This window comes from Streptomyces graminilatus, assembly GCF_001418565.1.
Lineage (GTDB): Bacteria > Actinomycetota > Actinomycetes > Streptomycetales > Streptomycetaceae > Streptomyces > Streptomyces graminilatus.
Window position 1 is genome coordinate 1 of the sequence record NZ_LIQQ01000133.1, and the last position, 41,094, is coordinate 41,094.

A 41,094-nucleotide genomic window follows, 5' to 3' on the forward strand; every position below is an offset into this window, starting at 1 on the left:
GTGCCGGGCGCCCCCGCCCTGACCAAGCCCGAGGACGCCCGATGAGCACGCCCCAGCAGCCCCCGACGCAGCAGTCGGCACCACAGGCCGCGCCCGACTGGCAGGCGGCGGCGCCCGGCACCTCGTACGCCCCTTACACCTCGCCGATCCCGATCACGCGCACGCACCTCGGTCATGCCCTCGCCTCCGAGTGGACGAAGATCAGGTCGGTGCGCTCCACGATCTGGACGCTCGGGGTGTTCCTGCTGCTCGTCATCGGCATCGGCATGCTGGTCGCCGCGCAGACGACCACCGAGGACTTCGGGAAGGTGCCGTACACGATCCCCGCGTTCTTCGGGCTGGTCCTCGGGCAGATCTGCCTGATCACGCTGGGCGTGCTGGTCGTCTCCTCGGAGTACGGCACGGGCATGATCCGTACGACGTTCACCGCCTCGCCGCAGCGCCATCGGGTGCTCGCCGCGAAGCTGATCATCTTCTTCGCGGTCGCGTTCGTGGTGTCCGCGTTCGCGATCGGTTTCGTCGGCCTGGTGACCGAGTCGATGCACACCGGAGACGGCGGCGAGGCGTGGGGCGGCTCGGTCGTCATGGGCGCGCTGTACGTCTCGCTGCTCGGGGTGCTCGCCCTCGCGGTCGGCTCGATGCTGCGGCACTCGGCGGGCGCGATCACGGCGATGCTGGGGCTGGTCCTGGTGCCGGCGATCCTGCCCGGGTTCCTGATGCTGTCCGAGGGCATGCGGACGATCGCCGAGAAGATGATGGAGTACAACGCGCCCAGCGCCCTCGCCAAGATCTTCGGGCTGGGCGGCGAGGACGGCAGCGGCGGCGCCGGCGGTGGCGCTCAGCTCGGTCTGCTCGCCGGGGTGACCGCGGCGGCCATCGCGGGCGCCTTCGTGCTGCTGGACCGCCGGGACGTGTGATTCACCCGGATGTGTGAACTCCCCCGGGCGACGGGCGAGTTCAGAACCTCGGTGCGTTACGGGACCGCTGCACCCGCGTGGTGCGGCGGTCCTTCGCGTTCCAGCACGCCTTGTGCCAGTGCCGCCGGTCGTCCACACCCGCGTGCTCGGCCCAGGCGACCACGTGCGGGACGCCGGACGGGATCAACTGGTCGCAGCCGGGGCAGCGGTACGTCTTGCCCTGGGCACCGGAGCCCGCCACATGCCGGACGTTCCAGCTCTCGCCCTGCCAGCTCTCCGAGGACTGGAAGCCGCCGTAGCGGCCCGAGTCGTCCTCGTCGGCGGGCCGGCCGCCGGAGGAGTCGCCGGAGCCTTGGGGGCGGTTGCGACGCGGGGACACAGGACACCTCACGGAGCGGTTCAGGGGGCACTTGACCCCTCCAGCCTACGCGGCGCGATCCGGGGTAGAGGTAAGTCAGGAGCTGCCATCGGCACCCCGGCCTCTCCGCGCCCGGCCGCGCGATTCTGCAGACAATCCGCCTATCTCTCCGCCAAGCCGTGACTTCGTCACGTGTCGAGCGGTTATGCCGTGCGGGGGAGCTCCGTGTCGGGGCCTAGGAAGCAGGAAAGAGCAATGCGCGTAGGAAGCTTTGTGCTGGCGGCCCAGTTCCCGGGCCAGGGCCAGGGGGAGGCGCTGCACCGGGCGGTCAGGTCGGCCGAGGTCGCCGAGGAGGCGGGGCTCGACACGGTCTGGCTGGCCGAGCACCACTTCGTGCCGTACGGCACCTGCCCGTCCGCGACCACCCTGGCCGCCCTGCTGCTGGGCCGCACCCGGCGCATCCGGATCGGTACGGCGGTGAGCGTACTGCCGACCACCCACCCCGTGGCCCTCGGTGAACAGGCCGCGCTGCTGCATGTGACGTCCGGCGGGCGGTTCACGCTGGGCGTGGGGCGCGGCGGGCCGTGGGTCGACCTGGAGGTGTTCGGGACGGGCCTCGACGCGTACGAGAAGTCGTTCCCGGAATCACTCGATCTGCTGGTCCGCTGGCTGCGCGAACCGTCCGTGTCGGCCGGCGGCGACCGGTTCAGCTTCCGCGAAGTGCCCGTCGTACCAAGGCCGTCGGAGTCGCTGACGGACACCGCGGGGCCGGAGGTCGTCGTCGCGTGCACCTCGCCGTCGAGTGTGCGGCTGGCCGCCGAGCGCGGACTGCCGATGCTCCTCGGGATGCATGTCGGGGACGAGGAGAAGGCCGAGATGGTCGCCCTGTGGCGGCAGTCGGCGCGCGCGGCCGGACGAGACGAGGACGAGATCCGGGGTGCCGCCCATGTGTCGGCGGGCGTCTGCCAGATCGCGGACCGGCGCACGGACGCGGTCGAGACGCTGATGAAGGCGATGCCGGGCTGGCTGCGACAGGGGCTGGAAGCGCATGTCACGGTGGACGGCAGGGCCCGTTCGATGCGGGATCCGGTGGCGTACACCGAACTCCTCTGCGGGCTGCACCCGGTGGGCACGCCCAGGCTGTGCGCCGACCGGCTCGCGGCGACCTCGGAACGGACGGGCATCTCACGGTTCGCCCTGCTAATCGAGGGGTCCGGCGACCTCGCGGCCACCGAGGACAACGTACGGCGGCTGGGGACCGAGGTGCTCGCCCAACTGCGCTGAACACCCGGCTACGAAAGCACCTGGCCGCCGAGAGCACCCGGCTGCCGCGGGGAGCTTGCCGCCCCGTACAGAAACACCTCCCGCGTACGGAGCGGCAAGCCGGTGCCCCTCGCCTCAGCAGTCCCGGAATTCCGGGGACTGGTTCAGCAGTTGGCTGCGCACCGAGGTGAAGCGGTCCAGCTTGACGTCAACTGACGCGTCCAGCGGGAACACCGCCACCCGGTGGCAGTTCTGGAAGGCCAGCCGCACACCGAAGTGCCGCTGCAGGGCGCCGCGTATCGCGTCACTCGCCAGCGCACGCAGCAACTGGCCTCGTGCCTGCTCGTCCGGCGGCGGCGTCTGGTTGTCGGCGAAGTCTCCGCCGTCCACCTTCAGCTGGGCCACCAGGGAGCTGATCATCTCCCATGCGTAGGGCAGGGAGTTCCGGACGCAGTCGACGAAGGCGGCTTCGTCGACCTCGCCTCGCTCGGCCTGTTCGAGTAGGGCCGGTGAGACGTCGAGCGACATGAGTTCTCCTCTCGCACCCCCGGGTCGCAGGGGTCGCCGGACAGGGAAAGGGAGCCCGCGAAACTGAGCACGCTCCGTAGATGCATCGCGACCTCCCGGTTACTACCGTAGGCAACGGACCGTGACGGCACCAGGAAAACGCGGATAGAGGACCGGTCAAGAGCGTCCCAGTAGGCACACAATCAGCCAACAACGAACAGTTGCCCCTGGCATGTTCCATCGGCCCACGATGCCCGGTAAGCACCTCTGAGGTGGGCGAATCGCGTGGAACACCGCGCGTCGAGTAGCGTTGCCGACCATGCGTCTCGTCATTGCGCGCTGTTCCGTGGACTACGCGGGCCGGCTCACCGCTCATCTCCCGTCGGCCCCCCGCCTCATCCTGGTCAAGGCTGACGGCAGCGTCTCGATCCACGCGGACGACCGCGCCTACAAGCCTCTCAACTGGATGTCTCCGCCCTGCACGTTGAAGGAGGGGGCCGGAGAAGAGGAGGGGATCTGGACCGTCATCAACAAGGCGGGCGAGAAGCTCATCATCACGATGGAGGAGATCCTCCACGATTCCTCGCACGAACTGGGCGTGGATCCCGGCCTGATCAAGGACGGCGTGGAAGCACACCTCCAGGAACTCCTCGCCGACCGCATCGAGACCCTCGGCGAGGGCTACACCCTCATCCGCCGCGAGTACATGACGGCCATCGGCCCGGTGGACATCCTGTGCCGTGACTCCGAGGGCGCGACGGTCGCGGTGGAGATCAAGCGGCGCGGCGAGATCGACGGCGTGGAGCAACTCACGCGCTATCTGGAACTGTTGAACCGCGACCCGCATCTCGCGCCGGTCCGCGGCATCTTCGCCGCCCAGGAGATCAAGCCCCAGGCCCGGGTCCTCGCCACGGACCGGGGCATCGGCTGCGCGGTACTGGACTACAACGCGCTGCGCGGCATCGAGGACGACAAACTCCGGCTGTTCTGACGTCTGTTCACTCCAACAGGAGACTGGTACGGCTTGGTCGCACGGCTTGGCTGTACGGCTCGGTCGTACGGCTCGGTCGTACGCGGAAGGGGGCGGGCCCGTAGCTACGGGCCCGCCCCCTTCCGCATGCCTTCCTCGCTCGCTCTCCCCGTGCCGCCGTCAGATCACCGGCGAACCGGTGTCGTCGGCCGGGGCGCTCGCCGATTCACTCGCCGTCTCGGTCTGGATGGGGCTGGTGGCGGGGCCGCTGGCCGAGTTGGTGGTCTCCGGGGCGGTCGGCGTCCCCGTCGGTTCCTCGGTCGGCCCGGTCGGGGTCTCTGTCGGTGTCGACGTCCCCGGGTCGGTCGGAGTGGGCGTGGGAGAGCCGGGCGTCTCGGAGGGCGGTGTCGACGACGGAGTCAACGAGGGCTTGGGCGACGGACCGCCGCTGGTCTCCCCGCCCCCCGGCGTCTTCGTCCCCGTGGGCTCGTCCGTCGGCTTCGCGTCGTCCGTGGGCGGGGGCGTCGGGTCGTCCGAGGTGCCCATCGTGCCGTCGGGGCCCGGGTCGGTCGGCCGGCTGGTGGCCGTACCGGTGTCGCCGTTGTCGCCGTCGCCGTTGTTGGCCTTGTCCGCGCCCAGGCTGTCGTCGTCGCCGCCCGGACTGGCGGACGGGTTCACGCCGACCTGACCGGACGGCGCGTCGGTGTGGTTCGAGGTCGCGCCCAGTGTCACCACCGTGCCCAGGACGGCCGCGAGCAGGGCGCCCGCGCCGACCGCCACGAGGTTGCGCCGGGCCCCGCCCACGAGCCGCTTGACGGCCGAGACCTTGTGCGCCCCGCCGCCCCCGGACGGCGACGCGATGACCGTGGCCGGGAAGTCACCGCCCCCGTAGCCGTAACCGGAAGCGGAAGCCGAACCGGAACCGAGGGGCGACGGCTTGAGCGGCGGGTAGCCCGTGGCGCCGAAGGCGGCCGGGACCCCGCCGGGCGGCGACGCCGACTCCTCGTGCCGTGCGTCCGGCCGCTCCTCGCCCGCCGTGCGGACCGGGCCGGAGCCGAGGCCGGGGGTGTCGCCGGACCGGTCGGCGACCAGGGTGAGGGCGCGGCGGCCGGCGACCGTGCCGCGCTTGTCGGCGACGGCGGCGCGCAGGCCGATCGCGGCCTCCAGTTCGGCGCGGGCCATGTCGAGCTGTTCGCCGCAGAGCGCGAGGATGCCCAACTCGTGGCGGAAATAAGCCTGTTCCGAGATGTCCCCGGCGAGCCGGGCGGCCTCGGCACCGTAGTGCAGGACGGTTTCCCAGGCGCTCCAGTACAGGCCGGCCGCGAAGGCGGGCGCCGCCGTGCGGGCCAGCCGTACGGCCGTGCTCTCCCCGTCCGCTTCCTCGCCCTCCCCCGGCGGCGCGGTCGCGGGGACCAGGACGGCGAGGGCGGCGAGCAGGGCGTCGGCCTCGGCGGAGACCCGCTCGGGGGTCACCGACGGGTGCCCGGCCCACCAGGCGTAGTGCCGGGCCGCGGTGAACGCCCGGTCCTGGGCGTCCTCGCCGTATCCGGCGGCCTCCAGCTGGGTCCGTACGCCGGCCGCGAGCCGGTAGTGGGAGCCGACGGCGGAGACCAGGGCGCACCCGAGCAGCTCGCCGAGGGCGGCGTCCGCGTGGGTGTCGCCGACGAGCGCGGGCAGATGGGCCTGGTGGGGCACCTCGCCGCCGAGCGCGACGGCGAACCGCAGGGTCTCCCGCGCGGACTCGCTTAGCCGGGACGCGAGCAGCGGCGCGGGCGCGGCACCCTCGGCGAGCGAGGGCAGCGGTACGTCGTTCTCGTCGCCCGCGTCGGCGGGCGGTGTGTCGGCCGGTGCGTCGTCGAAGACGCCGAACTCGTCGACGGCGTGGGCGGTGGCGCGCTGGCCGTCGCGCTGCCTGAGCAGGGCGCCGGCCTGGACGAACCGCAGGGGCAGGCCCTCGGACTCGAACCAGAGGTCGCCGGCCCAGTTGGCCTCCTCCTCGGTGAGGACGCGGCCGACGGCACGCTCCAGGAGTTCCAGGCCGCCGGACCGGTCGAGTCCGTCGAGGAACAGTTCCTCGATCAGCGCGCCGGCGGACGGCGCGGGCACGTCGGGGGTGGCGCTGATCAGGAAGGCGCACTCGGGGGTCGCGTCGAGGAGTTCGTCGAGCGCGGCCCCGCCGAACTCCACGTCGTCGAGGACGACGACCGCGCCGACCTCGCGGACGAGGGCGAGCAGTTCGTCCGGATCCGGCCGGTACAGGGGTGCGCCGTAGACGGCGTGGAAGAGGTCGTGGAGGAGGTCCGCCGAGGTGCGGTGGAGGCCGGTGAGGCGGACCACTCCGTCGGGGGCGAGGTCCGCGCAGTCGGCGGCGACGGCGTCGAGGAGCCTGGTGCGGCCGGATCCGGCGGGGCCGGTCAGGCGTACGGAGCGGCCACGGGCCAGCAGCCGCACCAGCCGTTCGCGCTCGCCGTCGCGCTCCAGGAGCGGCAGTTCCGGCCGGGCGGGTCCGGGCGGTACGGGTGGCGTGGCGGCGCGGGTGATCTCGGCGCGCTCGGCCGCCGTGAACTTGGCGGGCCGGCCGGGCCGTTCGCCGGGCGGGCAGACCTCTATCTCGCTGCCGTCGACGGGGTTGACGGTGAGCAGGTAGTCGCCCGAGACGAGCTGCGCCGTGCGGGCGAGCGCGGGCGTGTGCTGGCCGAAATCGGATGTGAGGGCGTCGCGAGGCGGGCGCTGCCGTGGCGTGGTGCCGTCGGCGTCATGGCCGTACTCCTCGGAGCCCTGGTTGTTCGGGTCCATAAGGTTCAAGCCCCCCAAAAGCGTCGTGTGCGGGTCGACAGGACCCAGGCCCCTCCCGGCCTTGCCGCACACTGCGCTGTCGCTTCTGGTCCGGACCCGCTCATGGGATTTAGGCGGCGGGCGACCGAACCCTAAACCTTCGCACAGTATCCATGACAGGCCGGGGTACCGCGCCGTCCGAGAGGTCACGGTCTCGTGAGGATTGTGCGAACTGTGTCTTTTCCGGGGAATGGCCCCCGGGCCCCCGGCGGAAGAGCAGCTCAGCCGGGGTGTGGCCGTCACACTCGGGGCAGTGACTCCACCCCGATGCCGCCCTCGATCGCCAGGATCCGGTGCAGCCGGGTGGCCACCAGCAAACGCTGCATCTGCGGTGGTACGTCGCGCAGCACGAGCCGTCTGCCGCACCGCCCGCATCGCCGGTGGGCCCCCATGATCACCCCGAGTCCGGTGGCGTCCCAGGAGTCCAGCCCGGACAGGTCGAGCACCAGATCGCCGACGCCCGTGTCGACGGCCGTGTGCAGGACCGTACGGGCGTCCGCCGCGCTGCGGACGTCGAGGCGGCCCCCGACGACCAGCTCGGCGTGGTCGCCCCTGATGTACATATGCGCTCCCGTGAGTGCGTGTCGTGCTCCGCGTCGGTAGGTGATGCAACGTCTGACTGCCCGAGGGGCGGTCAGGTTGCCGTCTGTGAGCGAACCGATACTCAATTCACCCCACAGGGTGACACCCCAGGGGTTCGTGCGGTTTCCGTGCCTGTTGACTACGTGCGGTACCGCTAGGTGCTGTTCTGCGCTGCTCGGTGCTGCTCGGTGCTGCTCGGTGCTTGTAGCCGCTCAGTGCTTGTAGAAGCCCTGCCCGCTCTTCCGGCCGATGTCACCGGCGTCAACCATCCGGCGCATCAGCTCCGGAGGAGCGAACTTCTCGTCCTGGGACTCGGTGTAGATGTTGTTGCTGGCGTGCAGCAGGATGTCGACCCCGGTGAGGTCGGCGGTGGCCAGCGGGCCCATGGCGTGCCCGAAGCCGAGCTTGCAGGCGAGGTCGATGTCCTCGGCGGAGGCGACCCCGGACTCGTACAGCTTGACCGCCTCGACGAGGAGCGCCGAGATCAGCCGGGTCGTCACGAAACCGGCGACATCCCGGTTGACGACGATGCAGGTCTTGCCGACGGACTCGGCGAACTCCCGCGCGGTGGCGAGGGTTTCGTCGCTCGTCTTGTAGCCGCGGACCAGCTCGCAGAGCTGCATCATCGGCACCGGCGAGAAGAAGTGCGTACCGACGACCCGGTCCGGGCGGTCGGTGACGGCGGCGATCTTGGTGATCGGGATCGCGGAGGTGTTGGAGGCGAGCACGGCGTCGTCGCGCGCGATCTTGTCGAGCGCGCGGAAGATCTCGTGCTTGACCTCCAGCTTTTCGAACACGGCCTCGACCACGATGTCCGCGTCGCCGACCGCGTCCAGGTCGGTGGTCGCGGTGATGCGCGCGAGGGCGGCCTCGGCGTCGGCCGCGGCAAGTTTGCCTTTGCCGACGAACCGGTCGTACGAGGACTTGATGCCGTCGGTGCCACGGGTGAGCGCTTCGTCGGTGACATCGCGCAGTACGACGTCCCAGCCCGCCTGGGCGGAGACCTGGGCAATGCCGGAACCCATCAAGCCGGCTCCGATGACGGCAAGCTTCCGTGCCACTGTGCGACTCCCCTGACGCGCTGTTTATGTCTGCCTCGTGTATTGGGCCTCTTCGGCGGACCCTAGCGGTCGTGAGGGTGCCCTGTGACCGGTAAGTAATGCGCGTCACGTCTCATCTGGCGGACATCACACCGACGTGGCTCATTCGTCGCCTCGAACGGCCTAGTTGGGCGGTCCTCGGTGGGCGTCACTACGCTGACGGCATGGTCAATCTGACGCGCATCTACACCAGGACCGGCGACCAGGGCACCACCGCCCTCGGTGACATGAGCAGGGTCGCCAAGACCGATCTGCGGATCTCGGCGTACGCCGACACCAACGAGGCGAACGCGGTGATCGGCACCGCCGTCGCCCTCGGGGCGCTGCCGGAGGGGATCGTCAAGGTGCTGACCCGGGTGCAGAACGACCTGTTCGACGTGGGCGCCGACCTGGCGACACCGGTGGCCGAGAACCCGGAGTTCCCGCCCCTCCGCGTCGAGCAGTCGTACATCGACAAGCTGGAGGCGGACTGCGACCGGTTCCTCGAAGACCTGGAGAAACTGCGCTCGTTCATCCTCCCCGGCGGCACCCCCGGCGCGGCCCTCCTCCACCAGGCGTGCACGGTCGTACGCCGTGCCGAGCGCTCCACGTGGGCGGCGCTGGAGGTCCACGCCGAGGTCATGAACCCGCTCACGGCGACCTACCTGAACCGGCTATCGGACCTGCTCTTCATCCTCGCCAGGACGGCCAACAAGGCGGTCGGGGATGTCCTTTGGGTCCCGGGCGGCGAACGCTGACCGCTCCCGCCGCTCATGCCGTTCCTCATGGCCGGCCGGTGCCTTCTTCGGCCAGATCGCGTACGTCAGCGCGATCAGCCCGTGGATGCCGACGATCCTGAGCGCCGCGAACTGGGTGGCCCGCAGCGACGAGGTGTTCCCGTCACCGACGTACCAGACCGCCGCCTGGAGCAGCGCGCACGCGACCGCCGCCATGACGACCGTACGCAGCCACAGGCGGCCCTCGTGGCGGGCGCGGGCCATGCCGTAGCGGGGTGGTTTCGGCGGGGGTGGGCCGCCGGCCAGGCGGTGGGCGGCGTGGCCGTCGAGCCAGCGGATCGTGTAGTGGCCGTATCCCACGGTGAAGCCGATGTAGATCGCGGCCAGGCCGTGCTCCCAGCCCGGTTCGGCGCCGCCCCGCAGATCGATCGCCGTGACGGTGAACAGGACGAGTTCCAGCAGCGGCTCGCACAGCAGCAGCGCCACGCTGGTGCGGCGCCACTTCAGCAGGTAGCGGACGGCCAGACCGAGCGCCAGCAGCACCCAGAAGCCGACCTCGCAGGCGACGATCAACGCGACGATCACGACTTCGCTCCTCACAGCTCACCACTCGCGGGAGAACCCCCGAGGGGGCCGGGGAATCCGTTCTCCTTCCAGACTCCCGGCGGGACGGACCCGATTCGTCGTCGGCTGTGAGGAAGTCGCCGTACATCGAAAGATGCAGTTGGGGACCCTTCCCGGGGATCAGGCGGGCGGCACCCGGGCCGTGTTGGATGGAGTCATGGCTCCGCGACTCCCCCGCCCGCACCGCGACGACGTGCGCATCGCGCTCGCGGGACTGCTCGGCGGGCTGCTGATCTGGGGCGTCGGTCTCGGCACCCGCACGGCCCGTGATCCGCTCGTACTGATGGAAGGGCGCTGGCCGATCCTGCTGCCGCTCGTCGTGACCGCCGGCTGCGAACTGCTCCGGCGGGTCCGCCCGCGTACGGGCCTGCTGATCGGTATCGCCGCACTGACCGTTGACTGCGTCACCCGGGGCAATCTCGCGACCCTCGTGATGTTCACCGACCTCGTGTACGCGGCCGTGCTGTACGGGCCGCCCGCCACCGCCCGCCGGATCCCCTGGATCACGGGGCTGCTGTCGGTGGCGACCGCGATCGTGCCCTTCGCCGTCTGGCAGGTGCCGGAGGCGCTGCTGATCGGGGTGGTCGTCGGCCTTGTGACGTTCACGCCCGCCGCCACCGGTCTGATCGTGCGCAACCACCGCGACGCCGCCGACTCCGCCCGGCTGCGCGCCGAACAGACCGCGCTGCTCGCCGAGTTCGACCGTACCCAGGCGGTGACCTCCGAACGGGCGCGGATGGCACGCGAGTTGCACGACATGGTCGCCAACCACCTCTCCGCGATCGCGATCCACTCCACGGCCGCGCTCTCCCTCGACGACCCGGACACCTCCAAGCGAGCCCTCGGTGTCATCCGCGAGAACAGCGTGGCGGGACTGGCCGAGATGCGCCGCCTGATCGGCATCCTGCGCGACAGCGGCGGCGACCTGGAACCGGCGGCGGCCCCGACCCTGGACGGCCTCGGCGCACTGGTCGACGGCGCCCGCACCAACGGTCTCGACGTCACGCTCGACACCGACACGGATCACGCGGCGCTGCCCGCGCCGGTCGAGCTGGCCGCGTACCGCATCGTCCAGGAGTCCCTGACCAACGCCCTCAAGCACGCCTCGCCCGGCCGGGTCACGGTGGCGCTCGCCCGGCGGGACAGTTCGCTGAGGATCGCTGTGACCAGCCCGTACGGCGACCACGGCGGCCTCGGCGGCCCTCGCGCCCCCGGCTCGGGCGCCGGTCTGGTCGGGATGCGGGAGCGGGTCGCGCTGCTGGGCGGCACCTTCACAGCTGGAGCGGACGGCGCCCACTGGGCCGTACGCGCCACACTGCCCCTCACCGAAGCCGAAGCCGAAGGAGAAGACGTATGACACAGGCCGAAGCGGTGATCCGGGTGCTCGTCGCCGAGGACCAGTCGGCCGTACGGGCCGGGCTCGTCCTCATTCTGGGCAGCGCGCCGGGCATCGAGGTGGTCGGCGAGGCGTCGGACGGTGAGCGGGCGGTGGAGCTCGCCCGTGAACTGCGGCCGGATCTGGTGCTGATGGACATTCAGATGCCGCGTCTGGACGGGGTGTCGGCGACCCGGATGGTGGTGGCCGAACAGCTCGCCGACGTCCTGGTGCTGACCACCTTCGACCTCGACGAGTACGTGTTCGGGGCGCTGCGCGCGGGCGCCTCCGGCTTCCTGCTCAAGAACACGGAGGCGAGGGACCTGATCGAGGCGGTACGGACGGTGGCGCGCGGCGAGGGTCTGATCGCCCCGGCGGTCACCCGGCGCCTGATCGCCGAGTTCGCCGCCGGCCCGGTCAAGGAAACGAGGGCCGACCCCGCAGTCCTGGACACCCTCACCCGCCGCGAACGCGAGGTGCTGTCGTGCCTCGGCGACGGACTGTCCAACGCGGACATCGCGGCCCGCCTCGACATGGCCGAGGCGACGGTGAAGACGCACGTCAGCCGGTTGCTGGGCAAGCTGGAGCTGCGCAGCCGTGTCCAAGCGGCGGTACTGGCACAGGAGTTGGGGATTTAGCGGAATCAGCGCAATCGGGCGGCCATACACCTCGCGAAGTGGTCCAGACCTATTGACCGTTGGTCCAGACCTTCCTATTCTCGCGGAACTGTGGGTGCGAAGGCTCAGTCGCACCCCGCCCTGACACCTCCAAGGAGGCACGTCATGCGCTTCGGACGTATCGGACACAGATGTGCGGCGGGCCTGACGGCCCTGATCCTCCCCCTCGCGGCCCTGGTCGGCCTCTCGACCCCGGCACACGCGGCAACGTCGGCCACCGCGACCTACGCCAGGACCCAGGACTGGGGCACCGGCTTCGAGGGCAAGTGGACGGTCACCAACACCGGTACCACGTCGATCAGTTCATGGACGGTCGAGTGGGACTTCCCCTCGGGTACGTCCGTCACCTCGGCCTGGGACGCGGATGTGACCTCCAGCGCCACGCACTGGACGGCCAGGAACAAGTCCTGGAACGGCACCCTCGCCCCCGGTGCCACCGTCTCCTTCGGCTTCAACGGCGTCGGCTCCGGCTCCCCCGCCAACTGCAAGCTGAACGGCGCCAGTTGTGACGGTGGTTCACTCCCGGGCGACAACGCCCCCTCGGCGCCCGGCACTCCCACCGCCTCCGACGTCACCAACACCTCGGTGAGGCTCGGTTGGGGCGCGGCCACCGACGACAAGGGCATCAAGAACTACGACGTCCTGCGCGGCGGCACCAAGGTCGCGACGGTGACGGCCACCTCGTACACGGACACGGGTCTGACCGCCGGTACGGACTACTCGTACACCGTCCGGGCCAGGGACACCGCCGACCAGACCGGTCCGGTCAGCGGCGCGGTCGCCGTGCGCACCACCGGCGGCCCCACGGATCCGCCCACCGGCAACAAGGTCAAGCTCGGCTACTTCACCGAGTGGGGCGTCTACGGCCGCAACTACCACGTCAAGAACCTGGTGACCTCGGGCTCGGCGTCGAAGATCACGCACATCAACTACGCGTTCGGCAACGTCAAGGACGGCAAGTGCGTCGTCGACGACACCTACGCCGCCTACGACAAGGCCTATACCGCCGACCAGTCGGTGTCCGGCACGGCCGACACCTGGGACCAGCCGCTGCGCGGCAACTTCAACCAACTGCGCGAGCTGAAGGCCAAGTACCCCCACATCAAGGTGCTTTACTCCTTCGGCGGCTGGACCTACTCCGGCGGCTTCGCCCAGGCCGCCGCCAACCCGGCCGCCTTCGCCGCCTCCTGCAAGGCGGTCGTCGAGGACCCGCGCTGGGCGGACGTCTTCGACGGCATCGACATCGACTGGGAGTACCCGAACGCGTGCGGCCTGACCTGTGACACGTCAGGTGCCGCGTCCTTCAAGAACCTGCTGTCGGCGCTGCGTTCGGCGTTCGGGGCGAACTACCTGGTCACCGCGGCCATCACCGCCGACGGCTCCTCCGGCGGCAAGCTCGACGCGGCCGACTACGGCGGCGCCTCCGCCTACGCGGACTGGTTCAACGTGATGACGTACGACTACTTCGGCGCCTTCGACGCGGACGGCCCGACCGCCCCGCACTCACCGCTCACCTCGTACGCCGGTATCCCGGCCGCCGGCTTCAACTCGGCGGACGCCATCGCCAAGCTGCGGGCGAAGGGCGTCCCGGCGGCGAAGCTGCTGCTCGGCATCGGCTTCTACGGCCGCGGCTGGACCGGCGTCACCCGGTCCGCCCCCGGAGGCACGGCGACCGGCGCGGCTCCGGGCACGTACGAGGCGGGCATCGAGGACTACAAGGTCCTCAGGACGTCCTGCCCGGCCACCGGCACGATCGCCGGGACCGCGTACGCGTACTGCGGCAACAACTGGTGGTCGTACGACACTCCCGCGACGATCGCCGGGAAGATGACCTGGGCGAAGAACCAGTCCCTGGGCGGCGCGTTCTTCTGGGAGTTCAGCGGCGACACGAGCAACGGGGAGCTGGTGAGCGCGATCAGCGGGGGCCTGGCGTAGGCGCACCGCCCTCGTAAGCCCTGGTCAGGCCACGTTCACCTGTTGCCCGGGAGGCGCCGCCTCCAGCCAGGCGAGGAAACCGGTCAGCGCGTCGTCGCTCATCGCCAGCTCCAGTCTCGTCCCCCGGTGGACGCAGGCCAGCACCACCGCGTCCGAGAGGAGGGCCAGCTCCTCCTCTCCGTCGGGGGCGCGGCGGCCGGACACCTCGATCGCGGAGCGTTCCAGGACGCGGCGCGGCCGGGGGGAGTACGAGAAGACGCGGTACCACTCGATGCGGTCGCCGTTGTAGCGGGCGACGCCGTAGCCCCAGCCCTTGCCGCTGGGGTCGGGTTTCTCGGGCGCGTCCCAGCGCAGGCTGCAGTCGAACGTACCGCCGGAGCGCTGGATGAGTCTGCGGCGCAGGCCGAAGACGAACAGGCCCACCGCCACGATCACCACTACCAAGCCGCACACAGTCAGAGCGAGGAACATCGACACCGACCTCCTCGTCTCCTAGGTAACGGAAAAGAAAAAACGTCCGGATTCGCCTCAGCCGCGGCCAGGACCGGAGGTAACCGGTCCCAGCCGCGGCTGAGGCAAAGCATCACACTGGGCGCTGGATTCAGCGCGCCGCCACGGCCCGCAGACGGACATCCGCACGACGCTCGGCGGAGGCATCGCCCTCCGCCTTCGCGCGTTCGAGCTCACGCTCGACGCGCTGGACGTCGATCTCGTCCGCCAGCTCGGCGATCTCCGCCAGCAGCGACAGCTTGTTGTCCGCGAACGAGATGAAACCGCCGTGCGCCGCGGCGACGACCGTTCCACCATCACTCGTACGGATGGTCACCGGGCCCGACTCCAGCACACCCAGCAGCGGCTGGTGACCGGGCATGACGCCGATGTCGCCGGACGTGGTGCGCGCGACGACCAGGGTGGCCTCGCCGGACCAGACCTGACGGTCGGCAGCGACCAGCTCGACGTGCAGCTCAGCAGCAGCCAAGGTTGGCTCCTCGGGTCACCACCCGGCTGGATCACCGGGTGTTGCGTATAAGTCTAGTAGGGCTCCGAGCACCGAAGTGTCGGGGCCTCCCCCAGGCTTTCGGCCGGGGGTCTGGGGGTTATCCCCCAGGCGGTGCAGCAGTGGTAGTGCGGAGAGGGGCAGGACGCACCCCGTGAAGGGTGCTCCCCTGCCCCTCTCCCAAAGGCGCGGGGGTCAGGAGACGCCCAGCTCCTTGGCGTTGGCCTTGAGGTCCTCAATGCCACCGCAGAGGAAGAACGCCTGCTCCGGGAAGTGGTCGTAGTCGCCGTCGATGATCGCGTTGAACGCGGTGATCGACTCGTCCAGCGGCACGTCCGAACCGTCGACGCCGGTGAACTGCTTGGCGACGTGCGTGTTCTGGGACAGGAAGCGCTCCACACGACGGGCACGGTGGACGACGAGCTTGTCCTCCTCGCCCAGCTCGTCGATACCGAGGATCGCGATGATGTCCTGAAGGTCCTTGTACTTCTGCAGGACCGTCTTGACGCGCATCGCCGTCGCGTAGTGGTCCGCCGCGATGTAGCGGGGGTCCAGGATGCGGGACGTGGAGTCCAGCGGGTCCACGGCCGGGTAGATGCCCTTCTCGGAGATCGGACGGGAGAGAACCGTCGTCGCGTCGAGGTGGGCGAACGTGGTGGCCGGGGCCGGGTCGGTCAGGTCGTCCGCGGGGACGTAGATCGCCTGCATCGAGGTGATCGAGTGACCACGGGTCGAGGTGATGCGCTCCTGGAGGAGACCCATCTCGTCGGCCAGGTTCGGCTGGTAACCCACCGCGGAGGGCATACGGCCGAGCAGGGTCGAGACCTCGGAACCGGCCTGCGTGAAGCGGAAGATGTTGTCGATGAAGAACAGCACGTCCTGCTTCTGCACATCGCGGAAGTACTCCGCCATGGTCAGACCGGCCAGGGCCACGCGCAGACGGGTGCCCGGGGGCTCGTCCATCTGGCCGAAGACCAGCGCGGTCTTGTCGATGACGCCCGAGTCGGACATCTCCTCGATGAGGTCGTTGCCCTCACGGGTGCGCTCACCGACACCGGCGAACACGGAGACACCGTCGTGGTTGTTGGCGACGCGGTAGATCATCTCCTGGATGAGCACCGTCTTGCCGACACCGGCACCGCCGAACAGGCCGATCTTTCCACCCTTGACGTACGGGGTGAGAAGGTCGATGACCTTGACGCCGGTCTCGAACATCTCGGTCTTCGACTCGAGCTCGTCGAAGCGCGGGGCCTTGCGGTGGATGCTCCAGCGCTCGCCCGAGTACTTCTCGTCGGAGTTCAGCACCTCACCGAGGGTGTTGAACACCTTGCCCTTGGTGAAGTCGCCGACGGGGACGGAGATGCCCGTGCCGGTGTCGGTGACCACGGCCTGGCGGACCAGACCGTCGGTGGGCTGCATGGAGATGGTGCGGACCAGGCCGTCACCCAGGTGCTGGGCGACCTCCAGGGTCAGCGTCTTCTTCTCGCCGGCGAGGGCCGGGTCGGCCACCTCGACGTGAAGGGCGTTGTAGATCTCCGGCATGGCGTCGACGGGGAATTCCACGTCGACGACCGGGCCGATGACCCGGGCGACGCGGCCCGTGGCAGCGGCCGTCTCAACTGTCGTCGTCATTACCTGTCACTCCCCGCGGTCGCGTCGGCCAGGGCTGCGGAGCCACCGACGATCTCGCTGATTTCCTGGGTGATTTCGGCCTGGCGGGCCGCGTTGGCAAGTCGGGAGAGAGTGGTGATGAGCTCTCCCGCGTTGTCGGTGGCCGACTTCATCGCGCGGCGCGTGGCGGCGTGCTTGGAAGCGGCCGACTGGAGCATCGCGTTGTAGATACGGCTCTCGACGTACCGCGGCAGCAGGGCGTCGAGGACGTCCTCGGCCGACGGCTCGAAGTCGTACAGCGGAAGGATCTCGCCCTTCCCCGTCGACTCCGCGGCCACCTCGTCGAGGCGGAGCGGCAGCAGACGGCCGTCGACCGCGTTCTGCGTCATCATCGAGACGAACTCGGTGTAGACGATGTGGAGTTCGTCCACGCCGCCGTCCGCCGTCTCCTTCTCGATGGCCTCGATGAGCGGAGCCGCGACCTTCTTGGCGTCCGCGTACGTGGGCTCGTCGGTGAAGCCCGACCACGACTCCACGACCTTGCGCTCGCGGAAGTTGTAGTGGGCGAGACCGCGGCGGCCGACGATGTACGTGTCGACCTCCTTGCCCTCCGCCTCAAGGCGCGCCGTCAGCTGCTCGGCGGCCTTGATCGCGTTGGAGTTGAAGGCGCCGGCCAGACCGCGGTCGCTCGTGAGGAGCAGGACCGCGGAACGGATCGGCGTCTCGGCCTCGGTGGTCAGCGGGTGCCTGGTGTTCGAGCCCGTGCCGACCGCCGTGACCGCGCGGGTGAGCTCGGTCGCGTACGGCGCGGAGGCCGCCACCTTGCGCTGCGCCTTGACGACGCGCGAGGCGGCGATCATCTCCATCGCCTTGGTGATCTTCTTGGTCGCGGTGACGGATTTGATGCGACGCTTGTAGACCCGGAGCTGGGCTCCCATGAGTCAGGTCCCTTCCGTCGTCACTTGCCCGCGGCGGCGGGGGCGTCTTCGCCGAGAAGCTTGCCGTCCGAGGTCTCGAACTGCTTCTTGAACTCCGCGACGGCGTCGCCGATGGCTGTGATCGTGTCGTCAGACATCTTGGCGCCCTCCTTGATGGAGGTCATGAGGCCCTGCTCCTTGCGGTGCAGGTACTCGAGGAGCTCCTTCTCGAAGCGGCGGATGTCGCCCACCGGTACCTCGTCCATCTTGCCGGTGGTACCGGCCCAGATGGAGACGACCTGGTCCTCGGTGGCCATCGGCTGGTACTGAGCCTGCTTGAGCAGCTCGACCAGTCGCATACCACGCTCCAGCTGCGACTTCGACGCGGCGTCCAGGTCGGAACCGAAGGCGGCGAACGCCTCCAGCTCGCGGTACTGGGCGAGGTCGAGACGCAGTCGGCCGGACACCTGGCGCATCGCCTTGTGCTGCGCGGAACCACCGACTCGGGAGACGGAGATACCGACGTTCAGCGCGGGGCGCTGACCGGCGTTGAACAGGTCCGACTCCAGGAAGCACTGGCCGTCGGTGATGGAGATGACGTTGGTCGGGATGAACGCCGAGACGTCGTTGGCCTTCGTCTCGACGATCGGCAGACCGGTCATCGAGCCCTTGCCCAGCTCGTCGGAGAGCTTCGCGCAGCGCTCCAGCAGACGGGAGTGCAGGTAGAAGACGTCACCCGGGTAGGCCTCGCGGCCCGGCGGGCGGCGCAGCAGCAGGGACACGGCGCGGTAGGCGTCGGCCTGCTTCGAGAGGTCGTCGAAGATGATGAGGACGTGCTTGCCCTCGTACATCCACTGCTGGCCGATGGCCGAACCGGTGTACGGGGCGAGGTACTTGAAGCCGGCCGGGTCGGACGCCGGGGCGGCGACGATGGTCGTGTACTCCAGCGCGCCGGCCTCTTCGAGGGCGCCACGCACGGAGGCGATGGTCGAACCCTTCTGACCGATGGCGACGTACACGCAGCGAACCTGCTTGTTGACGTCACCGCTGCGCCAGTTGTCGCGCTGGTTGATGATCGTGTCGACGGCCAGCGCGGTCTTGCCGGTCTGACGGTCGCCGATGATCAGCTGACGCTGGCCACGGCCGATCGGGGTCATCGCGTCGACGGCCTTGTAGCCCGTCTCCATCGGCTCGTGCACCGACTTGCGCGCCATGACGCCCGGAGCCTGCAGCTCCAGGGCGCGACGACCGCTGGTCTCGATCTCGCCGAGGCCGTCGATCGGGTTGCCGAGCGGGTCGACGACGCGGCCGAGGTAGCCCTCACCGACGGCCACGGACAGGACCTCGCCGGTACGGGTGACCGGCTGGCCCTCTTCGATGCCGCTGAACTCGCCGAGGATGACGGTACCGATCTCGCGCTCTTCGAGGTTGAGCGCGAGTCCGAGGGTGCCGTCCTCGAACTTCAGCAGTTCGTTGGCCATGGCCGAGGGGAGGCCCTCGACCTTCGCGATGCCGTCGCCGGCAAGGGTGACCGTACCGACCTCCTCGCGCGAGGCCGCGTCCGGCTTGTACGACTGGACAAAGTTCTCCAGCGCGTCCCGGATCTCCTCCGGCCGGATCGTGAGCTCCGCCATCTGGGTTCCCTGCTCTCCTTGTTGGGCCCGAAGTTTCACTTGGGGGGATGGGGACTCCCCCCAATAAGAGGTGAATCCTCTGCACGGCCCAACCAGGGCCGCAGTCAAGTACGTACTACGAGTGTTGAGTTGCTGCGTGCTGTGTGACTGCCGGGCGGACTAGCCCGCCATACGGCGGCCGGCGTCCTCGATGCGGTCCGCGATGCTGCCGTTGATGACCTCGTCGCCGACCAGCACCCGGATCCCGCCGAGGACCTCGGGGTCCACGTCCAGGTTCAGGTGCATCTGGCGGCCGTAGAGCTTCGCGAGGGCGGCGCCGAGGCGCTGCTTCTGCGGGTCGCTCAGCGGAACCGCCGAGGTGACGACGGCGACCATGCGGTCCCGGCGCTCGGCGGCGAGCTTGGACAGGGATTCGAGTCCCGCCTCCAGGCTACGTCCCCGCGGCGCGGTGACCAGGCGCGTCACCAGACGCTCGGTGGTGGCCGCGGCCCGGCTCCCGAGCAGGCTGTGCAGCAGCTCGCTCTTGGCTCCGGTGGTCGCGGCACGGTCGGTCAGCGCGGCGCGCAGCTCGGTGTTCGAGGCGACGATCCGGCCGAACCGGAACAGTTCGTCCTCGACGTTGTCGAGCGCGCCCGCCTGCTGGGCGGCGGTGAGGTCGGCGAGGTCCGCCAGCTCCTCCAGCGCGTCCACCAGGTCGCGCGAACGCGACCAGCGGGAGCGCACCATGCCGGCCACCAGGTCGGTGGTGGGACCGCCGACCTGACCGCCGAAGAGGCGCTGGGCCAGCTCGGCCTTGGCCTCTCCGGGCTGCGCCGGGTCGGTGAGGACCCGACGCAGCGACACCTCGCGGTGCAGCAGCGCGGTGACCGAAGCCAGCTCCTCGGACAGCTTCTTCGCGTCGGCGGACGTGGAGTCCGTCAGCGCGTCGAGCCGCTCCCGTGCGGCGGCGGCAGCCTCGCGACTGGCTCCGTGCACGGTCATCGAGTCGCCTCGGCCTTCTCCTCAAGGTCATCGAGGAAACGGTCGATCACGCGGCTCTGCCGGGCGTGGTCCTCGAGGGACTCGCCGACCAGCTTGCCGGCCAGCTCGGTCGCGAGCTTGCCGACGTCCTGGCGGAGCGCGGACGAGGCGGCCTTGCGGTCGGCGTCGAGCTGGGCGTGACCGGCGGCGACGATCTCCTCACGCTGCCGCTGGCCTTCCGCGCGCATCTCGGCGATGAGCGTGGCACCCTGCTCCTGCGCCTCCTGGCGCAGCCGCGCGGCCTCGTGCCGGGCTTCGGCGAGCTGAGCTTTGTACTGTTCGAGGACACTCTGGGCCTCGGTCTGAGCGGCCTCGGCCTTTTCGATACCGCCCTCGATGGCCTCGCGCCGCTCTTCCAGAACCTTGTTGATGGTCGGGAGGAGCTTCTTGGCGAGGAAGCCGAAGACGATGACGAAGGCGATCAGGCCGATGACAAGCTCCGGCCACGGCGGAATGAGAGGGTTTTCCTTCTCCGCCTCGGCCGCAAGCTGAACCAGTGCGTGGTTCACATCAGTGCCTTTCGTCGAATGGGGCTGTCGTCGTGGTTCGTCTTAGTAGACGAACGGCATGACGAGGCCGATGAGGGCCAGCGCCTCACAGAACGCGAAGCCGAGGATCTGGTTGGCGCGGATCAGGCCGGCCGCTTCGGGCTGACGAGCCAGGGCCTGGGTGCCGTTACCGAAGATGATGCCGACGCCGACGCCCGGGCCGATCGCGGCGAGGCCGTAACCGATGGAGCCGAGGTTGCCAGAGACCGCAGCAAGGGTCTGGAGAGCGGACATGCCGGTTCTTCCTTCTCTTTCAGTGATCCGGTGGGGGTTGGCCACCGGATGTCTCTTGATGGGGCGGGCAGCTCAGTGGTGCTCGGCGAGCGCGCCCTGGATGAAGGTGCACGTCAGCAGGACGAAGACGTACGCCTGGACGGCCTGGACGAAGAGCTCGAAGGCGGTCATCACGAGGACCATCACGAAGGAGACGCCCGAGTACGCGATGCCGATGCCGTTCAGCATGTACCAGCTGGCGATCGTGAAGAGCAGCAGCAGGGTGTGACCGGCGAACATGTTCGCGAACAGTCGCACGGCGTGCGTGAACGGGCGGACCACCAGGTTCGAGAAGAACTCGATCGTCATGGCCAGCGGGAGAACCGCGCCCAGCGACTTGTCGTAGCCCGTGAAGTTCTTGAAGGCGCCGACGAAACCGTGCCGCTTGAAGGTCAGCGAGACCCACGTGATGTAGACAATGGCCGCGAGAACCGCCGGGTAGGCGATGATCGAGGTCACCGGGAACGAGGCGACCGGGACGATCGACCAGAGGTTCATCATCCAGATGAAGAAGAAGAGCGAGACGGCAAGCGGTACGTACTTGTCGCCTTCCTTCTTTCCGATCGTCTCGTAGACGATGCCGCGCCGGACGAAGTCATAACCGGCCTCGGCGACCATCTGCAGTTTGCCGGGAACCATCTTGGGCTTGCGGAACGCCGCCCAGAAGAATCCCACCACGATGATGGACGAGAGCAGGGCGAGCAGCATGGGCTTGTTGAAGTAGAGCCCGTTGCCGTCGGCGTTGCCCCAGAGCGGCTCGAACATGAACGAATGCAGGCCCGGAGCCGGGAAGCCACAACCGTCGAAGAGGTGGCAATCGGTCTCGAAGGCGAGCACCTGCGTCGGGTCAGCACTCACCGCGGGCTCCTTCAGCGTGGCGCATAGGTACGGCAACCTCGTTGTGTCGGCGCGGCACGCGGCCGCGGTTCGGCACTGGACTGGTGTTACGGATGTGGGGGCGGCTGTGGGGCATCAAGCCTCGCGATTGAGCAGGCGTCAGCTCAGATGCCCGCGCCCGCGATGCCGCAGTTGGCACCGGACGATAGCAGGATCTCTCACACGCGCTTATCCCGGCCCTACCTCTCACGACGAGTGCCCCGTCTTTTCGGGCTTGTCGCCCGTCGTGGAGTCGGGTTCAACGTAGAGGATCTTCGACTTCATGTGGGCACGCGCCTGCGCGGCGATCCAGGCGAGCGTGCCTGCGACCAACGTGAGCGCGAAAGCCCTGGGGTTGAACAGCGTCGTGTTCTTGAACGCCGCGAGAAAGATGAACAGCAGAAGAATTTGCGCCGCGTACAGCATCAGGCCCATTGCCTGGAACAGATGCGGAAGCGTTTTGGCGGTGCGCTGCAGAACGTAAAGCCCGATCCCCATGAAGAGAATCACGACCACTGTCGCGACGACGGCCCCGATCGCCCCTTCGGCACCAGCGACCACAGCGCTGACGAGGGCGGCAAGCGCGCCGACGACGGCTGTGGGCACAGCGGCCTGAAGCAGGATCCGGACGTCATTGGACGGCATGGCGGCAACTCCGCTTTCGCAGGGGGGAGTGGGGTGTCGTCATGGACGAGCGTAGTCCCGGTTCGAGCGGTGAAACTCACGCCAACCGACCGTCGCACTACGGTCCTTCGGCTCCATCCGGGGTTCTCGTGAACCGTATCACAAACTATTTGATGAGGTCTTTACCTCGAAGGTGTGCTCGCTGTCACACATGAGAGTGAACCTGCACTTCTGTGCAAGATCAGCGCCCACTTGTCTGATATTGGGGTGCTTCGCCCCCTCCCCGCTCTCTCTATTTCAAGCAAAGCGTTAGTCAGATTCTTACCTTGCGTCAGCGCGACGACCCGGCCTTACGCCGGTCCAGAAGCCGCGAACGGGGACTGATCGCCGTCGCCCCGTTGACTCCCGAGACACCGGCCCGCACCGGCGCGCGGTGCTCCGGGGTGCCCTCGGGGGTGCCCTCCTCGGTGGCCATGGCCGGCGCCGACGCGGTGGGCGCCGTCGCCCCCGCCTCCGCCGCCGAAACCCGGCCGCGGCGGTAGCGCGGCGGCACGAACCGCTCGGCCCAGCGCGGGGTGCGCGGTGTGAAGCGCGGCAGCAGCAGGAGTACGAGCCCGATCGCGCTCAGCGCCACCACGCTCAGGACGATCCACATGGACGCGTTGTTGACCGAGTAGGACAGAGCGCCGAAGGCGATCAGCGCCGACCAGAAGTACATGATCAGGACGGCCCTGCTGTGCGAGTGCCCGACCTCCAGCAGCCGGTGGTGCAGATGCCCCCGGTCCGCCGCGAACGGCGACTGTCCGCGCCAGGTGCGCCGCACGATGGCCAGCACCAGGTCGGCGGCCGGGATCGCGATGATGGTGAGCGGCATCAGCAGCGGGATGTAGACCGGCACCATCTGGTGCACGGTGGCGCGCTCGGACCCGGAGAACAGGTTCATCGCGTCGGGGTCGATCTGCCCGGTGATGGAGATCGCGCCGGCCGCCAGCACCAGCCCGATGAGCATCGACCCGGAGTCGCCCATGAAGATCCGCGCGGGATGCATGTTGTGCGGCAGGAAGCCGAGGCACATGCCCATCAGGATCACCGAGAACAGGGTGGCCGGGGCGGCGGCCTCGATGCCGTACGAGACCCAGACGCGGTAGGCGTAGAGGAAGAACGCCGCCGACGCGATGCACACCATGCCGGCCGCGAGGCCGTCCAGACCGTCGACGAAGTTCACCGCGTTGATGGTGATGACGACCAGCGCCACCGTCAGCAGGGTGCCCTGCCACTGCGTCAGCGCGACATTGCCCACGGACGGGATCGGCAGCCACAGGATGGTCAGCCCCTGCATGACCATGACGCCGGCGGCGATCATCTGGCCGCCCAGCTTGATCAGGGCGTCGATCTCGAACTTGTCGTCCAGGACGCCGATCAGCCAGATGAGCGCGGCACCGGAGAGCAGCGCCCGCGGCTCGTTCGAGTTCTTGAAGACCTCGTGCAGGTTGGTGAGGTGGTCGGCGACCAGGAGTCCGGCGCACAGGCCGAAGAACATCGCGATCCCGCCGAGCCGCGGAGTGGGTTCCCGGTGCACGTCACGGGCCCGGATCTCCGGCATCGCTCCGGCCACGATCGCGAACTTCCGTACCGGCCCGGTCAGCAGATACGTCACCGCGGCCGTGATGCAGAGCGTCAGCAGGTATTCACGCACAGGCTTCCCCACAGGTCTCGCTGGCCATCCAGGCCCCACACCCTAGCGAGGGACGCATAGGGATAGGGACTTCCGGGTAGTGACGATGGTTGCACGTGCGCCTGTGCGCGAGTTGACGACTACCCCTCATCGGCCGGGATACGGCGGAAATCTACCGGCCAGCTCCCGCACTTCTTCACGTGCCCCAGCACTCCCGACAGCCCCACGCAGCACACCCGCCAGCAGCACCGCGATACGCGCCATCTCGGGCTCGCCCATCCCCTGCGTGGTCGGCGCCGCCGTCCCGAGCCGCAGCCCGCGCGCCTCCCCGTGGGGCAGCGGACAGCAGTCCAGGACCACTCCGGCGGCTGAAAACAGCCCCCGTGCGGTACGTCCGTCCACTCCGAGCGGTGCCGGATCGGCCGTGATCAGGTGGGTGTCGGTGCCGCCCGTGGTGACGGCGAACCCCTCCGCGGCCAGCCCCGCCGCCAGCACCCGCGCGTTGGCGACCACCTGATGGGCGTACGCCGTGAAGGCCGGGGTCGCCGCCTCGCCGAACGCGACCGCCTTGGCGGCGATGGTGTGCATCTGGGCACCCCCCTGAGTGAACGGGAAAACCGCCCGGTCGACCCGTTCCGCCAGCTCCGCGCCGCACAGCAGCATCCCGCCGCGCGGTCCGCGCAGCACCTTGTGGGTGGTCGCGCAGACGACGTCGGCGTACGGCACGGGACTGGGCGCCGCTCCCCCGGCGACGAGCCCGATGGGGTGAGCCGCGTCCGCGATGAGGTAGGCGCCCGTCTCGTCGGCGATCTCGCGGAAGAGGGCGTAGTCGATGTGCCGGGGGTACGCGATCGACCCGCAGACGATGGCCTTCGGGCGGTGCGTACGGGCCAGGGCGCGCACCTGCTCGTAGTCGATGAGGCCGCTCTCCGCGTCCACCCCGTAGGGGACGAACTCGAACCAGCGCCCGGAGAAGTTGGCGGACGACCCGTGGGTGAGATGGCCGCCGTGGGCCAGGCCGAGGGCGAGGACGGTGTCACCGGGGCGCAGCAGGGCGGCGTAGGCGGCCAGTACGGCCGAAGACCCGGAGTGGGACTGGACGTTGGCGTGTTCGGCGCCGAAGAGCGCCCTGGCCCGTTCGACGGCGAGACGCTCGGCGACGTCGACGATCTCGCAGCCGCCGTGGTACCGGGCGCCGGGATATCCCTCGGCGTACTTGTTGGCGAGCGGCGAGCCGAGCGCGGCCAGCACGGCGGGAGAGGTGAAGTTCTCGGCGGCGATGAGCTGAAGCGTGGTCGCCTGCCGCTGGGCTTCCCCGAGCAGCACCTCGGCAAGCTCGGGGTCCTGCCGGCGCAGCATGTCAACACCGTCGGCGACGTCGCTCTCAAGGGCATGGCTGACCGACATGGCTGACTCCGGACGTCGACGATGACGTACGTCCAATGTAGGCGCCGCGCCGTGAAGGGGCGCGGGGAACCTTACGACCAACCTCGGCTGTCGCGCCCTGAAGGGGCGCGGGGCTGTGTAGATATGCGGCTCCGCCGCGTGGGCGCGACCAGCCACAACGCACCCGCAGCCGCACGACGACAGACACAGGCAGGACCGTGGGCGCTCAGGCCTTCGCGGCGACCCCGGTCAACGCCGTGACCACCGGATCCAGCGCCTGCTGTATCTCGTCCCCGATGGACCGGAAGAACGTCAAAGGGGCCCCGTACGGGTCGTACACCTCGTCCGCCTCGGCCGTGGGCGCCAGGAGCCACCCGCGTAGAGCCGCCGCGGCGCGGACCAGGGCGCGCGCCCGTTCGATCATGCCGTCGTCGAGCGGGGGCAGGGTCGCCGGGTCTATCGCCTTCACCAGGCGGGTGAACTCCTTCAGCGTGAAGGTGCGCAGTCCCGCCGAGTGCCCCATGGAGACGACCTGCGCGCGGTGGTCACGCGTGGCCGTCAGCACCAGGTCGGCGCGGATCACGTGCTCGTCGAGCAGCTCGCGGCCCGTGAAGCCGGAGGGGTCGGCGCCGAACTCGGCGAGGACCGCCTCCGCGTTGGCCTCCATGGGTGCGCCCTCGTGGCCCCACGTACCGGCGCTCTCCACGATGAGGCCGCCCCACAGCGGGTCGCCGAGCCGGTCCGCGAGGGCATGCCGGGTCAGCCGCTCGGTGATCGGTGAGCGGCAGACGTTGCCGGTGCTGACATAGAGGATGCGAAAGGCGTCCCGCGAGGCCCCGTTCCAGTGCTGAGCCCCCGTGACCCCCGTACGCGTGCCTATGCCACGCCCCGCGTCAGGGGCTGTCAATTCGCCACCTCGAGGTCGGGGACCACCTTGCGCAGCTCATCGGCCGACAGCGCGCCCGCGCGCAGCAGGACCGGCACCTTGCCCGTGACGTCGACGATCGACGACGGGACGATTCCGGGCGTGGGGCCGCCGTCCAGGTAGACGGAGACGGAGTCGCCGAGCATCTCCTGGGCGGCGTCACAGTTCTCCGGCGCCGGGTGGCCGGTCAGGTTGGCGGAGGAGACCGCCATGGGGCCGACCTCGGTCAGCAGCTCGATGGCGACCGGGTGCAGCGGCATGCGTACGGCGACCGTGCCACGGGTGTCCCCCAGGTCCCACTGGAGGGACGGCTGGTGCTTGGCGACGAGCGTGAGGGCGCCCGGCCAGAAGGCGTCGACGAGTTCCCAGGCCATCTCGGAGAAGTCCGTGACGAGGCCGTGCAGGGTGTTCGGGGAACCGATCAGGACGGGCGTGGGCATGCCACGGCCACGGCCCTTGGCCTCCAGCAGGTCGTTGACGGCCTCGGCGGAGAACGCGTCGGCGCCGATGCCGTAGACCGTGTCGGTCGGGAGGACCACCAGCTCGCCGCGGCGGACGGCGGACGCGGCCTCGCGCAGACCGGTCGTGCGGTCGGTGGCGTCGTTGGTGTCGTATCGCCGAGCCATTTAGCGGGCCTCCTCGTACACGTACTGCTGGGGGTAGGAAGTGCGGGTGACGTTCACGGTGTGGCCCGGCGGGCGGTCGCGAAGCGCGGGCGGTTGTTGAGGTCCGGGTGGTCGGCCGCGTCGGCCCAGCCCCGCTCCTCGGTGAAGATCCACGGCACCTGGCCGCCCTGGGTGTCCGCGTGTTCGACGACGACGACGCCGCCGGGACGCAGCAACCGGTGCGCGGTGCGTTCCAGGCCCCGGATGAGGTCGAGGCCGTCCTCGCCGGAGAACAGGGCGAGTTCGGGGTCGTGGTCCCGGGCCTCCGGGGCGACGTACTCCCACTCGGTGAGCGGGATGTACGGCGGGTTGGAGATGACCAGGTCGACCTGGCCGTCGAGATCCCGGAAGGCGTCGAGGGCGTTGCCCTGCCGCAGGTCGACCCTGGACCCCTCCATGTTCTTGCGGGTCCACGCCAGGGCGTCCTCGGACAGCTCCACGGCGTGCACCCTGGAGCGCGGGACCTCCTGGGCGAGCGCGAGCGCGATGGCGCCGGAGCCGGTGCACAGGTCGACGATCAGCGGCTCGACGACGTCCATCGCGCGCACGGCGTCTATGGCCCAGCCGACGACCGACTCGGTCTCCGGGCGCGGTACGAACACGCCCGGCCCGACCTGGAGTTCCAGGTACCGGAAGAAGGCGCGCCCGGTGATGTGCTGGAGCGGCTCGCGGGCCTCGCGGCGGGCGATGACCTCCCAGTAGCGGGCGTCGAAGTCCACGTCCTTGACGGTGTGCAGCGTGCCCCGCTTCACACCGTGCACGAACGCGGCGAGCTCCTCCGCGTCGTTGCGCGGCGAGGGCACGCCCGCGGCGGCCAGCCGCTGGGTGGCCTGGGCCACCTCCGCGAGCAGCAAGCTGCGGGGGCTCGGGGGCCGTCCCCCAATGTTCTGCTGCACGCTGGTCCTCCGGTACTCGTCACTCGTACGGGGCTCGTACGAGGCTTACGCCGCCGCGAGCTTCGCTGCGGAGTCCGCGTCGACACAGGCCTGGATGACGGCGTCGAGGTCGCCGTCCAGCACCTGGTCGAGGTTGTACGCCTTGAAGCCGACGCGGTGGTCCGAGAGGCGATTCTCCGGGAAGTTGTACGTACGGATCTTCTCGGAGCGGTCGACGGTGCGGACCTGGCTGCGGCGGGCGTCGGCGGCTTCCTGCTCCGCTGCCTCCACTGCTGCCGCGAGGAGCCTGGAGCGCAGGATACGCATCGCCTGCTCCTTGTTCTGGAGCTGGCTCTTCTCGTTCTGGCAGGAGGCGACGACTCCGGTGGGCACGTGCGTGATGCGCACCGCCGAGTCGGTCGTGTTGACGGACTGGCCGCCGGGACCGGAGGAGCGGTACACGTCGATGCGGAGGTCGTTCGGATTGATCTCGACGTCGACCTCTTCCGCTTCCGGGGTCACGAGGACGCCGGCGGCGGAGGTGTGGATACGGCCCTGGGACTCGGTCGCGGGCACCCGCTGCACGCGGTGCACCCCGCCCTCGTACTTCAGGCGGGCCCAGACGCCCTGGCCGGGCTCGGTGGCACCCTGGCCGCCCTTGGTCTTCACGGCGACCTGGACGTCCTTGTAGCCGCCCAGCTCGGACTCGGTGGCGTCGATGATCTCGGTCTTCCAGCCGACGCGCTCGGCGTACCGGAGATACATCCGAAGGAGGTCCCCGGCGAACAGGGCGGACTCGTCGCCGCCGGCGCCGGCCTTGACCTCCAGGATGACGTCCTTGTCGTCGTTGGGGTCACGCGGAACGAGCAGCAGGCGCAGCTTGTCGGTCAGCTCCTCGCGCAGCTTCTCCAGTTCCTTGACCTCGGCGGCGAAGTCGGGGTCGTCGGCGGCGAACTCCTTCGCCGTGCCGATGTCGTCCCCGGTCTGCTTCCAGGAGCGGTACGTCCCGACGATCGGGGTCAGCTCGGCGTAGCGCTTGTTGAGCTTGCGCGCGTTGGCCTGGTCGGCGTGGACCGACGGGTCGGCGAGCTTCTTCTCCAGGTCGGCGTGCTCGGTGAGCAGATCCTCGACGGCCTCGAACATGGGGGCTCCTGAAAACGTGTGGTGCGTGGGGAAGGCGGGCGACCAAAAACGCCGGTCCAGGTACGCCCCGGAGGGCGACCGTGGACCGGCGCTGGTACCTCGCTACTTCTTGGAGCCGGCAGCGGCCTTGCCGAAGCGGGCCTCGAAGCGGGCCACGCGGCCACCGGTGTCGAGGATCTTCTGCTTGCCCGTGTAGAACGGGTGGCACTCGGAGCAGACCTCGGCGCGGATGGTGCCGCTCGTGATCGTGCTGCGGGTGGTGAACGACGCGCCACAGGTGCAGCTGACCTGCGTCTCGACGTACTCGGGGTGGACTTCGCGCTTCAAGGGGTTCTCCTAGGTTCGGGAGGGCTCCGGGTCGCCGCCGCGGGGTGCGGGTGCGTGAACCGGGGCCGACGTACCAGTCTGCCAGGACTGGGCGCATCCCCCAAAACCGGGGGTGGGGGTTGGATATTCCCCGGGGGCGCTTCAGGGGGTGGTGAGCGGCGTTCGTGGGCGGGTGCGGGTCCGCTGTGGCTTGTCGCGCAGTTCCCCGCGCCCCTGGAAACGGGGGCTGCGCCCCCTGTTTCCAGGCCTCTAGCTCACCACGCCCGCCGCGTCGCCCTTTGCCGTGCCCCTGGTCGCCGCTGCGGGGATGGGGCGGTCGGCCTTCAGGGCCGTCCAGACCAGTTTGGACTTGGCCGTGTCCACTATCACCCTGTTGCGGTTGGCCGGGTCGTACTCGACCGGCATGGTGACCATGGTCATGTGGGACGAGCTGATGCTCTTCAGGCCCGTCGCGAAGGATGCCAGGGAGCGGACCGAGCCGAGGTCGGAGTCGGTGGTGACGGCCTTGGTGGCGGTGTCGGCCAGGTCGAAGAGCTTCTTGGGGTTGGTGAGGACCCCTACGTGCTTGATCTGGTCGACCAGGGCCTTGATGAACGCCTGCTGGAGCTGGATGCGGCCCAGGTCGGAGCCGTCGCCGACGCCGTGTCGGGTGCGGACCAGGCCGAGGGCCTGCCTGCCGTTCAGCCGGTGCGTGCCGGCCTTCAGGTTCAGGTGGCTGTCGGTGTCCCTGATGTCCTTCGTCGTGGTGATCCCGACCCCGCCCAGCTCGTCCACGAGCTTCTGGAAGCCGGTGAAGTCGACCTCGACGTAGTGGTCCATCCGGATCCCGGTGAGCGACTCGACGGTCTTCACCGCGCAGGCGGCGCCCCCCGTGGAGTACGCGGAGTTGAACATCACGCCGGACGCCGCGTCGTGCGTGACGCCCTTGGCGTCGGTGCACCGGGGGCGGTCGACGAGGGTGTCCCGGGGGATGGAGACGACACTGGCCTTCTTGTGACCCTCGTACACGTGGACGATCATCGCGGTGTCCGCGCGGGCGCTGCCGTCGTCCGCGCCGCCGCCGAGCTTCCTGTTGGCGCCGGAGCGGGTGTCGGAGCCCAGGACGAGGATGTCCTCGGAGCCGTTGTCGACATCGGTCGGGCGGTCGGTGCCCAGGGCCCGGTTGATGTCGATGCTCTTGATGTTGCCGTTGAGCTTGAAGTACACGTAGCCGAGGCCGCTGCCGCCGAGCACGACGATGGCGGCGGCGACCCAGGCGGAGACCAGCAGCGCCCTGGAGTGCTTGCCGCGGGGTTTGCGGCGGCTGCCCCGCCTCGCCGGCCAGGCCGGATCGAGCGGCTTCTTCTCGGCGGACATGTGCTTCCTTCGGTGTCGTCCGGTCGGTTACCCCCTACTTTCAGGGCGAGTCCTGATTTCCTTCGTAACCTTCGTAACCGTCGTAACCAACCAGTCAGACGGTCATTACGGAAAAAGGGTTGCACAACGCACTGTGCCCTTCGCGTGGCGCGAAGGGCACAGTGCGTGACCGTACGGGCGGGATCTTCCTCGCGAATCGCTCGGAAGACCCCGTTCACCTGCCGATTCAGCCGATGATGTCCCACTGCTTGTAGTCGGTGCCGACGGACTTCGGTGCGCCGAAGATCTCCGTCGTGCCCTTGCCAGTGCCCGGGTAGAGGTACATCGTCCCGGCGGGCGTACGGGCCATGAGGTCGGCCTTTCCGTCGCCGGTCACGTCACCGGGGGTGACCAGGGTGTTGAAGCCGCCCCAGGCGCGCACCTTGACCCGGGCCGCGAAGGCCTGGGAGCCGGTCTTGCCGTTGCCCTTGATGAGGTACCCGACCCCGGTCTTGGTGCGGGCCAGCAGGTCGGCCTTGCCGTCGCCGTTGAAGTCGCCGTGGCCGACGATCGCGTTGTACTGGTTCCAGCCCGTGGAGACCTTCGACGGCGTCCCGAAGGTGCCGTTGCCGTTGCCCGGGTAGATCCACAGGGCGCCCGCGGAGTCGACCGAGAGGACGTCGGGCCGGTAGTCGCCGGTGACGTCGCCGGGGGTGATGATCCGGGTGCGGGACTTCCAGTTGCTGAAGATCTTCTTCGTGGCCCAGCTGCCGTCGCTGCCGTCGGGCTTGGGCACGAAGTGCATCCAGTAGACGTCGCCCGAGGCGCTGTCGCGGACCACCAGGTCCTGGTAGTCGTCCCGGTTCAGGTCGGTCTGCAGGACGACGTTGACGCCGTCCCAGTTGCCCCAGCTCTTGGCCCCGCCGAAGCCGGTGCCCGTGGAGTCCTTCTCGTAGCCGATCTTCGTGGAGGCGCGGCGCAGCCACAGGTCGGCCAGGTGGTCACCGTTGAGGTTCGCGTCCTCGACCCGCGGGTACACGGCGCCGACGTACGAGGTGACCTTCGAGAAGACGCTGTAGGCGCCCTTCTCCACGCAGTTCGTGACCCCCCACGAGACGACGCCCACGATCCTGCCCGCGACCACGAGCGGGCCGCCGGAGTCGCCGTTGCAGGGCGTGGTGGTGCCGGTGTCGCTGCCGGTGGCGGGGTTGCCCGCGCAGACCATGTGGCCCTTGATGAAGCGGGTGCCGTACTTGCCGGCGCAGGTGGCGTCGGACTGGATGGGCAGCGTGGCCGTCTTCAGGGTCTGGGAGATGTCCTGGCTGGTGGAGCTGGTGCGTCCCCAGCCGTAGACCTTGGCCTGCGTGAGCGCCTTGTACGAGGTCGTGTCACCGGCCGTCGTCATGCGGATCGGCGTGGCCGTGACGGGATACGCGAGCGTCAGGACGGCGACGTCGTTGTCGAACTTCACCGAGTTGTACGACGGGTTGTTCCACTGGCGCCAGACGCCCGTGACGGTGCCGTTCGTGTGCCCGTCGACGTCCGGAAGCGTCGAGGTGCCGGTGACGACGGCGCCGTGTGCCTTCCAGTTGAAGCCCTTGACGCAGTGCGCGGCGGTGAGGATCTTCGTCGGCGCGATGACGGAGCCGCCGCAGAAGAAGCTCACGTCGTCGCTCGTCGTGCTGGTGCCCTTGGTGTCGAGGTACCAGAGCTGGGCCATGTACGGCGCCGACGTGACGCTCGTGGTCGAACCGCCGATGATCCGCGCGCTCTTGGTGCCGCTCGCGGTGCGGGCGGTGGACGCCGTCGACTTGGCGGCCAGGGTGTCGTCGGCGGTGGCCGCGCCCGCGACGCGCTTCTCCAACTCGGCGGTGCTGGGCCCACTGTGGCCCAGGTCCGCGGTGGGCCTCGGCGGCGCGGTGGCGGCGCTCGCGGACGACATCATCAGCGCGCCGGAGACAGCGGCGGCGAGGCCCACGGCGATCACGGGTACGGCGATCCGCCCACGGCGTCTGTGGCGGCCTTCACCGGACAGGGATATACCCACTCAAGTCCCCCCTAGGGATCGTCAGTTCGGGCACATCAAGAGAATTGGCCCGAAGAGCGCGATCGTACACCTGTCGCATACGCGGCAAAGGGCCACTCCCAGAACTGGGAATGGCCCTTTGCCGATGGTTCTACGACTGTTTACCGGCGTCAGTCGTTGTTGTTGCCCGGCGTCGTCTTCTGGATCTGGAGCAGGAACTCGGCGTTCGACTTCGTCTGCTTCATTTTGTCGAGGAGCAGTTCGATCGCCTGCTGCTGGTCGAGCGCGTGCAGCACCCGGCGCAGCTTCCAGACGACACCCAGCTCGTCGCCCGACAGCAGGATCTCTTCCTTGCGGGTACCGGACGCGTCGACGTCCACCGCCGGGAAGATGCGCTTGTCGGCGAGCTTCCGGTCGAGCTTGAGCTCGGCGTTGCCGGTGCCCTTGAACTCCTCGAAGATGACCTCGTCCATGCGGGACCCGGTGTCCACCAGCGCGGTGGCGAGGATGGTCAGCGAGCCGCCGTCCTCGATGTTGCGGGCCGCACCGAAGAAGCGCTTCGGCGGGTAGAGGGCGGTCGAGTCGACACCACCGGACAGGATGCGGCCGGAGGCCGGGGCGGCGAGGTTGTACGCACGGCCCAGACGCGTGATCGAGTCGAGCAGGACGACGACGTCGTGACCCAGTTCCACCAGGCGCTTGGCGCGCTCGATGGCCAGCTCGGCGACCGTGGTGTGGTCCTCGGCCGGGCGGTCGAAGGTCGAGGAGATGACCTCGCCCTTGACCGACCGCTGCATGTCGGTGACCTCTTCCGGACGCTCGTCGACCAGGACGACCATCAGGTGGCACTCGGGGTTGTTGTGCGTGATCGCGTTGGCGATCGCCTGCATGATCATGGTCTTGCCGGTCTTCGGCGGGGCCACGATCAGACCGCGCTGGCCCTTACCGATCGGCGCGACGAGGTCGATGATGCGGGTGGTGAGGATGCCCGGGTCCGTCTCCAGACGGAGGCGGTCCTGCGGGTAGAGCGGGGTCAGCTTGTTGAACTCGGGGCGCCCGCGACCGGAGTCGGGGGCCATGCCGTTGGTCGAGTCCAGACGGACCAGCGCGTTGAACTTCTCGCGGCGCTCGCCGTCCTTGGGCTGACGGACCGCACCCGTGACGTGGTCGCCCTTGCGCAGGCCGTTCTTGCGGACCTGGGCGAGGGAGACGTACACGTCGTTGGGGCCCGGCAGGTAGCCCGACGTGCGGATGAAGGCGTAGTTGTCGAGGATGTCCAGGATGCCCGCGACGGGGATCAGGACGTCGTCGTCGGCGACCTGCGGCTCGTTCGGGCCGAACTCCTCGCGCCCGCGGCGGCCACGGCGGTCGCGGTAGCGTCCGCGACGGCCACGGCGTCCGCCGTCGAAGTCGTCGTCGTCCTGGGGGCCGTTGTCGCGGGGACCGTTGTCGCGCGGTCCGGCTTCCCGCTGCTGGCGGTCCTGACGGTCCTGGCGCTCGGGACGGTCCTGACGGCCGCCGGCCTGCTGCTGACCGCCCTGACCACCCTGCTGGCCCTGCTGCGCGCCGCGCTGCTGGGTGCCGCCCTGCTGCTCGTCGCCCTTGTTGCCCCGGCGGTCGCGGTCACGGCCGCGGTCACCGCGGTCCCGGCGGTCGCGGCGGCCCTGACGGCCGTCACCGTCGGCCTCGCCGGCCGGCGCGGTCTGCGTGTCGGTCTTCGCCTCGGCGACGATCGTCTCGGGGCTGCCGGCCTCGGCGGTGGCACGACGCCTGCGGCGCTCGGCCGGGGCATCCTCTCCCCCACGCTCGGCTTCGCTCGCGCGGGAGGGGCCCCCAGCGGGCTGGCCGGGAATCTCGATCTGCTGCTGAGGCTGGGCCACTGCCTTCTCGGCGGGCGCCTCGACGACCTGTACGGCCGCCTTCTTCTCGGCGGCGGCGGGCGCGGTGTCCTCGCCCGTACGTGCCTTGGAGGTGGCGCGGCGCCTGGGCTTGGCCTCGGCGGCGTCCCCGGCGGGGGCGGCTGCGGCCTTGGGGGTCCCGCCCCCGGCCTGCGCCTCCTTGATGACCTCGATCAACTGGCTCTTGCGCATCCGCGCGGTGCCCTTGATACCGAGGCCGGATGCGACCTGCTGCAGCTCGGCCAGCACCATGCCGTCGAGGCCGGTGCCGCGGCGCCGCCGGGAGCCGGCACCCGTGGCAGGCGCGGAGGCGTCCGTGGAGGGCGCCGCAGCGGTCTCCTCGACACGTGCGCCCATCAGATCGGTGGTGTCGCTCACGAAGGGTCCTTCCCTGGAGCGGACGTCGGCCTGTCTGGCACGGCGACCGGTTTTGCTGTCCGGCTGCGGTCCTTCATGAGTGGACCGTGCCGGGGCGGTGGTCCGCCGAAGCGGCGGAAGAGATTTCTGGTGATGGCGTTTCCCAGAACCGTGACACCGAAGCACTGTGTCGGGTGGCTTGGTCACACCGGTTCCGGAGCGTGCCCTGAATGCCGCTCAGCGCCTGCACACGACAAAACGAACGCCGTATGAAACACAGAGTGGCTTGGGGGGCTCCCGGAAGAATGTCTGTCCCGGACGGGGACTCGAAGCACCTCGCCATGGTGGGGTCGGGTGCAGACTTGAGGTTAACACTACCGGATCCAACAAACATTCCCCCTCTCCAAATCCGGCAACCGTATGTAGTTGAATGTCGCAACGTTAAATATCGCGGCGCCGGATGTCGCGGCATCGACGGTCCCAGCGCCCCGCGCGCCGCCGGCCATGGAAACCTCGAAGGCCGTAAGTCCGCTGGTACACGCCCCGTTGATGTCGTCGCCTAGCTCTCTCCGGGGGCCGCGAGCGGCAGCACGCTCGCACCCCGGGCGTCGAGTCCGAGCCGGTTGGCGGCCCAGCCCTCACCCGCCAGCCGGGAGACCTTGTCGGCGGTGGCCTCGTCCGTCAGCGCCAGGACCGTGGGTCCGGCGCCGGAGATCACCGCGGGGATGCCGTCGGCCCGCAGCCGCTCCACCAGCGCGGTGCTCTCGGGCATGGCCGGGGCGCGGTAGTCCTGGTGCAGCCGGTCCTCGGTGGCCGGCAGCAGCAGTTCGGGACGCCTGGTCAGGGCCTCCACGAGCAGTGCGGCGCGGCCGGCGTTGGTCGCGGCGTCGACGTGCGGGACGGTGCGCGGCAGGAGTCCGCGCGCCGTCTCCGTCAGAACCGGCTTCCCGGGTACGAAAACCACCGGAACGACGGAACGGGCGGGTTCCATCCGGATCGCCCGGGCGGCGCCGGACTCCATCCAGGAGAGCGTGAATCCGCCGAGCAGACAGGCGGCGACGTTGTCGGGGTGGCCCTCGATCTCGGTGGCGAGTTCGAGCAGCGCCTCGTCGTCGAGACGGCTGTCGCCGCCTATGGTGACGGCCCGCGCGGCGACGATGCCGGCGCAGATGGCGGCCGAGGAGGACCCGAGTCCCCGCCCGTGCGGAATGCGGTTGGCGCACACGATCTCAAGGCCGCGCGGCTGTCCGCCGAGCAGATCGAAGGCGGTGCGCAGGGACCGTACAAGAAGGTGGTTCTCGTCGCGCGGGAGGGTTTCGCTGCCCTCGCCCGCGATGTCGATGTGCAGCCCGGAGTCGGCCACCCGGACGACCACGTCGTCGTACAACCCCAGCGACAGGCCCAGGGCGTCGAAGCCCGGACCGAGGTTGGCGCTGGTGGCGGGGACGCGCACCCGGACGGCGGCGGCTCGGAACGCTGGACCGGCCATCGCTCGATGACTCTCCTTGAGCTGCGATGTCGTCGAAGATCTTCGATACGACACTGGAGAACGACTACGGAAGGAACTGCTGGGGACCACGGGGAGACCCTCAGGCCGCCGGGGCGGCACGGCGCCGTGGCATGCGCGGAGGCATATGCGGCGGGCGGGTTCACCCCAGCTTATCGAAGGAAGGTTCTGTGGCGACATAGGGCGCACAGGAGGCGCACGATGCGTGTCGTAAGCCCCCTGTGCACCCGCTGTGGGGAGTACCCCGGTTCAGGCGATCAGTACGCGGTCTACGCGAGTCCGAGTCGCTCGGCGGCGGTCGCGGCGTCCACCGGGACGACGACGGGCTGCGGTGCGCCCTCGGTGGCCCAGCCCGGGTCCTTCAGGCCGTTTCCGGTGACCGTGCAGACGATGGTCTGGCCCGGGTCGACCTTGCCCTGCTCGGCCAGCTTCAGCAGACCGGCGACGGAAGCGGCGGACGCCGGCTCGACGAAAACGCCTTCCTGCGCGGCCAACAGCCGGTAGGCGCGCAGGATCTCACGGTCCGTCACCTCGTCGATGAGGCCGCCCGACTCGTCGCGCGCGGCCAGCGCCTGCTTCCAGGAGGCCGGGTTGCCGATGCGGATCGCGGTGGCGAGCGTCGAGGGGTCCTTGACGATCTCGCCGCGCACGATGGGGGCACTGCCGGCCGCCTGGAACCCCCACATGCGCGGGGTGCGCCGGGCGATGCCGTCGGCGGCGTACTCGGTGTAGCCCTTCCAGTACGCGGTGATGTTTCCCGCGTTGCCGACCGGCAGGACGTGGATGTCGGGCGCGTCGCCGAGCATGTCGACGATCTCGAAGGCGGCCGTCTTCTGTCCCTCGATACGCACCGGGTTGACCGAATTCACCAGCGCCACGGGGTAGTTGTCGCTCAGCGAGCGGGCGAGGGTGAGGCAGTCGTCGAAGTTGCCGTCGACCTGGAGGATCTTGGCGCCGTGGACCAGCGCCTGGCCCATCTTGCCGAGGGCGATCTTGCCCCGCGGCACGAGAACGGCCGAGACCATTCCGGCCCGCACGGCGTACGCGGCGGCGGAGGCAGACGTGTTGCCCGTTGAGGCACAGATGACCGCCTTGGCGCCTTCCTCCTTGGCCCTGGTGATGGCCATGGTCATACCGCGGTCCTTGAAGGACCCGGTCGGGTTGGCGCCCTCCACCTTGAGGTGGACCTCGCAGCCCGTGCGCTCGGAGAGCACCTGCGCGGGGACGAGGGGCGTACCGCCCTCGCGGAGCGTCACGACCGGCGTGCTGTCGGAGACGGGCAGCCGGTCCCGGTACTCCTCGATGATTCCGCGCCACTGGTGGGTCATTGCTGGTTACTCTCCTTCAACCCGCATGATGCTTGCGACACCCCGCACGGTGTCGAGCCTGCGCAACGCCTCGACGGTTCCGCCCAGGGCGGCGTCGGACGCACGATGGGTGACGACGACGAGGGAGGCCTCGCCGTCCTTGCCCGTCTGCCGAACCGTATCGATGGATACACCGTGCTCGGCGAACACGGTGGCCACCTGGGCGAGAACGCCCGGTTTGTCGGCGACGTCAAGGCTGATGTGATAGCGGGTGACAACATCGCCCATGCCCGAGACGGGCAGCGCGGCGTACGCCGACTCGCCGGGGCCGGTGGCCCCGTTCAGCCGGTTGCGGCACACCGCGACGAGGTCACCGAGCACGGCGGAGGCGGTCGGCGCGCCGCCGGCTCCGGGCCCGTAGAACATCAGCTGTCCGGAGGCGTCCGACTCGACGAACACGGCGTTGTAGGCGCCGCGCACGGAGGCGAGCGGGTGGGTCAGCGGAATCATGGCGGGGTGCACGCGCGCGGTGACGGACTGCCCGTCCCCGGCCCGCTCACAAATGGCGAGCAACTTGATCGTGCAGCCCATGTTCCTGGCGGAGGCGAAGTCGGAGGCGGTGACCTCGGTCATGCCCTCGCGGTAGACGTCGTCGAGCCGCACGCGCGTGTGGAAGGCGATTCCGGCGAGGATGGCGGCCTTGGCGGCGGCGTCGAACCCCTCGACATCGGCGGTGGGGTCGGCTTCGGCGTACCCCAGGGCGGTGGCCTCGTCGAGGGCCTCCTGATACCCGGCGCCGGTCGAGTCCATCTTGTCGAGGATGAAGTTGGTGGTGCCGTTGACGATCCCGAGAACGCGATTCACCTTGTCCCCGGCGAGGGACTCGCGCAGCGGCCGGATGAGCGGAATGGCACCGGCGACGGCGGCCTCGTAGTAGAGATCCGCGTCGTGATCCTCGGCGACGGCGTGCAGAGCGGCGCCGTCCTGGGCGAGGAGCGCCTTGTTGGCGGAGACGACGGACGCCCCGTGCTCGAAGGCGGCGGTGATGAGGGAGCGCGCGGGCTCGATACCCCCGATGACCTCGACCACGACATCAATGTCGCCGCGTTTGACGAGGGCGGTGGCGTCGGTGGTGACGAGGGCGGGATCGATGCCTTCACGCACCTTGGAGGGCCGCCGCACGGCGACCCCGGCAAGCTCGACGGGGGCGCCGATGCGTGCGGCGAGATCGTCGGCGTGCGTCGTCATGATGCGCGCCACCTCTGAGCCGACTACCCCACAGCCCAGCAGCGCCACCTTCAGCGGACGCGTACGCATCATCCGACCTCGTTTCCTCATACCGTCTAGGTTCGACAAGTCTCACTCACCGGACTGAAGTTTCTACCCATCGTCCGGATCGTGAGATGTTTATTTCGTTTTCCGGGCGGCGAAAGACAGGAGATCTTCCGCCGCCTTCTTCGATTCCGCCGTCACCCCACGTCGAGCCGGAGCAGGTCCTCCTCGGTCTCGCGCCGGACGATCACCCGCGCCTCCCCATCCCGCACCGCGACGACGGGCGGCCGGAGGGCGTGGTTGTAGTTGCTGGCCATGGACCGGCAGTACGCACCGGTCGCCGGTACGGCGATGAGGTCGCCCGGCGCCAGGTCTGCGGGCAGGAAGGCGTCCTTGACGACGATGTCCCCGCTCTCGCAGTGCTTGCCGACGACGCGGACGAGCATGGGCGCGGCCTCCGAGGTCCGCGACACAAGAGCGACGCTGTACTCGGCATCGTAGAGCGCGGTCCGAATATTATCGGACATACCACCGTCAACAGACACATACGTCCGCAGCCCGTCGAGGGGCTTGATGGTGCCGACCTCGTAGAGGGTGAAGGCGGTGGGGCCGACGATGGCCCGCCCCGGCTCGACGGAGATACGAGGGGTGCGGAGCTTCGCTCGCTCACACTCCCGGCTGACGATCTCGGTCAACGCCTTGGCGATCTCGTGGGGCTCGCGCGGGTCGTCGGCACTCGTATAGGCGATACCGAGCCCGCCGCCGAGGTCGATCTCGGGCAGCTCGACCCCGTGCTCGTCACGAACGTCCTTGAGTAGCCCGACAACACGGTGAGCGGCGACTTCGAACCCGGACATGTCGAAGATCTGCGACCCGATGTGCGAGTGAATGCCAACCAACTCAAGCCCATCGAGCTGCAAGGCCCGCCGAACGGCCTCGGCGGCCTGCCCGCCGGCAAGCGGAATCCCGAACTTCTGGTCTTCGTGGGCGGTGGCGATGAACTCATGCGTATGAGCCTCGACCCCGACGGTGATACGGATCTGCACGCGCTGTCGCTTACCGAGGGACTGCGCGATGTGAGCGACCCGCACGATCTCCTGGAAGGAGTCGAGCACGATCCGCCCGACGCCGACCCGAACAGCGGTCTCGATCTCCTCGACGGACTTGTTGTTGCCGTGGAAGGCGATGCGATCGGCGGGCATACCGGCGGAGAGGGCAGTGGTCAGCTCACCACCAGAACAGACATCAAGATTGAGCCCTTCGTCGTGCAGCCACCGCACAACGGCCCGCGAGAGGAACGCCTTGCCGGCGTAGAAGACGTCGGCGTCGGCCCCGAAGGCGGTACGCCAGGCACGGGCCCGCTCGCGGAAGTCGGTCTCGTCGAGGAGATAGGCGGGCGTCCCGAACTCCTCGGCGAGCCGGGTGACCTCGACCCCGCCGACGGTGACGACACCGTCGGCCGTACGGGTGACGGTCGACGCCCAGACCTTCCGGTCGAGGTGATTGAGGTCGGCGGGCGGCGCGGAGGGGTGCCCCTCGGGCAGCACATCGGCGTGACGGGGCCCGGCGGGGTGTGCGGAACGGCTCATGGCGGTGCGGCTTCCTCGGCGATGTCAGAGGTATGTGAGGTATGCGGGTTTCAAAGGAATTCGGGTGCGTCGATACCGAGCAGGGACAGGCCGCCGGCCAGCACCGTCCCGGCGGCTTCGGTGAGCGCGAGCCGGGCCCGGTGGGCGGCCGAGGGTTTCTCGTCGCCGAGCGGCAGCACGGTGGGGATGAAGGCGAGCGTGGCATCGGCAAGGGTGACGAGATGCCGGGCGAGCCGGTCCGGGGCGCGGTGGGTGGCGGCACCGAGGAGAACACGGGGGTGGTCGGCGAGGGCGAGATGAAGGGGGGCCGCCGCCGGTACGTCGGTGAGGTCACCGGCGTACGCGGCGAAGCCGAGATCGGCGGCGTTGCGCCCGAGGGCGCGGGTACGGGCGTAGGCGTATCGCACCCGGAAGAGGGGGTTGCTCTCCCGCTGGACCAGATGCTCGG

The 41,094-nt window shown here is 69.5% G+C and carries 38 protein-coding genes; 7 read left to right on the top strand and 31 right to left on the bottom strand.

Features of this window, described 5'->3' with window-relative positions:
• Positions 1–41: 41 nt before the first annotated feature.
• Entirely contained in the window at positions 42–917 is an 876-nt protein-coding gene (locus AOK08_RS12810; protein WP_055525642.1) for an ABC transporter permease, read from the top strand.
• A 40-nt stretch (positions 918–957) separates the two neighbouring features.
• Here AOK08_RS12810 and AOK08_RS12815 read toward each other — a convergent pair whose 3' ends face one another.
• Positions 958–1,296, bottom strand: a complete 339-nt coding sequence (locus AOK08_RS12815; protein WP_055525643.1) for a hypothetical protein — start codon at positions 1,294–1,296, stop codon at positions 958–960.
• 234 nt (positions 1,297–1,530) lie between these two features.
• Between AOK08_RS12815 and AOK08_RS12820 the strand changes: the two genes are divergently transcribed.
• Positions 1,531–2,559, top strand: a complete 1,029-nt coding sequence (locus AOK08_RS12820) for an LLM class flavin-dependent oxidoreductase (protein ID WP_055525644.1) — start codon at positions 1,531–1,533, stop codon at positions 2,557–2,559.
• 114 nt (positions 2,560–2,673) lie between these two features.
• Here the strand turns inward: AOK08_RS12820 and AOK08_RS12825 are convergent, their stop codons facing one another.
• The gene (locus tag AOK08_RS12825; protein WP_055525645.1) at positions 2,674–3,066 is read right to left on the bottom strand and encodes an SCO5389 family protein; all 393 of its coding nucleotides are present in this window, start codon (positions 3,064–3,066) and stop codon (positions 2,674–2,676) included.
• A gap of 298 nt (positions 3,067–3,364) precedes the next feature.
• Here AOK08_RS12825 and nucS point away from each other — a divergent pair, with 298 nt between their 5' ends.
• Positions 3,365–4,036 carry an endonuclease NucS gene (gene nucS, locus AOK08_RS12830; protein WP_055525646.1) on the top strand — a complete coding sequence of 224 codons (672 nt, stop codon included), beginning with the start codon at positions 3,365–3,367 and terminating at the stop codon, positions 4,034–4,036.
• A gap of 159 nt (positions 4,037–4,195) precedes the next feature.
• Here nucS and AOK08_RS12835 read toward each other — a convergent pair whose 3' ends face one another.
• The 3 genes from AOK08_RS12835 to AOK08_RS12845 form a co-directional block, all read right to left on the bottom strand.
• Positions 4,196–6,811 carry an ATP-binding protein gene (locus tag AOK08_RS12835; RefSeq protein ID WP_055525647.1) on the bottom strand — a complete coding sequence of 872 codons (2,616 nt, stop codon included), beginning with the start codon at positions 6,809–6,811 and terminating at the stop codon, positions 4,196–4,198.
• A 278-nt stretch (positions 6,812–7,089) separates the two neighbouring features.
• The gene (locus AOK08_RS12840; protein WP_055525648.1) at positions 7,090–7,413 is read right to left on the bottom strand and encodes an STAS domain-containing protein; all 324 of its coding nucleotides are present in this window, start codon (positions 7,411–7,413) and stop codon (positions 7,090–7,092) included.
• 231 nt (positions 7,414–7,644) lie between these two features.
• A complete protein-coding gene (locus AOK08_RS12845) occupies positions 7,645–8,493 on the bottom strand; it encodes a 3-hydroxyacyl-CoA dehydrogenase family protein (RefSeq protein ID WP_055525649.1) in 849 nt (282 codons plus the stop codon).
• 203 nt (positions 8,494–8,696) lie between these two features.
• On the opposite strand from AOK08_RS12845, the gene AOK08_RS12850 reads away from it, so the two are divergent.
• On the top strand, positions 8,697–9,269 hold the full coding sequence (locus AOK08_RS12850; protein ID WP_055525650.1) for a cob(I)yrinic acid a,c-diamide adenosyltransferase: 573 nt from the start codon (positions 8,697–8,699) through the stop codon (positions 9,267–9,269).
• Here AOK08_RS12850 and AOK08_RS12855 read toward each other — a convergent pair.
• The gene (locus AOK08_RS12855) at positions 9,186–9,833 is read right to left on the bottom strand and encodes a hypothetical protein (protein ID WP_055525651.1); all 648 of its coding nucleotides are present in this window, start codon (positions 9,831–9,833) and stop codon (positions 9,186–9,188) included. The two genes, AOK08_RS12850 and AOK08_RS12855, sit on opposite strands and share 84 nt — an antisense overlap.
• Positions 9,834–10,029: 196 nt before the next feature.
• Here AOK08_RS12855 and AOK08_RS12860 point away from each other — a divergent pair, with 196 nt between their 5' ends.
• The 3 genes from AOK08_RS12860 to AOK08_RS12870 all read left to right on the top strand — a co-directional run bounded on the left by AOK08_RS12860 (position 10,030) and on the right by AOK08_RS12870 (position 13,859).
• A complete protein-coding gene (locus AOK08_RS12860) occupies positions 10,030–11,229 on the top strand; it encodes a sensor histidine kinase (RefSeq protein ID WP_055525652.1) in 1,200 nt (399 codons plus the stop codon).
• Positions 11,230–11,243: 14 nt separating this feature from the next.
• A complete protein-coding gene (locus AOK08_RS12865) occupies positions 11,244–11,885 on the top strand; it encodes a response regulator (RefSeq protein WP_055525675.1) in 642 nt (213 codons plus the stop codon).
• A 144-nt stretch (positions 11,886–12,029) separates the two neighbouring features.
• Positions 12,030–13,859, top strand: coding sequence for a glycoside hydrolase family 18 chitinase (locus tag AOK08_RS12870; RefSeq protein WP_055525653.1), 1,830 nt, complete (start codon positions 12,030–12,032; stop codon positions 13,857–13,859).
• Between the two features lie 24 nt (positions 13,860–13,883).
• Here AOK08_RS12870 and AOK08_RS12875 read toward each other — a convergent pair whose 3' ends face one another.
• From AOK08_RS12875 to AOK08_RS12995, 25 genes are all read right to left on the bottom strand, one after another.
• Positions 13,884–14,330 (bottom strand): DUF2550 domain-containing protein, encoded by a 447-nt coding sequence (locus tag AOK08_RS12875; protein WP_055525654.1) that lies wholly within the window; start codon positions 14,328–14,330, stop codon positions 13,884–13,886.
• A 130-nt stretch (positions 14,331–14,460) separates the two neighbouring features.
• A complete protein-coding gene (locus AOK08_RS12880) occupies positions 14,461–14,838 on the bottom strand; it encodes a F0F1 ATP synthase subunit epsilon (protein WP_055525655.1) in 378 nt (125 codons plus the stop codon).
• Between the two features lie 213 nt (positions 14,839–15,051).
• Positions 15,052–16,488 carry a F0F1 ATP synthase subunit beta gene (gene atpD, locus AOK08_RS12885; RefSeq protein WP_055525656.1) on the bottom strand — a complete coding sequence of 479 codons (1,437 nt, stop codon included), beginning with the start codon at positions 16,486–16,488 and terminating at the stop codon, positions 15,052–15,054.
• On the bottom strand, positions 16,488–17,405 hold the full coding sequence (locus AOK08_RS12890) for a F0F1 ATP synthase subunit gamma (RefSeq protein ID WP_055525657.1): 918 nt from the start codon (positions 17,403–17,405) through the stop codon (positions 16,488–16,490). The genes atpD and AOK08_RS12890 overlap by 1 nt, the downstream gene beginning before the upstream one ends.
• A 20-nt stretch (positions 17,406–17,425) precedes the next feature.
• Positions 17,426–19,018, bottom strand: coding sequence for a F0F1 ATP synthase subunit alpha (gene atpA, locus AOK08_RS12895; RefSeq protein ID WP_055525658.1), 1,593 nt, complete (start codon positions 19,016–19,018; stop codon positions 17,426–17,428).
• Positions 19,019–19,177: 159 nt separating this feature from the next.
• Positions 19,178–19,993, bottom strand: a complete 816-nt coding sequence (locus AOK08_RS12900) for a F0F1 ATP synthase subunit delta (protein ID WP_055525676.1) — start codon at positions 19,991–19,993, stop codon at positions 19,178–19,180.
• A 2-nt stretch (positions 19,994–19,995) separates the two neighbouring features.
• Positions 19,996–20,547: a F0F1 ATP synthase subunit B gene (locus AOK08_RS12905; protein ID WP_198539255.1), complete on the bottom strand. Its 552-nt coding sequence runs from the start codon at positions 20,545–20,547 to the stop codon at positions 19,996–19,998.
• 42 nt (positions 20,548–20,589) lie between these two features.
• Positions 20,590–20,820, bottom strand: coding sequence for an ATP synthase F0 subunit C (gene atpE / locus AOK08_RS12910; RefSeq protein ID WP_055525659.1), 231 nt, complete (start codon positions 20,818–20,820; stop codon positions 20,590–20,592).
• 72 nt (positions 20,821–20,892) lie between these two features.
• The gene (gene atpB / locus AOK08_RS12915; protein ID WP_055525678.1) at positions 20,893–21,732 is read right to left on the bottom strand and encodes a F0F1 ATP synthase subunit A; all 840 of its coding nucleotides are present in this window, start codon (positions 21,730–21,732) and stop codon (positions 20,893–20,895) included.
• A 210-nt stretch (positions 21,733–21,942) separates the two neighbouring features.
• Positions 21,943–22,380, bottom strand: coding sequence for a Cg1360 family ATP-synthase-associated protein (locus AOK08_RS12920; protein WP_055525660.1), 438 nt, complete (start codon positions 22,378–22,380; stop codon positions 21,943–21,945).
• Between the two features lie 310 nt (positions 22,381–22,690).
• Positions 22,691–24,055 carry an MraY family glycosyltransferase gene (locus AOK08_RS12925; RefSeq protein ID WP_055525661.1) on the bottom strand — a complete coding sequence of 455 codons (1,365 nt, stop codon included), beginning with the start codon at positions 24,053–24,055 and terminating at the stop codon, positions 22,691–22,693.
• Positions 24,056–24,181: 126 nt separating this feature from the next.
• Positions 24,182–25,441 (bottom strand): serine hydroxymethyltransferase, encoded by a 1,260-nt coding sequence (locus tag AOK08_RS12930; protein WP_055525662.1) that lies wholly within the window; start codon positions 25,439–25,441, stop codon positions 24,182–24,184.
• Positions 25,442–25,646: 205 nt separating this feature from the next.
• Positions 25,647–26,327 carry an arsenate reductase/protein-tyrosine-phosphatase family protein gene (locus AOK08_RS12935; RefSeq protein WP_055525663.1) on the bottom strand — a complete coding sequence of 227 codons (681 nt, stop codon included), beginning with the start codon at positions 26,325–26,327 and terminating at the stop codon, positions 25,647–25,649.
• Positions 26,324–26,971 (bottom strand): L-threonylcarbamoyladenylate synthase, encoded by a 648-nt coding sequence (locus AOK08_RS12940; RefSeq protein ID WP_055525664.1) that lies wholly within the window; start codon positions 26,969–26,971, stop codon positions 26,324–26,326. Before AOK08_RS12940 ends, AOK08_RS12935 begins: the two co-directional genes overlap by 4 nt.
• A gap of 53 nt (positions 26,972–27,024) precedes the next feature.
• On the bottom strand, positions 27,025–27,864 hold the full coding sequence (gene prmC, locus AOK08_RS12945; RefSeq protein WP_055525665.1) for a peptide chain release factor N(5)-glutamine methyltransferase: 840 nt from the start codon (positions 27,862–27,864) through the stop codon (positions 27,025–27,027).
• 87 nt (positions 27,865–27,951) lie between these two features.
• A complete protein-coding gene (prfA, locus tag AOK08_RS12950) occupies positions 27,952–29,028 on the bottom strand; it encodes a peptide chain release factor 1 (protein WP_055525666.1) in 1,077 nt (358 codons plus the stop codon).
• 102 nt (positions 29,029–29,130) lie between these two features.
• Complete coding sequence (gene rpmE / locus AOK08_RS12955; protein WP_055525667.1) at positions 29,131–29,355, bottom strand: 50S ribosomal protein L31; 225 nt, start codon at positions 29,353–29,355, stop codon at positions 29,131–29,133.
• Between the two features lie 249 nt (positions 29,356–29,604).
• Positions 29,605–30,711, bottom strand: coding sequence for an LCP family protein (locus tag AOK08_RS12960; RefSeq protein WP_055525668.1), 1,107 nt, complete (start codon positions 30,709–30,711; stop codon positions 29,605–29,607).
• A 226-nt stretch (positions 30,712–30,937) separates the two neighbouring features.
• A complete protein-coding gene (locus tag AOK08_RS12965; protein ID WP_055525669.1) occupies positions 30,938–32,737 on the bottom strand; it encodes a trypsin-like serine protease in 1,800 nt (599 codons plus the stop codon).
• A 149-nt stretch (positions 32,738–32,886) separates the two neighbouring features.
• Positions 32,887–34,992: a transcription termination factor Rho gene (rho, locus tag AOK08_RS12970; protein WP_055525670.1), complete on the bottom strand. Its 2,106-nt coding sequence runs from the start codon at positions 34,990–34,992 to the stop codon at positions 32,887–32,889.
• 538 nt (positions 34,993–35,530) lie between these two features.
• Positions 35,531–36,460 carry a homoserine kinase gene (thrB, locus tag AOK08_RS12975; RefSeq protein ID WP_055525671.1) on the bottom strand — a complete coding sequence of 310 codons (930 nt, stop codon included), beginning with the start codon at positions 36,458–36,460 and terminating at the stop codon, positions 35,531–35,533.
• A 287-nt stretch (positions 36,461–36,747) separates the two neighbouring features.
• Positions 36,748–37,806 (bottom strand): threonine synthase, encoded by a 1,059-nt coding sequence (gene thrC / locus AOK08_RS12980; protein WP_055525672.1) that lies wholly within the window; start codon positions 37,804–37,806, stop codon positions 36,748–36,750.
• Positions 37,807–37,812: 6 nt separating this feature from the next.
• Complete coding sequence (locus AOK08_RS12985) at positions 37,813–39,105, bottom strand: homoserine dehydrogenase (protein WP_055525673.1); 1,293 nt, start codon at positions 39,103–39,105, stop codon at positions 37,813–37,815.
• Positions 39,106–39,254: 149 nt separating this feature from the next.
• Entirely contained in the window at positions 39,255–40,646 is a 1,392-nt protein-coding gene (gene lysA, locus AOK08_RS12990; protein WP_055525674.1) for a diaminopimelate decarboxylase, read from the bottom strand.
• 50 nt (positions 40,647–40,696) lie between these two features.
• The coding region (locus tag AOK08_RS12995; RefSeq protein WP_277816020.1) for a DALR anticodon-binding domain-containing protein at positions 40,697–41,094 on the bottom strand (398 nt) is incomplete at its 5' end.

Bases quoted from the DNA above. Each gene is read 5' to 3' on its own strand.
- AOK08_RS12850 (WP_055525650.1), top strand. From the start codon at position 8,697: ATGGTCAATCTGACGCGCATCTACACCAGGACCGGCGACCAGGGCACC.
- AOK08_RS12930 (WP_055525662.1), bottom strand. From the start codon at position 25,441: ATGTCGGTCAGCCATGCCCTTGAGAGCGACGTCGCCGACGGTGTTGAC.
- AOK08_RS12940 (WP_055525664.1), bottom strand. From the start codon at position 26,971: ATGGCTCGGCGATACGACACCAACGACGCCACCGACCGCACGACCGGT.
- thrC (WP_055525672.1), bottom strand. From the start codon at position 37,806: ATGACCCACCAGTGGCGCGGAATCATCGAGGAGTACCGGGACCGGCTG.
- AOK08_RS12920 (WP_055525660.1), bottom strand. From the start codon at position 22,380: ATGCCGTCCAATGACGTCCGGATCCTGCTTCAGGCCGCTGTGCCCACA.
- thrB (WP_055525671.1), bottom strand. From the start codon at position 36,460: ATGGCCGGTCCAGCGTTCCGAGCCGCCGCCGTCCGGGTGCGCGTCCCC.
- AOK08_RS12840 (WP_055525648.1), bottom strand. From the start codon at position 7,413: ATGTACATCAGGGGCGACCACGCCGAGCTGGTCGTCGGGGGCCGCCTC.
- AOK08_RS12890 (WP_055525657.1), bottom strand. From the start codon at position 17,405: ATGGGAGCCCAGCTCCGGGTCTACAAGCGTCGCATCAAATCCGTCACC.
- atpD (WP_055525656.1), bottom strand. From the start codon at position 16,488: ATGACGACGACAGTTGAGACGGCCGCTGCCACGGGCCGCGTCGCCCGG.
- AOK08_RS12985 (WP_055525673.1), bottom strand. From the start codon at position 39,105: ATGATGCGTACGCGTCCGCTGAAGGTGGCGCTGCTGGGCTGTGGGGTA.
- AOK08_RS12825 (WP_055525645.1), bottom strand. From the start codon at position 3,066: ATGTCGCTCGACGTCTCACCGGCCCTACTCGAACAGGCCGAGCGAGGC.
- atpE (WP_055525659.1), bottom strand. From the start codon at position 20,820: ATGTCCGCTCTCCAGACCCTTGCTGCGGTCTCTGGCAACCTCGGCTCC.
- atpA (WP_055525658.1), bottom strand. From the start codon at position 19,018: ATGGCGGAGCTCACGATCCGGCCGGAGGAGATCCGGGACGCGCTGGAG.
- AOK08_RS12835 (WP_055525647.1), bottom strand. From the start codon at position 6,811: ATGGACCCGAACAACCAGGGCTCCGAGGAGTACGGCCATGACGCCGAC.
- AOK08_RS12875 (WP_055525654.1), bottom strand. From the start codon at position 14,330: ATGTTCCTCGCTCTGACTGTGTGCGGCTTGGTAGTGGTGATCGTGGCG.
- AOK08_RS12810 (WP_055525642.1), top strand. From the start codon at position 42: ATGAGCACGCCCCAGCAGCCCCCGACGCAGCAGTCGGCACCACAGGCC.
- AOK08_RS12870 (WP_055525653.1), top strand. From the start codon at position 12,030: ATGCGCTTCGGACGTATCGGACACAGATGTGCGGCGGGCCTGACGGCC.
- AOK08_RS12860 (WP_055525652.1), top strand. From the start codon at position 10,030: ATGGCTCCGCGACTCCCCCGCCCGCACCGCGACGACGTGCGCATCGCG.
- lysA (WP_055525674.1), bottom strand. From the start codon at position 40,646: ATGAGCCGTTCCGCACACCCCGCCGGGCCCCGTCACGCCGATGTGCTG.
- AOK08_RS12820 (WP_055525644.1), top strand. From the start codon at position 1,531: ATGCGCGTAGGAAGCTTTGTGCTGGCGGCCCAGTTCCCGGGCCAGGGC.
- AOK08_RS12960 (WP_055525668.1), bottom strand. From the start codon at position 30,711: ATGTCCGCCGAGAAGAAGCCGCTCGATCCGGCCTGGCCGGCGAGGCGG.
- prfA (WP_055525666.1), bottom strand. From the start codon at position 29,028: ATGTTCGAGGCCGTCGAGGATCTGCTCACCGAGCACGCCGACCTGGAG.
- nucS (WP_055525646.1), top strand. From the start codon at position 3,365: ATGCGTCTCGTCATTGCGCGCTGTTCCGTGGACTACGCGGGCCGGCTC.